Annotated in this window: 55 protein-coding genes, 3 tRNA genes and 1 pseudogene (2 of these 59 only partly in view); 20 read left to right on the top strand and 39 right to left on the bottom strand. The window is 71.1% G+C overall.

From position 1 onward, the window contains the following. The 3 genes from IH26_RS0123930 to IH26_RS0123920 all read left to right on the top strand — a co-directional run. Positions 1 to 1059, top strand: the 3' portion of a protein-coding gene (locus IH26_RS0123930; RefSeq protein WP_084599031.1) for a DUF3631 domain-containing protein. Its footprint begins 177 nt before the window's first position; 1059 of the gene's 1236 nt are visible here — the last part of the coding sequence; its start codon lies beyond the left edge, outside the window; its stop codon occupies positions 1057 to 1059. 345 nt (positions 1060 to 1404) lie between these two features. Beyond that, positions 1405 to 1668 (top strand): helix-turn-helix domain-containing protein, encoded by a 264-nt coding sequence (locus tag IH26_RS53905; RefSeq protein ID WP_034215861.1) that lies wholly within the window; start codon positions 1405 to 1407, stop codon positions 1666 to 1668. A gap of 104 nt (positions 1669 to 1772) precedes the next feature. Next, a complete protein-coding gene (locus tag IH26_RS0123920) occupies positions 1773 to 3095 on the top strand; it encodes a site-specific integrase (protein ID WP_157437353.1) in 1323 nt (440 codons plus the stop codon). A gap of 87 nt (positions 3096 to 3182) precedes the next feature. On the opposite strand, the gene IH26_RS0123915 is transcribed toward IH26_RS0123920, so the two are convergent. The 8 genes and pseudogenes from IH26_RS0123915 to IH26_RS0123885 all read right to left on the bottom strand — a co-directional run bounded on the left by IH26_RS0123915 (position 3183) and on the right by IH26_RS0123885 (position 7959). Continuing rightward, positions 3183 to 3256 (bottom strand) — tRNA-Phe (locus IH26_RS0123915). A 13-nt stretch (positions 3257 to 3269) separates the two neighbouring features. Beyond that, positions 3270 to 3343: transfer RNA gene (locus tag IH26_RS0123910), tRNA-Asp, on the bottom strand. A 57-nt stretch (positions 3344 to 3400) separates the two neighbouring features. Further along, positions 3401 to 3473: transfer RNA gene (locus IH26_RS0123905), tRNA-Glu, on the bottom strand. Positions 3474 to 3611: 138 nt separating this feature from the next. After that, entirely contained in the window at positions 3612 to 4283 is a 672-nt protein-coding gene (locus tag IH26_RS64250) for a B12-binding domain-containing protein (protein WP_342668300.1), read from the bottom strand. Positions 4284 to 4633: 350 nt separating this feature from the next. Next, a pseudogene (locus IH26_RS64245) lies at positions 4634 to 4850 on the bottom strand (MerR family transcriptional regulator); the annotation flags it as partial. Beyond that, a complete protein-coding gene (gene idi / locus IH26_RS0123895) occupies positions 4840 to 5448 on the bottom strand; it encodes an isopentenyl-diphosphate Delta-isomerase (protein WP_030438464.1) in 609 nt (202 codons plus the stop codon). The pseudogene IH26_RS64245 and the gene idi, both read right to left, overlap by 11 nt. Before the next feature lie 52 nt (positions 5449 to 5500). Next, positions 5501 to 6952 (bottom strand): phytoene desaturase family protein, encoded by a 1452-nt coding sequence (crtI, locus tag IH26_RS0123890; protein ID WP_030438463.1) that lies wholly within the window; start codon positions 6950 to 6952, stop codon positions 5501 to 5503. An 8-nt stretch (positions 6953 to 6960) separates the two neighbouring features. Further along, entirely contained in the window at positions 6961 to 7959 is a 999-nt protein-coding gene (locus tag IH26_RS0123885; protein WP_245665434.1) for a polyprenyl synthetase family protein, read from the bottom strand. 62 nt (positions 7960 to 8021) lie between these two features. On the opposite strand from IH26_RS0123885, the gene IH26_RS0123880 reads away from it, so the two are divergent. Both IH26_RS0123880 and IH26_RS0123875 read left to right on the top strand, forming a co-directional pair. Further along, positions 8022 to 8897, top strand: a complete 876-nt coding sequence (locus tag IH26_RS0123880) for a phytoene/squalene synthase family protein (protein ID WP_030438461.1) — start codon at positions 8022 to 8024, stop codon at positions 8895 to 8897. Continuing rightward, positions 8894 to 10216: a cryptochrome/photolyase family protein gene (locus IH26_RS0123875; RefSeq protein WP_030438460.1), complete on the top strand. Its 1323-nt coding sequence runs from the start codon at positions 8894 to 8896 to the stop codon at positions 10214 to 10216. The genes IH26_RS0123880 and IH26_RS0123875 overlap by 4 nt, the downstream gene beginning before the upstream one ends. 7 nt (positions 10217 to 10223) lie before the next feature. Here IH26_RS0123875 and IH26_RS0123870 read toward each other — a convergent pair whose 3' ends face one another. Continuing rightward, positions 10224 to 10712: a hypothetical protein gene (locus IH26_RS0123870; RefSeq protein ID WP_157437351.1), complete on the bottom strand. Its 489-nt coding sequence runs from the start codon at positions 10710 to 10712 to the stop codon at positions 10224 to 10226. Between the two features lie 369 nt (positions 10713 to 11081). Between IH26_RS0123870 and IH26_RS0123865 the strand changes: the two genes are divergently transcribed. Further along, the gene (locus tag IH26_RS0123865) at positions 11082 to 11390 is read left to right on the top strand and encodes a hypothetical protein (RefSeq protein WP_030438458.1); all 309 of its coding nucleotides are present in this window, start codon (positions 11082 to 11084) and stop codon (positions 11388 to 11390) included. Between the two features lie 14 nt (positions 11391 to 11404). Here the strand turns inward: IH26_RS0123865 and IH26_RS0123860 are convergent, their stop codons facing one another. Both IH26_RS0123860 and IH26_RS0123855 read right to left on the bottom strand, forming a co-directional pair. After that, on the bottom strand, positions 11405 to 11794 hold the full coding sequence (locus IH26_RS0123860) for a hypothetical protein (RefSeq protein ID WP_030438457.1): 390 nt from the start codon (positions 11792 to 11794) through the stop codon (positions 11405 to 11407). A gap of 62 nt (positions 11795 to 11856) precedes the next feature. Further along, positions 11857 to 12276, bottom strand: coding sequence for a PaaI family thioesterase (locus IH26_RS0123855; RefSeq protein ID WP_030438456.1), 420 nt, complete (start codon positions 12274 to 12276; stop codon positions 11857 to 11859). 123 nt (positions 12277 to 12399) lie between these two features. Between IH26_RS0123855 and IH26_RS0123850 the strand changes: the two genes are divergently transcribed. Next, a complete protein-coding gene (locus IH26_RS0123850) occupies positions 12400 to 12648 on the top strand; it encodes a hypothetical protein (RefSeq protein ID WP_030438455.1) in 249 nt (82 codons plus the stop codon). Positions 12649 to 12652: 4 nt separating this feature from the next. On the opposite strand, the gene IH26_RS0123845 is transcribed toward IH26_RS0123850, so the two are convergent. The 6 genes from IH26_RS0123845 to IH26_RS0123820 form a co-directional block, all read right to left on the bottom strand. Next, positions 12653 to 13912, bottom strand: a complete 1260-nt coding sequence (locus IH26_RS0123845) for a PrsW family intramembrane metalloprotease (protein WP_030438454.1) — start codon at positions 13910 to 13912, stop codon at positions 12653 to 12655. Beyond that, positions 13909 to 14475: a hypothetical protein gene (locus tag IH26_RS0123840; RefSeq protein ID WP_030438453.1), complete on the bottom strand. Its 567-nt coding sequence runs from the start codon at positions 14473 to 14475 to the stop codon at positions 13909 to 13911. The genes IH26_RS0123845 and IH26_RS0123840 overlap by 4 nt, the downstream gene beginning before the upstream one ends. A gap of 70 nt (positions 14476 to 14545) precedes the next feature. Further along, the gene (locus IH26_RS0123835; protein WP_030438452.1) at positions 14546 to 15115 is read right to left on the bottom strand and encodes an RNA 2'-phosphotransferase; all 570 of its coding nucleotides are present in this window, start codon (positions 15113 to 15115) and stop codon (positions 14546 to 14548) included. Beyond that, positions 15112 to 15855 carry a class I SAM-dependent methyltransferase gene (locus IH26_RS0123830; protein WP_051808446.1) on the bottom strand — a complete coding sequence of 248 codons (744 nt, stop codon included), beginning with the start codon at positions 15853 to 15855 and terminating at the stop codon, positions 15112 to 15114. Before IH26_RS0123830 ends, IH26_RS0123835 begins: the two co-directional genes overlap by 4 nt. 136 nt (positions 15856 to 15991) lie before the next feature. After that, complete coding sequence (locus tag IH26_RS0123825) at positions 15992 to 16201, bottom strand: BldC family transcriptional regulator (protein WP_030438450.1); 210 nt, start codon at positions 16199 to 16201, stop codon at positions 15992 to 15994. Positions 16202 to 16482: 281 nt separating this feature from the next. Further along, positions 16483 to 17322: a DUF8083 family protein gene (locus tag IH26_RS0123820; RefSeq protein ID WP_030438449.1), complete on the bottom strand. Its 840-nt coding sequence runs from the start codon at positions 17320 to 17322 to the stop codon at positions 16483 to 16485. Between the two features lie 151 nt (positions 17323 to 17473). Here IH26_RS0123820 and IH26_RS0123815 point away from each other — a divergent pair, with 151 nt between their 5' ends. Both IH26_RS0123815 and IH26_RS0123810 read left to right on the top strand, forming a co-directional pair. Then, complete coding sequence (locus IH26_RS0123815; protein ID WP_030438448.1) at positions 17474 to 18553, top strand: Glu/Leu/Phe/Val family dehydrogenase; 1080 nt, start codon at positions 17474 to 17476, stop codon at positions 18551 to 18553. Positions 18554 to 18780: 227 nt separating this feature from the next. Continuing rightward, on the top strand, positions 18781 to 18993 hold the full coding sequence (locus tag IH26_RS0123810) for a DUF3073 domain-containing protein (protein WP_030438447.1): 213 nt from the start codon (positions 18781 to 18783) through the stop codon (positions 18991 to 18993). 725 nt (positions 18994 to 19718) lie between these two features. On the opposite strand, the gene amcA is transcribed toward IH26_RS0123810, so the two are convergent. The 5 genes from amcA to IH26_RS0123785 form a co-directional block, all read right to left on the bottom strand. Further along, positions 19719 to 19943, bottom strand: a complete 225-nt coding sequence (gene amcA / locus IH26_RS0123805) for a multiple cyclophane-containing RiPP AmcA (RefSeq protein ID WP_030438446.1) — start codon at positions 19941 to 19943, stop codon at positions 19719 to 19721. Continuing rightward, complete coding sequence (amcB, locus tag IH26_RS0123800) at positions 19912 to 21018, bottom strand: cyclophane-forming radical SAM peptide maturase AmcB (RefSeq protein ID WP_030438445.1); 1107 nt, start codon at positions 21016 to 21018, stop codon at positions 19912 to 19914. Before amcB ends, amcA begins: the two co-directional genes overlap by 32 nt. 133 nt (positions 21019 to 21151) lie before the next feature. Beyond that, positions 21152 to 22294, bottom strand: coding sequence for a phosphoribosylformylglycinamidine cyclo-ligase (gene purM / locus IH26_RS0123795; protein ID WP_030438444.1), 1143 nt, complete (start codon positions 22292 to 22294; stop codon positions 21152 to 21154). A gap of 26 nt (positions 22295 to 22320) precedes the next feature. After that, positions 22321 to 23922: an amidophosphoribosyltransferase gene (gene purF, locus IH26_RS0123790; protein ID WP_030438443.1), complete on the bottom strand. Its 1602-nt coding sequence runs from the start codon at positions 23920 to 23922 to the stop codon at positions 22321 to 22323. 80 nt (positions 23923 to 24002) lie between these two features. Beyond that, positions 24003 to 24347: a sterol carrier family protein gene (locus tag IH26_RS0123785; RefSeq protein WP_157437360.1), complete on the bottom strand. Its 345-nt coding sequence runs from the start codon at positions 24345 to 24347 to the stop codon at positions 24003 to 24005. A 190-nt stretch (positions 24348 to 24537) separates the two neighbouring features. Between IH26_RS0123785 and IH26_RS0123780 the strand changes: the two genes are divergently transcribed. Next, positions 24538 to 26412, top strand: a complete 1875-nt coding sequence (locus IH26_RS0123780) for a carboxypeptidase-like regulatory domain-containing protein (RefSeq protein WP_157437350.1) — start codon at positions 24538 to 24540, stop codon at positions 26410 to 26412. A gap of 64 nt (positions 26413 to 26476) precedes the next feature. Here IH26_RS0123780 and purL read toward each other — a convergent pair whose 3' ends face one another. From purL to IH26_RS0123750, 6 genes are all read right to left on the bottom strand, one after another. Further along, a complete protein-coding gene (gene purL, locus IH26_RS0123775; protein WP_030438440.1) occupies positions 26477 to 29053 on the bottom strand; it encodes a phosphoribosylformylglycinamidine synthase subunit PurL in 2577 nt (858 codons plus the stop codon). Further along, a complete protein-coding gene (gene purQ / locus IH26_RS0123770) occupies positions 29053 to 29760 on the bottom strand; it encodes a phosphoribosylformylglycinamidine synthase subunit PurQ (RefSeq protein WP_030438439.1) in 708 nt (235 codons plus the stop codon). Before purQ ends, purL begins: the two co-directional genes overlap by 1 nt. Beyond that, entirely contained in the window at positions 29757 to 30011 is a 255-nt protein-coding gene (gene purS / locus IH26_RS0123765) for a phosphoribosylformylglycinamidine synthase subunit PurS (protein ID WP_030438438.1), read from the bottom strand. Before purS ends, purQ begins: the two co-directional genes overlap by 4 nt. A 365-nt stretch (positions 30012 to 30376) precedes the next feature. Further along, the gene (gene purB / locus IH26_RS0123760; RefSeq protein WP_030438437.1) at positions 30377 to 31798 is read right to left on the bottom strand and encodes an adenylosuccinate lyase; all 1422 of its coding nucleotides are present in this window, start codon (positions 31796 to 31798) and stop codon (positions 30377 to 30379) included. Then, entirely contained in the window at positions 31795 to 33039 is a 1245-nt protein-coding gene (locus IH26_RS0123755) for an MFS transporter (protein WP_030438436.1), read from the bottom strand. The genes purB and IH26_RS0123755 overlap by 4 nt, the downstream gene beginning before the upstream one ends. Positions 33040 to 33124: 85 nt before the next feature. Next, entirely contained in the window at positions 33125 to 33673 is a 549-nt protein-coding gene (locus tag IH26_RS0123750) for an ArsR/SmtB family transcription factor (protein WP_030438435.1), read from the bottom strand. A gap of 131 nt (positions 33674 to 33804) precedes the next feature. Here IH26_RS0123750 and IH26_RS0123745 point away from each other — a divergent pair, with 131 nt between their 5' ends. Then, a complete protein-coding gene (locus IH26_RS0123745; RefSeq protein WP_030438434.1) occupies positions 33805 to 34257 on the top strand; it encodes an SCP2 sterol-binding domain-containing protein in 453 nt (150 codons plus the stop codon). A gap of 43 nt (positions 34258 to 34300) precedes the next feature. Here the strand turns inward: IH26_RS0123745 and purD are convergent, their stop codons facing one another. Beyond that, positions 34301 to 35542, bottom strand: coding sequence for a phosphoribosylamine--glycine ligase (purD, locus tag IH26_RS0123740; protein ID WP_030438433.1), 1242 nt, complete (start codon positions 35540 to 35542; stop codon positions 34301 to 34303). Between the two features lie 122 nt (positions 35543 to 35664). Here purD and IH26_RS0123735 point away from each other — a divergent pair, with 122 nt between their 5' ends. The 3 genes from IH26_RS0123735 to IH26_RS0123725 are packed head-to-tail and all read left to right on the top strand — an operon-like array spanning position 35665 to position 39647. Continuing rightward, positions 35665 to 36957 carry an adenylosuccinate synthase gene (locus IH26_RS0123735; RefSeq protein WP_030438432.1) on the top strand — a complete coding sequence of 431 codons (1293 nt, stop codon included), beginning with the start codon at positions 35665 to 35667 and terminating at the stop codon, positions 36955 to 36957. After that, the gene (locus IH26_RS0123730; RefSeq protein WP_030438431.1) at positions 36957 to 37904 is read left to right on the top strand and encodes a diacylglycerol kinase family protein; all 948 of its coding nucleotides are present in this window, start codon (positions 36957 to 36959) and stop codon (positions 37902 to 37904) included. Before IH26_RS0123735 ends, IH26_RS0123730 begins: the two co-directional genes overlap by 1 nt. Before the next feature lie 60 nt (positions 37905 to 37964). After that, positions 37965 to 39647 carry a MinD/ParA family ATP-binding protein gene (locus IH26_RS0123725; protein ID WP_030438430.1) on the top strand — a complete coding sequence of 561 codons (1683 nt, stop codon included), beginning with the start codon at positions 37965 to 37967 and terminating at the stop codon, positions 39645 to 39647. Between the two features lie 23 nt (positions 39648 to 39670). Here the strand turns inward: IH26_RS0123725 and IH26_RS0123720 are convergent, their stop codons facing one another. Beyond that, the gene (locus tag IH26_RS0123720) at positions 39671 to 40093 is read right to left on the bottom strand and encodes a DUF3151 domain-containing protein (RefSeq protein WP_030438429.1); all 423 of its coding nucleotides are present in this window, start codon (positions 40091 to 40093) and stop codon (positions 39671 to 39673) included. A gap of 56 nt (positions 40094 to 40149) precedes the next feature. Further along, positions 40150 to 41139: an ADP-ribosylglycohydrolase family protein gene (locus IH26_RS0123715; protein ID WP_030438428.1), complete on the bottom strand. Its 990-nt coding sequence runs from the start codon at positions 41137 to 41139 to the stop codon at positions 40150 to 40152. Between the two features lie 18 nt (positions 41140 to 41157). On the opposite strand from IH26_RS0123715, the gene IH26_RS0123710 reads away from it, so the two are divergent. Beyond that, positions 41158 to 42357, top strand: a complete 1200-nt coding sequence (locus IH26_RS0123710) for an LOG family protein (RefSeq protein ID WP_030438427.1) — start codon at positions 41158 to 41160, stop codon at positions 42355 to 42357. 549 nt (positions 42358 to 42906) lie between these two features. Here the strand turns inward: IH26_RS0123710 and IH26_RS0123705 are convergent. Beyond that, positions 42907 to 43428, bottom strand: a complete 522-nt coding sequence (locus IH26_RS0123705) for a hypothetical protein (RefSeq protein WP_030438426.1) — start codon at positions 43426 to 43428, stop codon at positions 42907 to 42909. Positions 43429 to 43577: 149 nt separating this feature from the next. Then, entirely contained in the window at positions 43578 to 44603 is a 1026-nt protein-coding gene (fbaA, locus tag IH26_RS0123700) for a class II fructose-bisphosphate aldolase (protein ID WP_030438425.1), read from the bottom strand. A gap of 153 nt (positions 44604 to 44756) precedes the next feature. Between fbaA and IH26_RS61390 the strand changes: the two genes are divergently transcribed. From IH26_RS61390 to IH26_RS0123680, 4 genes are all read left to right on the top strand, one after another. Continuing rightward, on the top strand, positions 44757 to 44933 hold the full coding sequence (locus IH26_RS61390) for a hypothetical protein (RefSeq protein ID WP_169789805.1): 177 nt from the start codon (positions 44757 to 44759) through the stop codon (positions 44931 to 44933). A gap of 44 nt (positions 44934 to 44977) precedes the next feature. Further along, positions 44978 to 46345, top strand: coding sequence for a 3' terminal RNA ribose 2'-O-methyltransferase Hen1 (locus IH26_RS0123690; RefSeq protein WP_030438424.1), 1368 nt, complete (start codon positions 44978 to 44980; stop codon positions 46343 to 46345). Next, a complete protein-coding gene (locus IH26_RS0123685; RefSeq protein WP_030438423.1) occupies positions 46342 to 48837 on the top strand; it encodes a polynucleotide kinase-phosphatase in 2496 nt (831 codons plus the stop codon). Before IH26_RS0123690 ends, IH26_RS0123685 begins: the two co-directional genes overlap by 4 nt. Before the next feature lie 61 nt (positions 48838 to 48898). Continuing rightward, complete coding sequence (locus IH26_RS0123680) at positions 48899 to 49717, top strand: DedA family protein (protein WP_030438422.1); 819 nt, start codon at positions 48899 to 48901, stop codon at positions 49715 to 49717. A 100-nt stretch (positions 49718 to 49817) separates the two neighbouring features. Here IH26_RS0123680 and IH26_RS0123675 read toward each other — a convergent pair whose 3' ends face one another. The 5 genes from IH26_RS0123675 to IH26_RS63950 all read right to left on the bottom strand — a co-directional run bounded on the left by IH26_RS0123675 (position 49818) and on the right by IH26_RS63950 (position 54799). Further along, the gene (locus tag IH26_RS0123675) at positions 49818 to 50492 is read right to left on the bottom strand and encodes a class II aldolase/adducin family protein (RefSeq protein WP_030438421.1); all 675 of its coding nucleotides are present in this window, start codon (positions 50490 to 50492) and stop codon (positions 49818 to 49820) included. A 103-nt stretch (positions 50493 to 50595) separates the two neighbouring features. After that, complete coding sequence (locus tag IH26_RS0123670) at positions 50596 to 50973, bottom strand: ArsR/SmtB family transcription factor (RefSeq protein WP_014440216.1); 378 nt, start codon at positions 50971 to 50973, stop codon at positions 50596 to 50598. An 80-nt stretch (positions 50974 to 51053) separates the two neighbouring features. Next, positions 51054 to 51425, bottom strand: a complete 372-nt coding sequence (locus IH26_RS59990) for a hypothetical protein (RefSeq protein ID WP_157437349.1) — start codon at positions 51423 to 51425, stop codon at positions 51054 to 51056. Positions 51426 to 51805: 380 nt separating this feature from the next. After that, positions 51806 to 53449 carry a hypothetical protein gene (locus IH26_RS0123660; protein WP_157437348.1) on the bottom strand — a complete coding sequence of 548 codons (1644 nt, stop codon included), beginning with the start codon at positions 53447 to 53449 and terminating at the stop codon, positions 51806 to 51808. Positions 53450 to 53578: 129 nt separating this feature from the next. Next, the gene (locus tag IH26_RS63950; RefSeq protein ID WP_281179773.1) at positions 53579 to 54799 is read right to left on the bottom strand and encodes a hypothetical protein; all 1221 of its coding nucleotides are present in this window, start codon (positions 54797 to 54799) and stop codon (positions 53579 to 53581) included. Positions 54800 to 55146: 347 nt separating this feature from the next. On the opposite strand from IH26_RS63950, the gene IH26_RS61385 reads away from it, so the two are divergent. Continuing rightward, positions 55147 to 55323: a hypothetical protein gene (locus tag IH26_RS61385; protein WP_169789804.1), complete on the top strand. Its 177-nt coding sequence runs from the start codon at positions 55147 to 55149 to the stop codon at positions 55321 to 55323. Between the two features lie 53 nt (positions 55324 to 55376). On the opposite strand, the gene clpB is transcribed toward IH26_RS61385, so the two are convergent. Then, positions 55377 to 56382, bottom strand: the 3' portion of a protein-coding gene (clpB, locus tag IH26_RS0123645; protein WP_030438418.1) for an ATP-dependent chaperone ClpB. It continues 1583 nt past the right edge of the window; only the last 1006 of its 2589 coding nucleotides appear in the window; the start codon falls outside the window, past its right edge; it ends in the stop codon at positions 55377 to 55379.

Genomic DNA, 56382 nt, shown 5'->3' with positions numbered 1-56382 from the left:
GAGAAGCGGTGCGGCAAGTCGCGGTTCCTCGACGTGGTGGACGGCACCTGTTACCGGCCGTTCATGACGGTCAACTCGTCGACCGCGGCGATCTGCCGCTCGATCACCAACGTTGACCCGCCCACGATCCTCTTGGATGAGGCCGACACGGTCTTCGGCGGTAAGGCGGCCGAGTCGAACGAGGAACTGCGCGGCCTGCTCAACGCTGGTCACCAGCGTGGCCGGCCGATGACCCGATGGGACCACACGAAGAAGGAACTCGAACGGATCCCGACCTTCGCGATGGCGGCTCTGGCCGGGATCGGGTCGATGCCCGACACGATCGAAGATCGGGCCGTGGTGGTCAAGATGCGGCGCCGGACCGCGTCGGAGAAGGTGGCGCCGTTCCGGTCCCGCCGCGACGGCCCGGCGCTGAGGCAGCTCGCCGCCGACCTGACCGCCTGGCTGCGGCCGAACCTGACCGAGCTGGAAAACGCCGAACCGGCCATGCCGCTGGAAGACCGGGCCGCCGACACCTGGGAACCGCTGATCGCCATCGGTGACCTCGCCGGGGCGAATTGGCCCGAACGCGCCCGGCAAGCCGCGCTCGCGCTCAACGCGGCCCGCGAGGGCGACGTCGAGTACTCCGACCGGCTCAAGGTGTTGATCGACTGCCGGACCGTCTTCGAAAGCTTCGACGCGATGCCCTCCACCGTGCTGCTCGACCGGCTCAAGGCGCTGCCTGAGTCGCCGTGGGCCGAGTACAACGGCGGCACCGGGTTGACCGCGATGAAGCTCGGGGTGCTGCTCAAGGAGTACGAGATCGTCTCGGAGAACATCCGCTTCGAGCCGCCCGTCGGCCGGGTCAAGGGCTTCCACCGGGCCGCGTTCATCGACGCGTGGGAGCGCTACTGCCCGCCACCCGAGCCGGCCGAGGCCGAGGCCGCGGGTAAGCCGTACCAGCCGTACAAGCCGTACCAAGACGACGTTTCCGCAGCTCACCCCCGGTACGGCTTGTTACGCCCGGTACGGCTTGAGCCGTACCAGGACCACGACGCTGACCAGTCCGGTACGGCTTAGCCGTACCGGCCCGAAAAAGCCGTACCGGGGCTGACCTGCGAAAACAAGCCCCCGGTACGGCTTGTACGGCTTGACCCCCAAACCCGGCACCCAACAAGCCGTACCGATCAACCCGACACATGGCCGAGGCGCGGCCCGCTGAGACGCCCGCAGAGACATCGGTGCATCCGGTCATACCAACCACGCTGAGATCTTGCGTCTACGGACCTCTCAGCGGGCCGCTCTGAAGCCCTCCACGGCGGCACTCGCGCCGCCCTCGGCGAACCACCCCTCATGCGCCGAACGGGCGCCTAGGGCCGTTCTGCGCGACCCGACCGCATCGCACGCACGGGAGGCAAACCCCTGATGGCCAACGTCATCACGCTCACCCACGCCGATACCGCGACCACTACCGCGACCCGACCCCACGCGGGCGGCGCGGCCACCTACACCGTCAAGGAGGTCGCCGGCCTGCTCCGCCTCAGCCTCGGCGGCACCTACCAGGCGATCCGGGCCGGCGAGATCCCCGCCAAGCGCATCCGGGGCCGCTGGATCGTGCCGGTGCACCGCTTCCACGCCTGGCTCGACGCTCAGGACAACGACCCGGCAGAGAGGCATCTCGCCGCCTGACCCAAACCTCCACCAACCGCAGGGCCGCCGGGCACGCGTCGCGCCGAGCTGTGGACGACGCGTGCCGGTGGCCCGCACCCATCGATCCGAGAGGGGACCCCCGCTTGCGAGGCTCCGTCTTCAAGCGCTGCCAATGCCGCACCCCGGACGGCAAGCGCGTCAAGAGCTGCCGCAAACCGCACGGCTCGTGGTCATTCGTAGTAGACGCAGGTATCGACCCCAAAACCGGCAAGCGCAAACAGCCGACCCGAGGTGGCTTCAAGACCAAGACCGAGGCGGAGGAAGCGCTCACTGCTGAACTGGCCAAGCTCAACGCCGGGACGTGGACAGATGATCGGCGCATGACCCTCGGCAAGTGGCTCGATCAGTGGATCGAGGCGCTGATCGCCGCCAAGAAATCCCCCAACACGATCAAGAACTACCGAGGGCACATCCGCGATGCCTGGCGACCCCAACTCGGTCACAAGTTGCTACGCGACCTCCGGCGTAGCCATATCGAGGATGTGCTCGCCGATCTGGCGCTGCCAATCGAGGGCGAGCGACCTGCCGGCAACGTCGGTCGCCGGATCGAGCAGCGGACTCCAGCAACCATCGACGGCTACCGGCGCACGATCCGCGCCGCGCTCTCCGCCGCCCAGCGCGCCGGGCTGATCTCGCTGAATCCCGCCGTCGGACGGATGGACTCGATCCCCGTGGCAGACGCCATTGACGAGGATGACGAGCCCGAGGTGTGGCAGCCCGAGGAAACCGCGCGGTTCCTGGAATACGTATTCGACGACCGGCTGTCGGCGCTCTACGAACTCGCCGCGTACGCCGGCCTCCGCCGGGCCGAGCTGTGCGGCCTGCGCTGGTCGGATCTCGACGCTGACGGCGCAGGGCTACGCGTCCGGCAGACGATCGTGTCCGTCACGCGCACACAGGTCACGCCCGAGCAGGCCAAGTGCCCGGTGTGCGGGGAGGTGCACGTGGGCCGCCTGTTCAAGGCGCCAAAGTCGCGCAAGGGCCGCCGGTGGGTGCCGCTCGCCAAGCCAGCTCAGGACGCTCTCGCTCGGCACCGGGAGGCCCAACAGGAGGAGCGCGAGTTCTACGGCATCGACTACCGAGATCACGGTTTGGTGTTCTGCCGACCGGACGGCATCCCGCTCCGACCGGATCGGGTGACGGTCGAATTCGAGCAGCACGTCGCCGCGTGCGGCCTACCGCCGTGCCCGCTGCACGACACCCGGCACGGCGCGTGCTCGCTCATGCTGGCCGGTGGCGTCCCGATCGAGATCGTTCAGATGATCCTCGGGCATTCCACGCCGGAGGTCACCCGGCGCGTTTACGCGCACCTGATGCGCTCCGAGACGGCCGCGCAGATCGAGCAGGCGGCCAAGCTTCTGACGCATCACCGACCCGCTCGAAAAGCCGCCGTGAGCAATCCGTGAGCAATTCACGCGATCGGACGGCCCGCATCCCCGGATAGAGATCAGCCCTGACCGGCGTTCCCGCTGGTCAGGGCTGACTTGATCTTGTGGCCAGGGGCGGGGTCGAACCGCCGACCTTCCGATTTTCAGTCGGACGCTCGTACCAACTGAGCTACCTGGCCTTGGTGTTGCTTGCGGTCCTGACGGGACTTGAACCCGCGACCTCCGCCTTGACAGGGCGGCGAGCACTCCAACTGCTCCACAGGACCTTGCTATGTAACTGTGCCTGGTTGGTTTCCTAGCAAGTGCCGCTAGTAACCTACCAGTGCCCCCAACGGGATTCGAACCCGTGCTACCGCCTTGAAAGGGCGGCGTCCTGGGCCACTAGACGATGAGGGCAACTCCGCCAGTATCGCACGTCTGCAACACTTCGCGGCGTAGACCCCAACCGGGCCCCGCTTGAGGCTTGGAAAGCATACGTGATCGACCGCCCGGTCTCCAAACCGGTATTCCGATCGCTCCTGAGCTGCGCAAACGTCACACCACGGCGGCTTGGAGCAGCGCGACGGCCGATCCGAGCGTGGTGAGCTGGGCCACCCCGGCGGGCAGGGCGGCGGGCCAGCCGGGGCCGCCGGCCGCGAGCAGCAGGGGCCGGTGCGGGTGGTCGCCCAGCCGGGCGAGCTGGCGGACGTCGCCGGTGTCGGCCATCTGCGACCACAGCACCACCGCCGTGGGCCCGGTGCGGGTCACCGCGTCCTCCAGGGCACGGGGTGGCACCCGGGCGCCGAGCAGCCGGGAGGGCACACCGGCCTGGGCGAGCGCCGCGGCCAGCGCCTCCAGCGGCAGCGTGTGTTGTTCCTCGTCGGCCGCGGCCAGCAGCACTCGCGGGGTGGACGCCGGTCGCGGCACCGCCCCGAGCACCTCGCTGACGCATCGCGAGATCAGGTGCTCCACCTCGACGAATCGCTGGGTGGCCTGGTAGCGCTCGCCGATCCTGACCAGCACCGGTATGGCCACGTCGTCCCAGGCCGTGACCACCCCATGCTCGGCAACCTCGTTCTCGAGGATGGCTCGCATCACCGGCGCGTCCAGCCGCATCGCCGCCCGCGCGAGCCCTCGCGCCGCCGGGGTGACATGCCCGACCGGGATAGCCCGCCCGCCACCATCACGGCCCGGCCCGCCGGAGACGGCACGGTCAACCGCCGGCACGGAGACGGCACGGTCGCCCCCTGACTGAGAGACCGCACGGTCTCCCCCTGACTGAGAGACCGCACGGTCTCCCCCTGACCGAGAGACCGCACGGTCTCCCCCTGACTGAGAGACCGCACGGTCTCCCCCTGACCCCGCACGGTCACCCCCCGACCGAGAGACCGCACGGTCACCCCCCGACCGAGAGACCGCACGGTCACCCCCCGACCGAGAGACCGCACGGTCACCCCCCGACCGAGAGACCGCATGGTCACCCCCCGACCGAGAGACCGGGCGGTCGACCGGAGACGGAGAGACCGGGCTGTCAACCGGCGACGCGGAGACCGCGCGGACGGCACGATTCGCCGAGAGAACCCAGGCGGCCGCCTCAGCCGGCGCCACCCCCTGGGAGGTAAGCCGCAACATCACCTCGAGCCGGTTCAGGTCCTGCGCCGTGTACCGCCGGTGCTGCCCGGGGACGTGCCGGCTCGGCCCCAGCCCGTACCTCTGGTGCCAGGTGCGCAGCGTGGTGACCGCCACCCCGAGGCGGCGCGCCACCGCTCCGGCGCTCAGCGCGTCATCGCCCACCCGACCGCTCCGGAGCGTCGAACCGGCCCGCATCGGGCCGGGGCAGATGGGGCTTGGCCGAGTTCTCGATCAGTCGCGAGGTGACGCCGAACAGCCACGGCGCACAGCTGTCGGGATCGTCCGCCAGCCGGTCGAGCAGCTCGGCGAGCGACACCCAGCGGAGGTCGGCCACCTCGGCCGGATCGGGCCGCGGCACGGCGCCGGCCGGCAGGTCGCCGAGCAGGACGTGGTCGTACTCGTGCTCGACCCGCCCGGTGGCCGGGTCCTCGGCGCGATAGGTGTAGACCCCGGCCGGGGCGAGCCCGGCCCCGGCCACCCCGAGTTCCTCGGCGAGCCGGCGCCGGGCGGCCACGGCGATGTCCTCCCCTGGCAGCGGGTGCCCGCAGCAGGTGTTCGCCCAGCGCAGCGGGAAGCGCGTCTTGCTCGCCGCTCGCTGTTGCAGCAGCACTCGCCCGGTGGCCGGCTCGCGCAGGAACACCGAAAACGCCCGGTGCAGGCGCCCCGGCGCGGTGTGCGCCGCGCCGACCGTCGCCGCGCCGACCGAAACCCCGGCCGAGTCGACCAGGTCGACAAGATGAGCCTCACGCGCGGCCGTCATGAGCCGAGCCCGCCACCAGACAGGTCGACCACGTCGACGAGATGAGCAGTCGTCATGACACTCCTCCGGTGATTCGTGCGGCGGCGAGCTTTCCCGAGATCAGTACCATCGGCACGCCGACGCCGGGTTGCGTGCCCGATCCGGTGAAGACCACGTTCGGGTACGCCGGATGCAGGTTGGCCGGCCGGAACGGGCCGGTCTGCCGGAACGTGTGCGCGGCCGCGAACGGCGTGCCGGCCGCCATCCCCTGGTCCGCCCAGTCGGCCGGGGTGACGACCCGCAGCACCTCGATGCCGTCGCCGAAGCCGATGTAGCCGCGCCGTTCGAGGGTCCGGATCAGCGAGTCGGCGTATCGCGCGCCGAGCCCGCCCCGCCAGTTCATCGGGCCGGTCTCGAGGTTGGGTGCCGGGGCCAGCACGTAGTACGTCTTCGGGTTCGGGTTGGTCACCAGCAGGGATGGGTCGCTCATCAGCAGCCCGTCCCGGATCACCTCGTCGAAGGTGCGACGCCACGACGCCCCGAAATGGATGTTGTGGTGCGCGATTTTCCCGTACGCAAGCCTGGAACCCACATGCAGGACCACGCAGGAGGGCGAGTAGCGCAGCGAGCGCGACCCGGCCGAAGGCAAAAGATCGCGGTAGGCGATCGGGAGATCGGGGTTGAGCACGACGACGTCGGCCGGGATGCGCGAGCCGTCCGCGGTGATCACCCCGATGGCCCGGCCGCCGGAGATCTCGACCCGGGTGACGGTGGTGTCGTAGCGGAACTCGACGCCGTGTTTCTCGGCCGCGCCGGCCAGCGCCCGGGGAACCGCATGCATGCCGCCCTTGGGATGGAAGACGCCGGCCACCGAGTCGAGGTAGGCGATGACCGCGTAGATCGCGAGGGCGTCGTGCGGCGCGAGGCCGGCGTACATCGCCTGGAACGAGAAGATCCGCTGGGTGCGCGGGTCTCGGAAGAACTGCTTGATCTTGGTGTGCAGCCGGCGGAAGCCGCCCATCCCGAGCAGCTTGAGCAGGTTGAGGTTGACCAGGTCGAGCGGGGTGTCCAGGTTGCGGCCGATGAAGTGGTCGCGTTCGAGCAGCCAGAGCTTGCGGGCGAAGTCGACGAACCGCAGGTAGCCGTCGGCCTCGCGCGGCCCGCAGACCCGGGAGATCTCGGCGGCCATCCGCACGGTGTCGGTGCGTACGTCCATAGTGGAGCCGTCGGGGTAGTACGCCCGGTATGCCGGATCCAACGGTTGCAGGTCGAGCCAGTCGGACAGCCGCTCGCCGACGGCCGCGAGCGGCTCCTCGATCAGCGACGGCATGGTCAGCACGGTCGGCCCGGTGTCGAACTCGAACCCGGAGTCGACCAGCCGACCGGCCCGGCCGCCGGGGATCGGCTCCCGCTCGACGACGGTGACCTGCCGGCCGGCCGCCGCCAGGTGCAGCGCGCAGGCCAGGCCGCCCAGCCCGGCGCCCACCACGACGACCCGGTCGGTAGGTCCGGATACGTATCGCATGGCGGACATCATGCCGGGCGCTCGGTCGCGCGGACCGCCAGCTCGACCAGCGCCGCCCGGGCCTGGTCGGCGATCGGCGCGTCCGCCAGCACGGCGACCGCGGATGCGACACGTTCCCGGATCATGGCCTCGACCACCTCGGGGGCTCCGGTGGCCGCGATGGCCTCGGCGTCGGCGGCTCCGCGGGCGAGCAACCGCAGCACGGTCGGCTTGCCGCTGCGCAGGTCGTCCCCGGCCGGCTTGCCGGTGACCGCCGGGTCGCCGAACACCCCGAGCAGGTCGTCCCGCAGCTGGAACGCCTCGCCGACCAGGGCGCCGTACCGCTCGAACACGTCGTCGAGCGCGGCCTGGGAGGCCGGGCCGGCCAGCGCGAGCCCGAACTGCAGCGGCCGCTGCACGCTGTAGCTGGCGGTCTTGAGCCGGGCCACCAGCAGCGCCCGCTCGACCGACCACTGGCCGGGGTCGCGCTCGCCGAGAACGTCCAGGTACTGCCCGGCGACCGCCTCGACCCGCATCCGGTCGTACCGGGCGCGGACCGCGAACAGGGTGGCGGCCGGCATCGGCGTACGGGCGAGCAGTTGGTCGGCCCAGACCAGGCACAGGTCGCCGACCAGGATCGCCGCCGACTCGCCGAACCGGGCGCCGTGCTGCCGCGCGAAGATCCGATGGGCGGTGGGCCGGCCGCGGCGGGTAGCCGACTCGTCCATCACGTCGTCGTGCACCAGGGCGAACGTGTGCATCAGCTCGAGCGCGGCGAGCGCCGGCAGCACCGGCTCGACCGGATCGTCGCTGACCGCGCGCCAGCCCCAGTAGGCGAAGGTCGGCCGCAGCCGCTTCCCGCCGGCGAGCACCAGGTCGCGGGTGGTGCGGGCGAGGCCGCCGAGCGCCGGGTCGGTGCCGTCGAGCGCGACGATCTGCGCGCCGAGGAAGTCGGCCAGGGTGCCCTCGATCGCGTCGAGCAGCAGCGGCGTGCGGCGGCCAGTTCCCTCGAGCGTGTCATTGGCCACGAGACTTACCGTACCCTAGGTTTGAAGTTGCGTCGATTCGTGCGTCGATTCGGAGGAACACAGTGGAAGCGGACCTGGCGGCCGCGTACGAACGTTGCCGGCTCCTGCACAAGCACCATGGCCGCACGTATTACCTGGCGACCCGCCTGTTACCCGCCTGGAAGCGGCGCCATGTGCACGCGCTCTACGGTTTCACCCGCTACGCCGACGAGATCGTCGACCGCACCGAGGAGCTGCCGCCCGAGGAGCGGGCCGCGCGGCTGACCGAGTGGTCCGACCGGTTCGTGGCCGGGCTGCGCGGCGAGCCGGTGGACGATCCGCTGCTGCCCGCCGTGCTGCACACCATCGCGGTGTTCGACCTGGATGTGGACGATTTCGGGAGGTTCCTGCGCAGCATGGCGATGGATCTCACGGTCACGTCCTATCCCACCTACGACGACCTGCTCGACTACATGGACGGGTCGGCCGCCGTGATCGGCACCATGATGCTGCCGATCCTCGGCGCCTCCGATCGGTTCGCCGCGCGCGAGCCCGCCCGGCAGTTGGGCCTCGCGTTCCAGCTCACCAACTTCATCCGGGACGTCGCCGAGGACCTGCGGCTGGGCCGGGTCTACCTGCCGATCGAGGACCTAACCCGGTTCGGGCTCACCCTCGCCGATCTACGCCCGAACAATCCCAAGATCAAACCCTTGCTTGCGTACGAGGTGAGCCGGGCCCGCCGCCATTACGCGTTCGCCGCCCCCGGGATTCCCCTGCTCGAGCCCGCCTCGCAGGCCTGCATCCGTACCGCGTACCGGCTCTACGGCGGCATCCTCGACGAGGTGGAGGCGGCCGACTACGACGTCTTCGCCCGGCGCGCGACCGTGCCGGCCGGCCGCCGCGCCTCGGTCGCGATCCGCAGCCTGCTCACCCGCCCAGGCACCGCGGTGCTGCCGTGACCCGGACCGCCGTCGTTCTTCTCACCCGTGACCTGCGCGTGCACGACAACCCGGCGCTCGCCACCGCCTGCGCGAACGCCGACCGGGTCGTCCCGCTGTTCGTGCTCGACCCCAGGCTCGGCGACCTCTCGCCGAACCGGTCCCGCTTCCTGCACCAGTCGCTCGCCGACCTGCGGGCGTCGCTGCGCGAGCGCGACGGCGACCTCGTGCTGCGGGCGGGCGACCCGATCGAGGAGACGCTGAAGGTCGCCCGCGAGGTGGGCGCGACCATGCTGGGTCTGGCGGCGGACGTCAGCGCGTACGCCCGCAAGCGCGAAGCCCGCCTGCGCGCGGAATGCGACCAGGACCGGATCGCGCTGCGGCTGTTTCCCGGGGGGACGATCGTCGATCCCGGCGCGCTACGGCCGAGCGGCGGCGACGCCTATCGGGTGTTCACGCCCTACCACCGGGCCTGGACCGGCGCGAAATGGCGGGACGAGGTGGCCACGCCGCGACGGATCATGCTGCCGGAGATCGCGGTCGGGCACCTGCCGGAGATCCCGCACGGGGAGTCGCCGGAGGCCGCGCCCGGCGGCGAGACCGAGGGCCGGCGCCGGCTCACCGCATGGTTGCGCGGCATTGCGACGTACGGCGAGAAGCACGACGACCTTCCGGGCGACGGAACGAGCCGGCTCAGCCCGTACCTCCGCTTCGGTTGTCTCTCCCCGCTGGCGGTGGCGGACGCCGCCCTGACCCTCGAGGCCGACCCCTTCCTGCGGCAACTCTGCTGGCGCGACTTCTACTACCAGGTCGCGCTGGCCTTTCCGCGGCTCTCCACCGCGGCATACCGGCCGGGCGCGAACGACGAGTGGCGCGACGACCCGGAGGCGTTGCGGCACTGGCAGGACGGGCGCACCGGGGTGCCGATCGTGGATGCCGGGATGCGCCAGCTGCGCGCCGAGGGCTGGATGCACAACCGGGCCCGGCTGATCACCGCGGCGTTCCTCACCAAGCACCTGGGCGTCGACTGGCGGCACGGCGTGCGCTGGTTCTTCCGCTGGCTGCTCGACGGGGACGTGCCGAACAACTCCGGCAACTGGCAGTGGGTGGCCGGGACCGGCAACGACAGCCGGCCCTACCGCCGCTTCAACCCGATCCGGCAGGCCCACCGCTTCGACCCGGACGGCGCGTACGTGCGCCGCTACCTCCCGGAACTCGCGGGCATCGACGGCCCGGCGGTGCACGAGCCGTGGCGTCTCCCGGCCGACCTACGCCGCACGGTGGACTATCCCGCCCCGCTCGAGTCACACCGCGACGAGGCGGTGTGGCTGCGGCCGTGACCCCCGCTCAGCCCTGGTCGACCCAGCGGCCGTGGTCGTTCGCCTCCGTTGCCGTGCAGACCAGGTGGTCGCCGGTGACGCTGCTGGCCTCCGCGCCGGCCTGGGCGCAGTAGTCGCCCTCGACCTGGGTCTCCGTGCGGCCGGGCGCCGCCTTGCGGGCCGGCGGGACGATCGCTCGGGCGTCGGCCGACGCCGAGCCGGAGCGGACGGCCGCCGACGGGGAGCGGGTGTGGCCGTTCGCGGAGGGTGAGCCGGTGCGGCCGGTCGCCGGTGGGGTGGCGGTCACGCTGGGGCGGGTGGTGGCGATCGTCTTCGCGGCGGGCGCCGTCTTGGACGGGGACGGATCGGTCACGGCCGCGTTGTCGGTGGTGATGGGCGTCTGGTTCGTCCCGGACATGGCCAGCACGCCGAAGAACAGCGCGCCGCCGAGCAGCGCCACGAACAGCAGCGCTGGTGCCACGAACGAGCCTCGGCGAGACGCCTGCGGTGAGGTCACCGCTAAACCTTTACCCGACACGGTGACCCCGTCGATGGGCCCTTTGTCCATGCCACAACGGAAACCCGGCGGAAACCTGTGAGGCGAAGAGACATCCGGTGGCCGCTCACCCTCGCTCGACCGGTGACTTCCGGCTGGTAGGGGAAGACCGGCGGCCGAGCGTGACCCCCGCCGTACGCAATCCGCCCCTGATCCGCCGCCGATGTCGCTTTCCGGACTGTCGCCGACCATCCTGCCGTCCCCGCCGAGCGGAGCCAGCAAACTCAGCCCAACACTTGTAGGCCGCGCGGCGGTCAACGAGAGTGTTGTCCAGATCGACGAGCAACAACATCAAATGACGCTGACAGGCGCTTTTCGAGGAGGAGCGGGGTGCTGACATTCACGAACGCGGCGGAACAGGCGGCGTGGACCTTGGCGGAGGCGCTGAGCGAGAAGGCCTTCGCCGCCATGAAGCAGGCCGAGGAGGCCGCCGAGACGTTCCGGCTGGGCAAGATGGCGATGCGGCGGCAGTTCAAGGCGCGCGGCATGTCCGAGGTGGATGCCGACATCCGCTGGTCGGGCACGAGCCAGTCGCGCAAGGCGCTCTCCGACAACGAGTGGTACATGGCGCAGGCGGCGATGTACAACGAGGCCGCGGCCGCGCAGTACGCGAAGGCGCTCTACCTCAAGAAGAGCTGATCGGGAAAGAGGGCTCAGGCCGCTCGGTGGCGCAGCGTGGCCACCGTCGAGCCGGCCAGGGCGAGCAGGCAGTCCGGCAGCTGACCGTCGGCGATCGCGGCGCCGAACAGGGCCTCGCCGGTCGGGATGTCGCCATTCACGTACGCGCTGACGAACCGGGCGACCCAGCGCTTGTCGTAGCGCGCGTCGTCGATGCCCGGGAAATCCAGCGTCCAGGCGCCGCCGGACGGGATCTGGCCGACCATGGTGGCGGCGAGGCACCAGGCCACGTCGTAGGCCCCGACGACCCCGGATCGGTCGACGACCGCGTCGAACGTGTCGACCACAGCGTCACTGTCGCCGCTGAGCGCGCTCTGCAGAACCAGCGCCGCGTCGTCGAAAGCGTGCTGTGGTACCTCCGTCACGTCAAGAAAGGTACGTGGATCGGTCAAGGAACGCTCGCGGTCGGGAGAACAAGCACCGGATTTCACGCTCCGCGCAGAAGACAGGTGATCCGAGCGGTGCAGATCCGCTCGTCCAGGTCATCGGTGATGACCACCTCGTAGGTGACCATCGTCCGGCCCCGGTGCACCGGCGTCGCCACCCCAGTGACCAGGCCGGACCGGACGCCCTTGTGATGGGTGGCGTTGATGTCGACGCCCACCGCGAAGGGCCGGTCCACGCTCTGGCCGTGCAGCACCGCGCCGACCGAGCCGAGCGTCTCGGCGAGCACGCAGGAGGCGCCGCCGTGCAGCAGCCCGTACGGCTGGGTGTTGCCCTCGACCGGCATGGTGCCGACGACCCGCTCGGGGGAGGCCTCGAGAAGCTTGACGCCCATCCGCTCGCCTAGGGTGCCGCCGCCCCCGGCGTCGAGCAGTGCCTGAAGGCCGTCGGCCGCGATATCCATGAGGGGAAAGGTTACCGCTCGGTCAGGGGCTTTCCAGCGACTCTCATCACAGCCCCCACTCGCGCTGGTGGCCCGCTGGTCCTACTGTTCACACGACCAATTGAGCCCCTTGAGGGAGAACCTATGACCGAGCCCCAGGAGACCGTGGAGACGCGCGGCGACGACCGCGTCGACCTGATCGCCAACGACACGACCGGCGACGGCAAGCCGGACGTGTGGGTGTCCGACACCGACGGGGACGGCAAGCCGGACCTGTTCCAGTTCGACACCGACGGCGACGGCAAGGTCGACATCACCATGGTCGACCTCGACCAGGACGGCAACCCCGACAAGATCGTCGACGGGGACGGCGGCCTTCCGCCCCAGGTCTAGGGCCTTAGGCACCGCCTAGCGCGGAGAGGGCCACCCAGAGGACGGCGATCGCCACCACGGTGGTGACGATCGTGGAGGCCGTGTGCCGCCACGATCGCGGGCCGGCGATCGCCTCCGGGTGGCCCAGCTCGCGCAGCACCTTGCGCTGTTCCCGTACGTCGTCGTAGTTCGGCGCCCCGGCCTGGCTCAGCTCGACCGCCACCCGGGCGTGGGCGCCCTGCAACCGGCGCACCGCCCGCCGCCCGGCCCGGCCGGCCCGCTCGCCGGCGAATCGGCGGGCCGCGGCCCGCTTCGCACCGGAGCGCAGCGCCTCCAGCTCGCCCTCCGTGATGAGCTCCGGATCGCGCAGCGTGCTCAGCCGCTCGACGTAGTAGTCGGCCTCCCGGTCGTGCGCCCGCCGCACCAGCACCAGGACCAGCGCCAGCGGCGGCAGCCCCTTGAGCAACAGCACCCCGAGCAGCGCCAGCGTGCCGTTGCCGGGGCCGTCGCCGAGCAGCGGCGAGTTCCACAGCACGTGCGAAGCCCAGGCCGCGAGGAACGCCAGCAGGGCCGCGCCGAGCCGATGCGCCGGCCGCCGGTCGCGCCGCACCACCAGGTAGCCGATGCCGGCCCCGACCAGGGCGCCGAACAGCGTGTGGCTCCACACCCCGGAGAGGAACCCGCGGAGCAGGAACGTGGCGATCACCGGCTGGATCTGGTCACCCTGGCCGGCCAGCGCCACCGCGCCGACCGCGAAGACGATGTCCTCGACGATCTGGAAGCCCAGGCCGACCATCGCGCCGTAGACGACGCCGTCCAGCACGCTGTTCACCTGCGCCCGGGCGACCAGCACGATGGCCACCACGCCGAGCGTCTTCGCGGTCTCCTCGACCGAGGGCGCGGCCAGCGCGGCGCCCCAGTCGGCGGCCAGGTGCGGCGAGCCGAGCTTGGCGACCAGGTCCTCCAGCGCCGTGCTGGCCGGGATCGACACGCTGGTCGCCACCAGCCCGCCCCAGGCGAAGGCCAGCACCAGCAGCTCGATCGGCTCCCGCTCGAGGAAGTCCAGCTCGGCGACGACCAGCCAGAACGGCACCGCGAGCAGGCCGAACAGCACCACCGCGGCGGCGGTCGCGAGCGGGTACGTCCCGGCCAGCCGCCCGGCGAGCTGGGCCATCCGGACCGCCCCGGCCAACAGCAGCGCGGCCACCACCCAGAACGCCGGGACGCGGGCGAGCGCGGAGAGCCGGGCCCCGTCCGGCGCGGGGCGGACCGCGGCCGGCGTCACCGATCGCGCCCGTCGGTCTGCAGGGTGCGGGTGCTCGCCTCGATCTGCGGCAGGGTGCGGGCCAGGTCGAGATCGGCGCCGCTGATGGTGACCTCGACGCTGTCCCGGTCGGCGACGAAGACCACGTACCGGCCGCTGCGGCCGGGCGCGGTGTAGCCGCCCTGCAGACCCGCCAGCCCGCCGGCCGTGGTGATCCCGAGCTGGGGGCCGGTGACCTGGTATCCGGAGGTGGCGGTGATCCGCTGCCGGAGGCGCTCGCCGGCCGCGCGCAGGTCGCCGTCGAACGGGCGGACGGCGATCTGGTACTGCACCGAGCCGAGCCGGAAGAGCACGGTGCCGGCCGACCCGCCGGGGCGGGTCACCGTGACGTCGAGGGTGGCGCCGACGGGCGGGACGACCGTGACGCCGGCGCCGATCAGGTAGGGCTCATCGGCGCTCACCGGGCGGGTATCCGGCAGGGCCCGGTCGATCGCGGGGAGCCCGAAGGCCAGTCCGGCGAGGGTGGCGACGACACCGACCGCACCGAGGAGACTCATCCGCTCACGCCGGGTGATCCTCGCCATGGCACCACGCTATCCGTGCCGCCGGGTGTCCTGGGCCGTTCGGCCACAGTGGAGGGCAGATCAGCCAGCCCTATTCCGGATTTGTCGGTTTTATCGAGAGGTACGCGGGCGGTACCGCGAGGGTGAGCCAGACGCCGTTCTCGCTGCGGTGGAAGACGTGCCCGTCGGCCGCCATGGCCGCCGCGTCCACCTCGAACACCACCACGTCGGCCGAGCGCCGCCGGCCGACCACCAGCGCGGTGGGCACATCTCGGGAGAGGTGTACGTGATGCCGGCTCCGCGGGCGCAGGCCGTCCCGCCGGATCGCCTCGAGGTTCTCTCGCGGGGTCCCGTGGAAGAGCATCGCGGGCGGCTCGGCCGGCGGCAGGCCGAGGTCGACCTCTACCCGGCGGGAATGCCCCTGGCTGGCCCGGATCCACTCCACGCCGTCGTCGCGCCGGGCGATCGCGAAGCGGGACTTGTCGTTGTTCTCGACGATCACGTCGAGCTCGGCGCGGGTGATGCCCAGCGCGCCGATCAGGTCGGCGACCGGCACCCAGCCGTTCGCGTCGAGGGTTAGGCCCGCGGACTCCGGCCGGTGCCGCAGGACCATCGAGATCCGCCGGCTCACCTTGACCTGGTTGCGGGTCAGTTCGGTCATCTCATGAACTCCATGACCGCAAGGTAGTAAGGCTTGTCCGCCAGGTCGACCGATTTCAGCTCCCACCCGGTGCCGGCCAGCAGCTGCTCCAGCTCCGCCGGCGAGCAGTTGAGGTAGTCGAACCAGTCGGTGGCCAGCCGCCGGTACCGCAGCCGCAGTCGCAACTGTCCGCCGATCCGTCCGCGCTCCCGGTTGCGCCGGTGGTAGTCGGCGTGCACCGGGTCGGTGGTGCCGTACGGGTCGGTGCCCTGCGCGACGATCCGGGCGCCCGGCCGGGCCATGCGAGCGAGCGCCGCCAGGAAGACGGGGGCGCGCTCGGCGCTCTCGAGGAGCCCGAGGTTGTTGCCGAGCAGCAGAAAGGTGTCGTAGCGGGTGGCGGCTTTCGCGGCGTACGCGTCAATGGTTGTCACCACCGTGTCGCGCAAGCCGCGCCGCCGAGCAATCTCGATCGCGCCCGGCGAGGTGTCCAGGCCGGTGACCGCCATGCCGCGCCGCTGGAGCTCGACCGCGGTCCGGCCGGCGCCGGTGCCGATGTCGAGCACCTGGCCGCGGCAGAGGCGCAAGGCCCGATGGTCGTGCGGCTGCCATTCCGCCGGCTCGTCCAGGTAGTGATCGGCCGGCGCACCGTTGATCAGGCCGTCGTCCCGCTCGATCACCTCGATCACCGGACGCGGCACCCGGCCGCCGGCGAGCGGTCGCGGCCCGATGCCGGTCCGCACCGCGTACGCATCCCTGATCATTTCGCCGAAGACGTCGCCGATCGGAGGCTGATCCACTGTTCGAGGCCGATCCACTGGTTGAAGACGCGAAGAAGGGGCGGTCGCCTTCCCCAGCGCTCGCCCCTTGCAACGATGCTACGTCTCGACTGAAGTCCGTTCAGTCGCCCTGACGCTGCGCGGGAATCTGCCCCTGCAGCAGGGCACGAACCTCCGACTCCCGGTAACGGCGGTGGCCGCCCAGCGTGCGGATTGCACTGAGCTTGCCGGCCTTCGCCCACCGGGTGACGGTCTTCGGGTCGACGCGGAACATCGACGCCACCTCGGCCGGCGTTAGTAGCGGCTCAGGATCGTGCGTACGCGATGCCATCGGTCACTCCTCCACAGGTACCTATAGACAACGGCCGGGGTCCCGCCGGCCGGTGCGTCTCTCATGGTCCGGCTAGTCCCCGATGTCCGACATGGGCCGAACGGACGAACGTCCCCAGATAGACGGATGAAGCATGCCCGATTTTTCCGCGTTTTCTACGCCAGATAGTGCCGCGTTTAGTCCGATTATCACGCTTCGCCGAGCCGTGATTACGAAGAGTATTCGCCTCGGGAGCGTTCCCACGGGGGCCGTATTGTCGGGACAAGTCCCGTTTTGGCAGGTCAGTTGCAGCGCTCCAGGAGCTGCACCTTGCGCCATCGATCGACGAGCTTCTCGTACGCCTCGGAAGCGGCATCCGCGTCGCCCCGGGACAGGGCGGAAAGCCCGGCTGCCACCAGTCCGGGTGAATCGTCCTCGGCCAGGTCGTCGTCCGGCAGGAGGTTGACGAGGCCGCCGTAATCCAGCTCCACGATCGACCGGGGATGGAACTCCTCCAGCCAGCGGGTGCCCTCCTCGACCGCCTCGGTGATCGGGGCGTCGCCCAGCGACTTGCGCAGCACCGAGACGCCGCGGTGGGCCCGGCGGCGAGCCTTGGAGATCTCCGTGCGGTAGCGCAGCGTGCGCCGGCCCGGGGCCAGCTCGATCTCCCGCTCGTCAAGGTCGATAAAGACGAACCACCGCAGCGGTACGCCCCACGTCGCGATCTGCTCGTGCACCCGGGGGACGCCGTGCTCGAGCACCTTGGCCCCGCTGCGCCAGTCCTCCACGATCGCCCGGGCCTGGCCGGCCAGCACCGGCGGCACGAACGCGTCGGCCAGCACGCTGGGCACGCCGTCCCGGGCGTTCAGCGCCGCCTCGGCGACCCGCAAGCGCAGGTTCCAGGGGCAGACCAGCAGGGTGTCGCCCCACTCCAGCACGTACGCCTCGTCGGGCAGGTCGGGCAGGCGCGTCCAGCCCGCGCCGAGCGCCTCGAGGACGGCGGAGCGCTGCTTGACCGGGCCATCGACCGGGCCCAGGGCACGCCCCTCACGGGCATACCGGCGCCAGAAAACCTGACGCTCCCGGTCGAAGGCGGTCAGCGGTTCGTAAACCCGAAGGTACGACGCGAACAGTGACGGCACGGCGCGATCCTTTCACGAATTCCGCCGCAACGAACTTCCCGCGCGGGCGTAATCACGGGGAGGTCGGTCCGACTACGCTCGCAATTGTCCGGCACCACCCCAGCCGGGGCATCGGCCTCACAAGGGCCACGACCAGATCAGGAGAGCAGCGATGGGCGTGTTCGACACCGACGGCATCGACGCCAGCGGGCACGAACAGGTCGTCTTCTGCCAGGACCGGCAGAGCGGCCTGAAGGCGATCATCGGAATCTATTCCACGGCCCTCGGGCCGGCGCTCGGCGGCACCCGCTTCTACCCCTACGCCAGCGAGGCGGACGCCCTCGCCGACGTGCTCAAGCTGTCCCGCGGCATGGCGTACAAGAATGCCCTCGCCGGGCTCGACCTCGGCGGCGGCAAGGCGGTCATCTGGGGCGACCCGGGCCCGGGCAAGTCCGAGGCGCTGCTGCGCACGTACGGCCGGTTCGTCGAGTCGCTGCACGGCCGCTACTACACCGCCTGCGACGTCGGCACCTACGTGCCGGACATGGACGTCATCGCCCGCGAGACCCGCTACGTGACCGGCCGCAGCGTCGAGCACGGCGGGGCCGGCGACTCCTCGATCCTGACCGCCTGGGGCGTCTTCCAGGGCATGCGGGCCGCGGCCGAGCACACCTGGGGCGCGCCGACGCTGCGCGGTCGTACGGTCGGCATCGCCGGCCTCGGCAAGGTCGGCAAGTACCTGGCCGGTCACCTGATCGACGACGGCGCCACGGTGGTCGCGACGGACGTCAGCGAGGCCGCGCTGGCCTGGGCCCGCGCCACCTACCCGCAGATTTCGCTGGTCGCCGGCGTCCAGGAGCTGATCACGGCCGACATCGACGTGTACGCCCCGTGCGCCCTCGGTGGCGCGCTGGACGATGACACCGTCCAGGCCCTCGCCGCAAAGATCGTCGCCGGTGCCGCCAACAACCAGCTGGCCCACCCCGGCATCGAGAAGTCCCTGGCCGAGCGGGGCATCCTCTACGCGCCCGACTACGTGGTGAACGCCGGCGGCGTGATCCAGGTGGCCGACGAGATCGAGGGCTTCAACTTCGAGCGGGCCAAGCTGCGGGCCACCGGCATCTTCGAGACCACCAAACGGATCCTCGCGCTCGCCGCCGAGGAGGACGTCTCGCCCGCCGTCGCGGCCGACCGCCTGGCCGAGCAGAGGATGGCCGAGGTCGGCCGTTTGCGCACGATCTACCTCGGCTGAGAGGCAGGAAGCTCAGCCTTTTAGTCCCGTTTAGGGTGGCGGGCGGGGTGGTTGGACCGGACGCTGCGCGTTCCGCGGTGTAAAACCCGCGACGCGCGGCAGTGTCACACGCAACCCGAGGTGCCGAAGGCGGCATCGTCCATGTACCGTAAGACCCACGAGAGATGCCTGACGTCATCGGGGCCCGCCTTCGGGCTGCCCCGAATTCTGTGCGAGGGGGTCGAGCCATGGGGCGCGGCCGTGCTAAGGCCAAGCAGACGAAGGTGGCCCGGGAGCTGAAGTACCACTCCCCGAACACCGACCTCACCGCCTTGCAGCGCGAACTGGCGGGTGCCAGTAAGTCCGACCGTCATTTCGACGACGACAACGATGAGTTCGTCGACGACGACGAGGACGACGCGGATGACGACCAGGACTCCTGGTCGCCGACAAGGCGCTGACTGACCCGTATTGCACAGAGCACGCGGCTGACCGCGTGCTCCCGTGTGTCGCGGTCAACTTCCCACGGTTCAAACAACACTGAAGCCCACGCGGGTTAGCCGCCCGCGTGGGCTTCGGGCCGAACTCGGCAGTGCTGCCCCCGAACCGCCATCCCCCCAGCGCGCTTCACCGCGCCCACCACCCGAAGCGCCCCCAGCCCAAGCCGCCACCCCCACCGCCCGCCCGCGCCGCTGCTGCCCGCGCCTGCCCGCGCCGCCGCCTGCCCGCCTGCCCGCGCCGCCGCCTGCCCGCCTGCCCGCCTGCCCGCGCCGCCGCCTGCCCGCCTGCCCGCCTGCCCGCGCCGCCGCCTGCCCGCCTGCCCGCGCCGCCGCCTGCCCCGCCAGCGCCCAGTCCGGCGGTGACCCCCACCCAGTCCAGCAGCCCGCCCGTGCCCATCTCCTTACGGGGACTCCCACCCCGTCCAGCCACCGCGATCGCCCCGCTGATGAGGAGGCAGTCGATTTTCGGCTCCGCGGGGTGTGCGGTGCCGAAAATCGACTGCCTCACACGCGCCCACCCGGCAACGGCCACCCACACGCGCCCACCCGGCAACGGCCACCCACACGCGCCCACCCGGCAACGGCCACCCACACGCGCCCACCCGGCAACGGCCACCCACTCGCGCCCATCTCCTTACGGGGACTCCCGCCCCGTCCAGCCACCGCGATGCGAAGCGGAGCCAGCATTACCGCGGCCGGTTGTTCCAGTTGTAGAACGTGGGGATGTTCTCGAAGTGGTTCCAGGCGCACACCGCCGACCCGTCCTCGGACGTGCTCTCGGCGCGCTTCTCCCGGGCTGCCTCCGCCTCCTCGATGAGGGCAGCCAGCCCCGCCCGGGTGTCTCGCACCCGGGCCGTAACCGGATCGACACCCACGTTCTCAGGCTGCCGTGGGCTGGTGATCTCGGGCATGGTCCAGCACTCCCTCCAGTAGGCGAATCTTGCTGTTGCGGCAGTGGTCGGTCTCGGTCGTGTCGAACCGGCCATGCTCGAAGTAGCGGTTGGCCGCGTGGGCGCCCCCGCAGAATCCGAAATATGGGCAACTCGCCCGGCACGCCTCGACCCCGCGCAGGAACTCGGCGATCCAGGGTGTCCTGGACGCCGCACCGGCGAGGATCTCCGGCAGCGGCGTGGTGAGCACGTTGCCGCTGGTGAAGTCGCCGTAGCGGGGATCGTGGAAGCCGGCCAGTTCGGGCGAGAGCAGCACCACCGACCCGTCGTATGCGATCGTCGGGATCGGGTCGAGCCGGCGCGGCAGCAACTCGTCGGCCGTGCCGTCGAGCACCGCGGCCGCGTAGCGCAGCGACCACTCCACCTCGCGCAGGTGGATCCGCGGGTCTTGCCGCCAGGCGCCGACCAGCTCGGCCCAGAACGCGGTCACGTCGGCGGCGTCGTGCCGGTTGGCCCGGGTGTTCACGCCTTCCCGCTCCTCGACGTTGATCCCGAGCACCTCGCAGCCGAGGTCGAGAAAATACCCGTACAACTCCGACGCCACACCCGGCCGCGGGTCGCCGACCACGCACAGCGCCGAGAACGGTATTTGATGGCGGCGAAGCGTATCGATACCACGAACAATGCGGTCGTACGCCGGTTTGCCGCCCCGGTCGATCCGCTCGCCATTGCGCGCCGAAGGCCCGTCCACGCTGACGCTCACCCGCACGCCGCGCTCGATGAAGAACTCGCACCAGGCATCGTCGATCAGCGTCGCATTGGTCTGCACGTGGTGCTCGACCGCCGGGTCGAACGGGGCGAGCAGCGTGGCCAGATGGTCACGCCCGGTAGCCAACGGCTCGCCGCCGTGCCACACCACCGAGAACCGCCCGGCCCGGGCGAACGGCTCGATCGACTCAGCCACCGCAAAAGCCACCTCGACCGGCATCCGGTTGTCCGCCGCCCGGAACGGAAGGTAACAGTAAGAACAATCGAGATTGCAGAGCGTGGTCGGCTGCATCACGACATAGTTCGGGACGGCCGCGATTCCGCGCATCCCGCTCCATTTTTCGGTCATGTGCACCCCCGTCGTGCGTCCGCCTAGAGGCTAGGCCGCCCGATCCAGCCCGTACATGAAAGATCCGCATGTGTCACAGATAGACACACGCGGATTGTTTCACCGAATCGGGTCAGCCGCGGGTGTACTGACCCATCATCTGCACCTCGCCGGTGCCGTCGATGACCTCGCCGACCTGCCACGCCTCGACGCCGCGGCCCGTCAGGTACGCCATCGCACGGTCGGCGTCGTCGGAGGAGACGATCGCGAACATGCCCACGCCCATGTTGAACGTGGCTTCCATCTCGGTGTCCTCGATCCGGCCCTTGGCCTGGATGAGGTCGAAGATCGGCTGGGGGCGCCAGGTCGAGCGGTCGACCACCGCGTCCACGTGCTCGGGGAGGATGCGCACCAGGTTGCCCGGGATGCCGCCACCGGTGACGTGCGAGAACGCGCGTACCTCGGTCTCCTCGATCAGGCCGAGGCAGTCCTTCGCGTAGATCTTGGTGGGGGTGAGCAGTTCCTCGCCGAGGGTGCGCTGCGTGCCGAAGTCGTCGACCACCGAGTCGAGCCGCATCCGGCCGGCGCCCAGCAGCACGTGCCGGACCAGCGAATACCCGTTCGAGTGCAGGCCGGACGAGCGCATCGCGATCACCGCGTCGCCCACCTCTACCCGCTCCCGGCCGAGGATCTCGCTCTCCTCGACCACGCCGACACCGGTCGCGGAGACGTCGTACTCGTCCGGGCGCAGCACGCCGGGGTGCTCGGCCGTCTCGCCGCCGAGCAGCGCGCAGCCCGCATACCGGCAGCCGTCGGCGATGCCCGCGCCGATCTCGGCGACCTTGTCCGGCACGACCTCGCCGCAGGCGATGTAGTCGAGCAGGAACAGCGGCTCGGCGCCGCACGCCACCAGGTCGTCGACGACCATGGCGACCAGGTCGATGCCGATCGTGTCGTGGATGTCGAGCTGCTGGGCGATCACCAGCTTGGTGCCGACGCCGTCGGTCGACGAGGCCAGGATCGGGCTCTTGTACTTCTGGGTGTTCAGACGGAACAGGCCGGAGAAGCCGCCCAGGTCGCCGATCACCTCGGGCCGGGTGGTCTTCTTGACCTTCGACTTGAGCAGCTCCACGGCGCGGTCGCCGGCCTCGATCGAGACGCCGGCCTCCGCGTACGTGACCGACCGCTTGCGAGCACCACGACCGGAGCCGGCCGTCCACGGCCGGCGGTCGCCGTCGGCACCGCTGGCACTGTTGCGCTCGGACACGTGGGTCACGGTATTCCCCTTAGAAGTCACAAACATCACGGGTGCTGCAGGGCGTTGCTGCCGCCCGGACTGCTGACCAGGCGATCCGCCGCCCGGTCGTCGTACTCCGCCTCGAGCTCGGCCACCGCGGCGGTGGCCGACTCCTCGGACGCGGACGGCATCGACGCCCGCTTGCCGACGCCCTCGAGCAGGTGCTTGCCGATCAGGTTGCCGGCCGGCAGCTCGATCGGGTACTGCCCGTCGAAGCACGCCATGCAGAGGCGTGATTTCGGCTGCTCGGTCGCCTGCACCAGGCCGTCCAGGGAAACATAACCCAGGGAGTCGGCGCCGATCGAGCGCCGGATCCCGTCGATCTCCAACCCGTTCGCGATCAGCTCGGCGCGGGTGGCGAAGTCGATGCCGTAGAAGCAGGGCCACTGCACCGGCGGCGACGAGATGCGCACGTGCACCTCGAGGGCGCCGGCCTCGCGCAGCATCCGCACCAGGGCGCGCTGCGTGTTGCCGCGGACGATCGAATCGTCGACCACGACCAGGCGCTTGCCGCGAACCACCTCGCGCAGCGGGTTCAGCTTCAGCCGGATGCCGAGCTGACGGATGGTCTGCGAGGGCTGGATGAAGGTCCGCCCGACGTACGCGTTCTTGGTGAGCCCGGCGCTGTACGGGATGCCGGAGGCCTCCGCATACCCGATCGCGGCCGGCGTGCCCGACTCGGGGACCGGGATGACCAGGTCGGCCTCGACCGGGTGCTCCTTGGCCAGGCGGCGGCCGATCTCGACGCGGGCCGAATACATGTTCCGGCCGGCGATCGTGGTGTCCGGGCGGGCCAGGTACACGTACTCGAAAAGGCAGCCCTTCGGCTCGGGCGCGGCGAACCGGGTGGATCGCAGGCCGTGCTCGTCGACCGCCAGCATCTCGCCGGGCTCGACCTCGCGCACGAAGCTGGCGCCGACGATGTCGAGGGCCGCCGTCTCGCTGGCGATCACCCAGCCGCGTTCCATCCGGCCGAGCACCAGCGGGCGTACGCCCTGGGCGTCGCGCGCCGCGTACAACGTGTTCTCGTCCATGAAGACGAAGCTGAACGCGCCCCGCAGCCGCGGCAGCACCTCGAGCGCCGCGGCCTCGACCGACAGGTCGGGGCGGCTGGCCAGCAGGGTGGTCACCAGCGCCGTGTCGCTGGTCGCGCTGATCTCGGAAGACCCGGTTGCGTCGAGGCCACGCTCGGCGACCTCGCGGGCGAGCTCGGCCGTGTTGACCAAGTTGCCGTTGTGCGCCAGGGCGATCGTCGTGCCGGCCGTGGTGGCGCGGATGGTGGGCTGCGCGTTCTCCCAGTTCGAGCCGCCGGTCGTGGAATACCGGGTGTGCCCGATCGCCAGGTGGCCGCGCAGGCTCGCCAGCGTCGGCTCGTCGAAGACCTGGGAGACGAGGCCGAGGTCCTTGTAGACCACCACGCCCGACCCGTCGCTCACGGCGATGCCCGCCGCTTCCTGGCCGCGGTGCTGAAGTGCGAAGAGCCCGAAGTACGTGAGTTTGGCTACCTCTTCCTCGGGCGCCCAGACACCGAAGACGCCGCAGGCATCCTGGGGGCCGCGCTCCTGGGGGTCGAGATCGTCGGTCAACCGGCCGTCGCCTCGGGGCACCTGTCGCTCCCTGTGTGATCTGAACTGCTGGTCCGCTCCGAGCGCCCAGTGTACGCGAGCCGGAGGGGTGCGGCTCGGGCTCAGTCGTCGGCGGTCTCCGCGCCGAGCGGCAAGAACTCCGTCAGATCGGTCCGGATGCCGCTCGCCCGGAGACGTCCGTCACGCAGCGCATCCGCCCAGCTCACACGCTCCGTGGCGACCAACACCCAGGTGATCGGGTCCGTTTCGACCACATTGGGGGGTGTGCCGCGGGTGTGCCGGGGACCGGCGACACACTGAATCGCACCGAAAGGTGGAACTCGCACCTCCACCGAACGGCCAGGCGCTCGGCGCGACAACTCGGCCAGCAGTGCTCGCACAGCGTCACGCAGGACCGTACGCTCGGGTTCCGCACCGCGGTCCAGCGCGTCCAACGCGTGTTTCACGGACTCGGATTTATTGTGCGCAGGGGACACGTCGGGACGATACGACCCGCTCCGCCGAGATTGGTACGCGCCCCTGGGTCGCGCAATGGGCGTACGACAAGGCATAGTGGCCGACGGTGTTTTTAGTCGCGGGATGTAACCGGCACCCAAAGACAGTCCGGGAAGACCGTGCGACCGGAAGGCGGTGTACGTGACAACGCACCTACGAGCCCGCTGGGCCCAGGCCGGTGCGTTACTGGCGGTTGTCGTCGGCGGCATCGCCGTCGCACCCGCGGTGGCGCTGGCCGACCCACCCAAGGTGGAAATAACCAGCCTGTCCACCGACGTGCTGTCGGGCAGCTCCGTGAGCATGAGTTTCCGGGTGCGCGACAGCAACAACGGCGGTGGCGCCGGCGGGGCGGAGCCGGCCACCATCCAGGTCTCCGGCATGACGTGCCAGGGCACCTGCAGCCAGATCGCCCAGGTCGACCAGAACGGCAAAGACTTCCAGGTCACGCTGAAGGCCCCGACGGTCAACGCCGGTGACACCCAGACCGTCACGGTCACCGTCTCCGCGACGATCAACGGCGAGTCCAACAGCAAGAGCCAGCCGGTCAACGTGAAGGGTCCGGACAAGCCGCAGACCGTCACGTCGATCTCCGGCAAGGTCCGGGACCAGAACAACAAGACCATCCCGGGCGCGAACGTCGCGATGAAGGACAGCGCCGGCCACTCGTACGAGACGACCACGAACGGCTCCGGCGCGTACTCCTTCAACTCCACGGACGCGCAGCCGATCACACCCGGCACCATCTCGGTGGGCGCCCTCAAGGACGGCTTCAGCCCTGCCACCGTGTCGGTCCAGGCCTCGGCCGGCAAGAGCGTCTCCGTGCCGCTGATCTTGAAGGCGGTCGCGGCCACGGCGTCGGCCAGCCCGTCGGCGTCGGCCTCGGCCACCGCCAGCACGGATGCGACCGACCAGGCGGCCGCCGATGTTCCGTCCACGGGCGACACCGCTCCGGCCAACACGAACACCAAGCCGACCGCGTCCGACTCGAGCGGAGGCTCCGGCTCGACGCTGTTCCTCGTGCTCGGCGGCCTGCTCGTGGCGGGTGGCGTCGGCGCGATCGTGCTGGTCCTGATGCGGCGCAAGAACAACGGCGGCGGCGGGCCGGAGGACGACCCGACCGCGATGGGTGGCGGTGGCGGCGGCGTGCCGCCGAGCCAGGGCCGGTTCAACGACGCGACCCGGGTGGCCTCGCCGATGGGCATGGGCCCGGGCCCGGCGCAGACGATGATGGCGCCGCGGGCGGCCTCCTCGCCGATGGCCGACGCGCCGACCATGCTGCAGCGGCCGGTCGAGGACGAGTTCCCCGACCCGTACGGCGCGCCGGTCCCTCGGCAGGGCGGCAACCAGTACGGCGGTGGCGGCTACGACCAGCAGCAGCCCGCGTACGGCGGCGCCGCGCCCGGCGGCACCCAGCAGTACGGCGGCGGCGCCCAGTACGGCCAGCCCACCCAGTATGGCCAGGCACAGGACGACGGCTACGGCGGCGGCACCTACGGCGCGGCGGCGGCTCCGGCCGGCGGCGGCCAGTACGGCGGCGGCGCCCAGCAGCGGTACGACGAGCCCACCGGCATGTACCAGCCCGAGGCCGACCAGGGCGGCTACGACAGCTACGACCAGCACGGCGGTCAATACGGCGGCGGCCAGTACGGCGGCGGCGGGTACGACCAGGGCGGCTACGCCGATCAGGGCGGCTACGACCAGGGCGGCCAGTACGGCGGCGGCCAGGGCGGCGGCGGCCAGGGCGGCGGCCAATACGGCGGCGGGCAATACGGCGGCGGGCAGTACGACGGTGGCCAAGGTGGCCAATACGGCGGCGGCCAGGGCGGCCAGTATGGCGGCGGCTACGACCAGGGCGGTCAGTACGGCGGCGGCCAATACGGCGGCGGCGCGTACGACCAGGGTGGCTACGACCAGGCCGGGTACGACCAGGGCGGCTACAACGAGCAGCCGAACCGGCGCGCCCAGGCTCAGCCGTCGCACCCCGGCCAGCGCCGTTCGTCCGACTGGGACGGCTAGAAACCGGTACCAACAATTCGGCCCCGCGTCCTTCAGACGCGGGGCCGATTGCTATGTCCGGAACTCAGTCTTCGATCGGGCCGCCGGGCGCGGGCTCCGCCTGCTCCGAGATCTCCAACTCGACCGAGCGCGCCGCGGCCGCCGGAACGCCGTCCGCCTCGACCGGCGCCGCCGCCTCCATCGCCGCACCGGCTGCCGCTGCGGCGAGCACTGCGTCGCCACGGTCGCCCGCGGGAGCGGACGGGTCGGCCGCGTGCTCCGGGTCGCCGTGCCGGCCGGCGATTTCCGCCACCCCGCCGAACAGCTTCGGCAGCGTCGCCGACCAGGCCTCGCGCAACTCCGGCAGCGGAATGCTGAACTCGTTGCGCACCTCGAGCACCTCGTCCCGAGTGGTCACGCCGATCGGGGCGCACGGCACACCGTAGTCGGCCGCCAGCGCCACGAACGCCTTGTCGTGCCCGCGCGGCACCGCGATCAGCGCCCGGCCGGCCGACTCGCTGAACAGGTAAACGAACGACGTCGTACCGTCCTCCGGCAGCGTGATCCGCGCGCCGACATCGTGCCGCAGGCAGCTTTCCACCAGCGCCTGAGCCAGACCCCCGTCGGAGAGATCGTGCGCCGCGCTGACCAGCCCGGCCTGCGAGGCCCGCGACATCAGCGCGCCGAGCCGCTGCTCACGCACCAGATCGACCTTCGGCGGCCGGCCGCCGAGGTGGCCGTGGGTGACCCACGCCCACTCCGAGCCGGACAGCTCGCAGGCCGTCTCGCCGAGCAGGAAGATCTGGTCGCCCTCGCCGGTGATCTGCGGGAAGCCCATCGGGACCCGCCGGGCGACGTCGTCGAAGACGCCGAGCACGCCGACCACCGGGGTCGGGTGGATCGCCGCCGCGCCGGTCTGGTTGTAGAAGCTGACGTTGCCGCCGGTTACCGGGGTGCCCAGCTGCTGGCAGCCGTCGGCGAGACCGCGGACGGCCTCGGCGAACTGCCACATCACGGCCGGGTCCTCGGGCGAGCCGAAGTTCAGGCAGTCGGTGACCGCGACCGGCTCGGCGCCGGTGACCGCCACGTTCCGGAACGCCTCGGCCAGCGCGAGCCGCGCCCCCTCGTACGGGTCGAGCCGGGCGAACCGCCCGTTGCCGTCCACCGACAGCGCCACGCCGAGGCCGGTGCGCTCGTCGATCCGCAGCACGCCGGAATCCTCCGGCTGGGCCAGCACCGTGTTACCCAGCACGTACCGGTCGTACTGCTCGGTGACCCAGGTCTTGTCGCAGAGGTTGGGCGAGCCGGCCATCCGCAGCACTGTCTCGCGCAGCTCGTCGCCGTTGGCCGGCCGCGGCAGCGTCTCGGCCTTGTCGGCCTGCAGCAGGATCAGGTCGGCGGGCTCGCGGATCGGCCGGGCGTAGACCGGGCCGTCGTCGGCGAGCGAGCCGGGCGGCACGTCGACCACGACGTGCTCGTTCCAGCTGATCACCAGGCGGCCGGGCGAGCCGTCCGCCTCGGCCGGGGTGACCTCGCCGATCGCGGTGGCCCAGACGCCCCACTTCTCGGCGACGGCCAGTACGGCCGGCAGGTTTTCCGGGGTGACGATCAGGAGCATCCGCTCCTGCGACTCGCTGGCCAGGATCTCGGTGGGCGACATCGAGGCCTCGCGCAGCGGCACCCGCTCGAGCCAGACCCGCATGCCGGTGCCGGCCGCGGCCGCGGTCTCGGTGAGCGCGCAGGTCAGGCCGGCGCCGCCGAGGTCCTGGATGCCGGCGACCAGGCCGGCGTCGTACAGCTCGAGGCAGCTCTCGATCAGCAGCTTCTCCATGAACGGGTCGCCGACCTGCACCGACGGGCGGCGCTGCTCGGCCTCCTCGTCGAAGGTCGCCGAGGCCAGCACGGAGACGCCGCCGATGCCGTCCCGGCCCGTACGCGCGCCGAGCAGCACCACGATGTTCCCGACGCCCGCGGCCTCCTTGTGCTGCAGGCGGGTGACCGGCAGGACGCCGATGCTCAGCGCGTTGACCAGCGGGTTGCCCTGGTAGGTCGGGTCGAAGACGATCTCGCCGCCGATGTTCGGCAGGCCCAGGCAGTTGCCGTAGCCGCCGATGCCGGCCACCACGCCGGGCAGCACCCGGGCGGTGTCCGGATGGTCGGCCGCGCCGAAGCGCAGCGGGTCCATCACCGCGATCGGCCGGGCGCCCATCGCGAGGATGTCGCGCACGATGCCGCCGACGCCGGTCGCCGCGCCCTGGTACGGCTCGACGAAGCTCGGGTGGTTGTGCGACTCCACCTTGAAGGTCACCGCGAGGTCGTCGGAGATCTGCACGACGCCCGCGTTTTCCCCGATGCCGGCCAGCATCCGGGTGTTCTGCGGGGCCTTCTCACCGAACTGCCGCAGGTGGACCTTGCTCGACTTGTACGAGCAGTGCTCGCTCCACATGATCGAGTACATCGCGAGCTCGGCGGCGGTCGGCCGCCGCCCGAGGATCTGCCGGATCCGCTCGTACTCGTCGTCCTTGAGGCCGAGCTCGGTGTGCGGCTGCAGCTCGTCCGCCGTGTTCAGCGCCCGCTGAACCGTGTCGGGCCCGCCGTCGAACTCGTTGACGAGCACATCGGTCGCGGCGAAGCCGGTGGGTTTGTCCGGCTGCGTCGTCATTACTGTCCCCCTGCGTGCTGTCCGCCCGCGGCTGCCCCGGCCAGGGCTCGCAGGACGGAGGTGAAGAAGCCGAGGCCGTCCAGCGACGGGCCGGTCAGCGCCTCCACGGCGTGTTCCGGGTGCGGCATGATGCCGACGACGTTGCCGGCCTCGTTGGTGATCGCGGCGATGTCGCGCTGGGAGCCGTTCGGGTTGCCGCGGATGTAGCGGGCGACGACCCGGCCCTCGGCCACGAGCGCGTCCAGCGTCCGTTCGTCGGCGACGTAGCAGCCCTCGCCGTTCTTGACCGGGATCAGCAGTTCCTGCCCCGGGGTGAAGCCGTTGGTCCAGGCCGTTTCAGTGGACTCGACGCGCAGGTACTGGTCGCGGTTGCGGAAGTGCAGGTGCTGATTGCGGGTCAGCGCGCCGGGAAGGAGGTGCGCCTCGCAGAGAATCTGGAAGCCGTTGCAGATGCCGAGCACCGGCATGCCGCCGCGGGCCGCGTCGATCACCGACTCCATGGCCGGGGCGAACCGGGCGATCGCGCCGCAGCGCAGATAGTCGCCGTAGGAGAAGCCGCCGGGCAGCACCACCGCGTCGACGCCGTGCAGGTCGGGATCGCCGTGCCAGAGACGGACGGCCTCGGCGCCGGCGATGCGCGCGGCGCGGGCCGCGTCCCCGTCGTCGAGCGAGCCGGGGAAGGTGACCACACCGATGCGCATGGTCAGGCAACCTCCGCCGCGGCGGCGTCGAGCCGGACGGCGAAGTCCTCGATCACGGGGTTGGCGAGCAACTTGTCCGCGATCTCGCGGGCGCGCTCGAGATCGGCCTCACCGGCGAACTCGATCTCGATCCGCCGGCCGATGCGGACGGACGTGACGTCGGAGACGCCGAGCCGAGGCAGCGCGTTGGCCACCGCCTGGCCCTGCGGATCAAGAATCTCCGGCTTCAGCATGACGTCGACCACGACGCGAGCCACGGGCACTCCTGACTGATAGGTGTGAGCACCGGCAGCCTACCTTGTGCGCCTCGTAGAGGGCCCATCGGCCGGTGTCGGCGAGGCGACGCTCACGGCGCTGAGCAGGGAATCTCGGGGGTGATCTCGACCACGTGTTCGATGAAAGCTTCAACTAAATGCTGGCCATCACACGGTGATATGGGCGAGGTGGGTTGTTGGCGAGGTGTGCGCGGCCGCTTACGGTCATCGCATCGATCTCCGGAAAGGCCGGCGGCGACTGCCCCCAGCCGTCGCCGGTTCGGAGGCTTCGAGCGATTTCCGTCGAGGCGCGACGTGAGGGTCGAGCTCCGCCGCGCCTCGGCGGCGTTACTCAGAGGCAACGCGACTCAGAGGATGGGCGCGGGCGCGTAGTGCCTGGCGCCGGGGTGGGCCGCCACGATCGTCGCCACCCGGTCGGCCACCGCCCGCACCTGCGAGGGCGCCGCGCCGACGAAGGCCGCCCGGTCGGCCACCAGGGTGTCGACCTCGGCCCGGGTCAGCCGCAGCCGGTCGTCGCCGGCCAGCCGGTCGAAGAGGTCGTTGACCGCTACCCCCTTCTCCCGCATGGCGAGGGCGACCGCCACGGCGTGTTCCCTGATCACCTCGTGGGCCGTTTCCCGCCCGACTCCCTTTCGTACGGCCGCGACCAGGATTTTGGTAGTTGCCAGGAACGGCAGGAACCGGTCGAGCTCCCGGGCGATCACCGCGGGGTAGGCGCCGAACTCGTCGAGCACGGTGAGGAAGGTCTGGAACAGGCCGTCGGTCGCGAAGAACGCGTCGGGCAGCGCCACCCGGCGCACCACCGAGCAGGAGACGTCGCCCTCGTTCCACTGGTCGCCGGCCAGCTCGCCGACCATCGACAGGTAACCGCGGACGATCACGGCGAGCCCGTTGACCCGCTCGGACGAGCGCGTGTTCATCTTGTGCGGCATCGCCGACGAGCCGACCTGGCCCGGCTTGAAACCCTCGGTGACCAGCTCCTGCCCGACCATCAGCCGGATCGTGGTGGCCAGCGACGACGGACCGGCGACGACCTGGGCGAGCGCCGCGACCACGTCGAAGTCGAGCGAGCGCGGGTAGACCTGGCCGACACTGCCCAGCACCCGGTTGAAGCCGAGGTGGCCGGCGACCCGCTGCTCCAGCGTGGCGAGCGCCTCGAAGTCGCCGTCGAGCAGGTCGAGCTGGTCGGCGGCGGTGCCGACCGGGCCCTTGATGCCGCGCAGCGGGTAGCGCCCGATCAGGTCGTCCAGCCGCTCGTACGCGATCAGCAGCTCTTCCGCCGCCGAGGCGAACCGCTTGCCGAGCGTGGTGGCCTGCGCCGCAACGTTGTGCGACCGGCCGGTCAGCACAAGATCCGAATACTCCACCGCGCGCTCGGTGAGGCGGGCGAGCGTCGCGACGATGCGCTCGCGGATCAGCTCGAGCGACGCCCGGATCTGCAGCTGCTCCACGTTTTCCGTGAGGTCGCGCGACGTCATGCCCTTGTGGATCTGCTCGAAGCCGGCGAGCGCGCTGAACTCCTCGATCCGCGCCTTCACGTCGTGCCGGGTGACCCGCTCACGGGCCGCGATCGAGGCCAGGTCGACCCGGTCGAGCACCGCCTCGTACGCCTCGATCGCGCCCTCCGGCACCGCGACGCCGAGATCACGCTGGGCACGCAGCACGGCGAGCCAGAGCCGCCGCTCCATCCGGATCTTCTCCTCCGGGGACCAGAGGGCGGTGAGCTCGGCGGAGGCGTATCGGGCGGCCAGCACGTTCGGGATCGTCACGCGAACGATTCTTCCACGGCCCTCGCGGGCAGCCCATGGCGCAACGTGCGGACATCCCTGCTGCTCAGCATGCCGACGACCGACAGCACCAGCAGGGCGCCGGCGCCGATCAGCGTCGCCCCGGCCCCGGCCGCGTGCGCGATCGGGCCGGCCGTCATCTCGCCGATCGGAAGAGCGACAAAAGACCCGACCATGTCGTACGAGTAGACGCGGGCCAGCTTCTCCGGCGGCACATGCTCCTGCATCGTGGTGTCCCACGCGACGCTGAACTGCTCCAGCCCCAGCCCGGCCACCAGCCCGCCGGCGATCAGCAGCCACACGTGCGGATAGCTGCCGAGCAGGAAGAGCGGGATCGCGAACGGCAGCAGGCACACCGTGCCGAAGAACAGCAGCCGGCGTACGCGCAACCGCATCGCCACCAGCCCGCCGACGATCATCCCGACGGTCTGCGCGGCCAGCACGAAGCCCCAGGCCCGCCGTCCGAAGGTCGCGTCCGCGACGACCGGCCCGAGCACCAGGAACCCACCGCCCCAGGCCATGTTGGCGAGGGCGGCACCGGCCACGACCGCCCACAGCCACGTCCGCGAGCGGAACTCCGACCAGCCGCCCCGCAGGTCGGCGAGGACGTGCTGCCGTTCCGGAGCCGCCGGCCGCCGGCCGCCGATCGCCGCGCCGAGACCCGCGAAACAAAGCGCCGAGACCGCGAACGTGGCCGCGTCCACCGCGATGCCCCAGCCCGGGCCGACGACCGCCACCACGATGCCGGCCGCCGGCGCGCCGAGGACCGCGGCCCCGTTCAGGAAGATCCGCACCAGCGCGTTGGCCTGCTGCCACACCTCGGCCGGGACGGTCAGCGGCAACACCGAGGCGCTCGCCGGCTGGGCCAGCGCCGCGACCATCCCGTTGACCGCCGCGAGGCCGATCAGCAGCGGAATCGTCGCCGTGTGGGTCAGCACCAGCGCGGCCACCGCGGCCTGGGTGAGCGCCGCCGCGACGCTCGAGCCGACCATCAGCACGCTCTTCGGCATCCGGTCGGCCAGCACGCCGCCGAAGAGCACGAACGCCACGTTGACCACCGTCCGGGCGCCGACCACGAAGCCCAGGTCGGTGGCGGAGCCGGTGAGGTCGAGGACGGCGAACGCGAGCGCGATCGGGGCGAACGCGTTGCCGAGCGCGTTGACCGCGCGCCCGGCCAGGAGATAGCGGAAGCCGCGGTGCCGCAGTGGCGCCAGGGCACTCATGCTGTGCCGTCCTTTGGCATGCCCTTCTGGCCCTCGCCTCCGGCCTGGGCGGGCAACTTGCGGAGGTGCCGCTCGGTGCAGGCGGTCATACCCCAGCCCCCATCTGGAACATAGCGGCCGTGGTGCTGGTGCGGATCGTGCCGGGCGTACGCGGCGGCTGGGCGATCCGGTGCAGCTCGATCAACGCGTCGCTGACCCGTTTGCGCAGCGCCGCCCACTGCTCCGGGTCGACCCACAGCTCGGCGTCGGCGAGCAGCTTGGGGCCGGCCGGGAAACTCGTGTGCTGGGTGCGGCGGATCAACTCGTGGGCCACCGCCGCGTACTCGATCCGCACCTGCTCGTCGGACCTCGGGCCGTGGCTGCCCTGATCGCGCTCCTGGCCGGCCTCGTAGCGATAACGCTTGGCAACGCCGCCGCGAATCTTTTCCTCGCCGTCCACAATGATCAGCCCGCCGGCGAGCAGGTTGCGCAGGTGGTAGCTGGCGTTCGCATGGGTCAGTCCGAGCTCGCGGGCGACCTCGGCGGCGGTCATCGGAGCGGCCGTGAGCAGCGACATCATCCGCAGGCGCAGCGGATGGGCCATGGCGCGCAGCGCGGCCTTCTCCTCCACCTCGTGCTCATCTCCCAAAGACATATTGGGGAGTCTAGGCATCCGCGTGCCGACTGTCCAACACTCATTTGGGAGTGGCACACTGCACGAAGAAGCGGCATTGTCGCTAGGGTTACTGGCGAGTAGGTACAGCGCAGATACCGAAAGGTCCACCGATGACTGATTTCAACCCCGAGTCGCTCTCCTCGATCGGCCCGAAGGAGTTCGCTCAGCTCGTCAAGTCGACGCCGGATTCGCAGATCGCCGAGGTCATGTCCGGCGACTCGCGCTCGAAGATCCTCGACGAGGTCTTCAACCGGATGCCTACGCTCTTCCGCGCCGAGAAGGCCGGCAACACCACGGCCGTCATCCACTGGATCATCTCGGGCGCCCCCGGCGGCGGCACCGACACCTACGAGACCGTGATCGAGAACGGCGCCTGCACGGTCACGAACCAGCCGGCCCGCGACCCGAAGCTCGCCATGACCATGGACGCGCTCACGTTCCTCAAGGTCGTCTCCGGCGACGGCAACCCGATGATGATGTTCATGACCGGCAAGATCAAGGCCAAGGGCGACCTGGGCCTGGCCGCCAACGTGGCCAAGCTCTTCGACATCCCGAAGGCCTGAGACGCACGCCGCAGGGCCGTCCACATCGGACGGCCCTTTCGCGTCAGAAGGTGATGCGGCCCTCGACGGCGCTCAGGGCGATGTCCGTCCGGTACTGGCCGCCCTCCAGCCGGACGCCGTCCACCAGTGCGTACGCGGCATCGCGCGCCGCCGCGAGATCCGGGCCGACCGCCGTCACGCTCAGTACGCGGCCGCCCGCCGACACCAGTGCGCCGTCCTCGCGGCGGGCCGTGCCGGCGTGGATCACGCCCGGGACCTCGGCGCCGGTGATGACGTCGCCGGTGCGCGGGGTGCCCGGGTAGTTCTGGCTGGCCACCACGACCGTCACGGCCGAGCCGTCGTGCCAGCGCAGCGGCGGGTGCCCGGCCAGCTTCCCGGTCGCCGCCGCCTGCAGCAGGCCGGCCAGCGGCGTCGCCAGCAGCGCCAGCACCACCTGGGTCTCCGGGTCGCCGAAGCGGGCGTTGAACTCGATGACCTTCGGCCCGTCGGGGGTGAGCGCGAGCCCGACGTAGAGCAGCCCGGCGAACGGGATACCGCGGGACCGCATCTCGGCCAGCGTCGGCTCGACCGTCTCGCGCATCACCCGCGGCACCAGATCGTCCGGCGCCCAGTCCAGCGGCGCGTACGCCCCCATCCCGCCCGTGTTCGGCCCCGCATCCCCGTCGGCCAGGCGCTTGAAGTCCTGCGCCGGCATCAGCGGTACGGCCGCCGTCCCGTCGGTGACCACGAAGAGCGACACCTCCGGGCCCGACAAATACTCTTCAATCACGACTTTTCCGCATTCGGCGGCGTGCTGGCGCGCGTCCTCCAGAACGGAGGTGACCACCACGCCCTTGCCGGCCGCGAGCCCGTCGTTCTTGACGACATAGGGCGCACCGAGATCGGCCAGGGCACGATCAACAAGATCAAGGGACGTGCACGCGTACGACCGAGCGGTCGGCACCCCCGCCGCCGCCATCACGTCCTTCGCGAACGCCTTCGACCCCTCGAGCTGCGCCGCCGCGGCGCTCGGCCCGAAGCACGCGATCCCCTTGGCCCGCACCGCGTCCGCCACCCCGGCCACCAGCGGCGCCTCCGGGCCCACCACGACCAGGTCGGCGGCCAGTTCGACGGCCAGCGCCGCCACCGACGCGGGATCGGCCGGGTTCACCTCGAACACCGAAGCGACCTGCGCGATCCCCGGGTTACCGGGAGCCGCGGCGAGGAAATCCACGGACGGGTCGGCGGCGAGGCCCACGGCGAGAGCGTGTTCCCGCCCGCCGGACCCGATCAGAAGTACGCGCACGGGCGCCGATCCTACCGGCGGCCTCCTTCCGCACGTCGCACCGCAGGTCGGTCGCGTAAACTTCGGCAGTACCCGGGCTTCGCCGAGTACGAGTTGAGTACGAGGCGCGTACAGGAGAAGAAGTGCCGGTAATCGTGTTGGTCGGCGCCCAGTGGGGCGACGAGGGCAAGGGCAAGGCCACTGACCTGCTGGGCGATCGGCTCGACTACGTCGTCAAGTTCAACGGCGGCAACAACGCCGGCCACACGGTGGTGATCAAGGGTGAGAAATACGCCCTCCACCTGCTGCCCAGCGGCATCCTGACGCCGGGCGTGACCCCGGTGATCGGCAACGGCGTGGTGGTCGATCTCGCGGTGCTGTTCCAGGAGATCGACGGCCTCGAGGCCCGCGGCATCGACACGTCCCGCCTGCGGATCAGCGCCAACGCGCATGTCATCCCGTCGTACAACCGCTCGCTCGACAAGGTCTCCGAGCGGTATCTCGGCGCCCGGCGGATCGGCACGACCGGCCGCGGCATCGGCCCGACCTACGCCGACAAGATGAACCGGATGGGCGTCCGCATCCAGGACCTCTTCGACGAGTCGATCCTCCGGCAGAAGGTCGAGGCCGCGCTCTCCTTCAAGAACCAGGTGCTGTCGAAGATCTACAACCGCCAGGCGGTGAAGCCCGAAGACGTGGTGAAGGAGCTGCTGTCGTACGTCGACCGCCTCCGCCCGTACGTCGGAGACACCGCGCTCGAGCTGTCCGAGGCGCTCGACGCCGGCAAGGTCGTGCTGTGCGAGGCCGGCCAGGCCACCCTGCTCGATGTGGACCACGGCACCTACCCGTTCGTGACCAGCTCGAATGCGACGGCCGGCGGCGCCTGCACCGGCTCCGGCATCCCGCCGACCCGGATCGACCGGGTGGTCGCGGTCCTCAAGGCGTTCACCAGCCGGGTCGGCGAGGGTCCCTTCCCGACCGAGCTGCACGACAAGTTCGGCGACTACCTGCGCGAGGTCGGCCACGAGTACGGCACGACCACCGGCCGCCCGCGCCGGATCGGCTGGCTCGACCTGGTGATCGGCCGCTACGCGCAGCGGATCAACGGGGTCACCGACTTCGCGTTGACCAAATTGGACAATTACGACGGCCTGGACGAGATCCCGGTCTGCGTGGCCTACGACGTGAACGGCGTCCGGCACGACGAGATGCCGATCAACCAGACCGACTTCCACCACGCGATCCCGATTTTCGAAACGCTCCCCGGCTGGAAACAGGACATCTCCGGCTGCCGTACGTTCGAGGATCTCCCGAAGGACGCGCAGCACTTCGTCGAGTTCGTCGAGCAGCGGCTCGGCGCCCGGGTCTCGATCGTCGGCGTGGGTCCGGGCCGCGAGGCGGTCATCGAGCGCCACTCGGTGCTGGGCGACGCCTGATGTACGACGTCGTCATCCTCAGCCTGGCCGAGGGCGCCGGCGACTCGTGCGGCGGTGGCTGCGGCGGTTGCGGGAACGAGTGCGCGACGCCCCGGGTCCCGGTCCTGCAGTGCGCCGAGGAGCTGACCAAGGCGGGCGCCCGGGTCGAGACCGTGCTCGCCGGCTCCGACGCGGAGATCGACGCGGCCCTGGCCCGCCTCGACGGCGAACCCCGCCCCGACGGCCTGACCTGGCCCGATCCCGACTCGAAGACCCGGCTGATCATCGCGACCGCGGTGGACGGCCAGTTGCGCGCCGTCCTGCGACGGCTGGTTCGGCGGTACGCTCCGCCACCCAGCAAACGCCCGGCCGACCTCGCGGCCGATCGCACGGTGCCCGATCTCCCCGCGGTGGCACTCCTGCCGCTCGATGTGGCGAACACCACCGACCTCGCCGCCCAGCTCGGCCTGCCTCGCACCCCGCGCGGCGTGGCCGAGGCGGTGCTCTCCGGCCGGGTCCGGCGGCTCGACCTGCTGCGCAACGACGGCGGCTCGGTGACCCTGGACGGCGCCCTGCTCGGCGGCTCGGACGACGACGGCCGCGCGGTGCCCTGGCGCGGCCGGGTCGAGGTGGACGACGCGGTTCTCTCCGACGGCGACGACCCGATCCTGGCCTGCGTGATCGGCAACGGCGGCGGCTACGCCGAGTTCGACGGCCTGCGCCTGCTGGCCGACGGCGACCCGACCGACGGCCGGGTCGAGGTGGCGGTGGCCGTGCCGAGGGTCGTCAAGCAGCGCTTCCGCGGGACGAAGGTGCAGGTCGAGGTCCGCCGCGCCCGCGGTCGCGCGGTCTCGGTGCTGCCGCGCGACGGCGAGGTGCAGTTCCTCGACGACGGGGTCGGCGGGTCGACCAGCCGCAAGCGTTCCTGGTGGACCGAGCCCGGCGCCTGGGCGGTGTACGGGAGCTGACCTACTGTGCGAGTCTGAAGAAGTAGTACTGAAGTACGACAGTTCGGGGAGGACCCTTCCGTGGAGGACGAGCACGCCGACCGCGTCTACGTCCCAGGGACGAACCCCACGCCTCCCGACCGGGACGTGGAACCCCTGTGGGACTCCGATGAGGTCGAGGCGCCCGTGCACGGCCGGCCGGTGCCGGTCCCGCCGCACCAGGCCCCGCCGCCCGTCCCGGTGTCCGGCCCGCAGGTCGGCCCGCCGGTGTATCGCCCGGAGCGCCCGGTTCCCGCCCCGCCTCCGCCCGCGGTCCCCGCGCCGGTGACCCAGATCCCGGCGCCGCGCCCGCCGATGGCGCCCCCGACGCCCCCGCCCACCCAGCCGTGGCCGAATCTCGAGCGCCCGGCCGAGCAGCCGCCCGCCGCGCCCACCTCGGGCGAGCGCCCGGCCGAGCCGGTCCAGGCCGCCCCCGATTCGCCCTGGTCACAGCCGCCGCCCGCGCGCGCGAGCGCCTCCGTTTCGGTCCCCCAGGCGATCCGCCCCGTGCAGCAGCCCCCGCCGCCTCCACCCCCGCCGATCCCGGCTCCGGGTCCGGCCCCGGCTCAGCACTCCCCGGCGCCCGAGCCGGCCAACGGCGCGATCTACCGCCCGGGCGCTCCGATGCCGCCCCCTCCGCCACCGGTACAGCAGCAGGGGCCGCCACCGCCGCCGCCGGGCCCGTACCCGCCGACCATGAACCCGCAGGCGCACCCGCAGGCCCCGCCGCAGCAGCAGCCCCCTGGCCCGCCGCCGGTCGACCCGTTCCAAGACCTGCCCTGGGTCTCCGACGGCACCCCGACGGCCGAGGAGTTCGCCCGCCGCCGCCTGGCCAAGCCGGCCGAGCCGACCGCCTCGATGGGCGCCCGCGCGATCCTCAACAAGACCGCTTTGGGCCTGGTCAAGCTCGCCCCGGGCAAGCGCGAGCAGGAGTACAAGCAGGACGTCGAGATGGTCCGCCGCAACTTCGGCGGACTGCGCCAGGTGACCGTCGTCAACCCGAAGGGCGGCGCCGGCAAGACCGTGGCGGTGCTGCTGCTGGCCATGACGTTCGGCCAGAAGCGCGGCGGCTACGTGCTGGCCTGGGACAACAACGAGACCCAGGGCACCCTCGGCATGCGCGCCCAGCAGGACTTCCACGCCCGTACGGTCCGGGACATGATGCGCGACCTGCACCTGTTCCGGGGCGCGCACGGCCGGGTCGGCGACCTCTCGCAGTACGTGCGGGCGCAGGGCGAGGGCATGTTCGACGTGCTCGCCTCGGACGAGTCCGCGATGTCCGGCGAGATGCTCACCGCCGGCGCGTTCGCCGAGATCCGCGAGATCGTGAGCCGGTTCTACAAGCTGATCTTCGTGGACACCGGCAACAACGTACGGGCGCAGAACTGGCAGGCCGCCATCGACGCCACCGACCAGTTGGTGATCACCATGTCGGCCCGGAACGACTCGGCCGAGACCGCGGCCCGGATGCTCGACCACCTCGAACAGAGCGGTCGCCAGCGGCTGGTCCGGCAGGCCATCTCGGTGGTGACCATGCCGCCGACCCGCAAGGATATCGACCTGCCGGCGATCCAGCGGCACTTCGCGGCGCGGACCAGGGCGGTGCTGATGGCGCCGTACGAGAAGCTGATCGACTCGGGCGAGCCGCTGCGCTACGGCCAGTTGTCGGCCAACACCAAGGACGCCTGGCTGAAGATCGCCGCCGCGGTGGCCGAGGGGCTGTAGGGCCCCTCGGCGGGCGGGAATCCTCAGGTCAGGGCGTCGGCCGCGGCCGGGTCGCTGTCCCGCAGGAACTGGGCGCAGCGGGCCGCCTCGTCGGCCTCGCCGATCTCGGCGGCGGCCTGCGAGAGCGTGTGCAAGCAGCGAAGGAAGCCCTGGTTGGGCACGTGCGACCAGGGCACCGGACCGTGCCCCTTCCAGCCGCTGCGCCGCAGCGCGTCCAGGCCGCGGTGATATCCGGTACGGGCATAGGCGTAGGCGGTGACGGGCTCGTCGTCCGCGAGCGAGTCGGCGGCCAGGGCGGCCCAGCCGCCGCTGAACGCCGGATGAGCGGCGGCGACCGCCTTGTAGGCCTCGGCGGTGCCGGTCTCGGCCGCCTTGGCCAGCGCGTTTTCGGCCTCGGCGTCGGCGGGCAGGAACGTGGCCGGCGGCTCGGGAAGCAGATTCTGCATAACCTCATTCAACCGGCCACACCGTCATAGATTCCTGGCGGGGCCGATCTTCGCGATCAATCCCACGCGGCGGCGAGGCGGGCGAGCCGCTCGGCGTACTCAATCCGGGTCTGCCATGCCGGCGGCCAGGCACCGAGGCCGAGGGAGGCGCCCGCGAAGGCGCCGGCGAGGCAGGCGATCGAGTCGGAGTCGCCGGAGGACGCCGCGCCGCGCCCGATCACCGCGCCCGGCTCGTCCGGCGAGATCAGATAGCAGTACAGGGCCGTGGCCAGCGCTTCCTCCGCGATCCAGCCCGCGCCGGTGGCCAGGCACGGATCGCCGTCGAAACGACGCGCGTCGAGGGCCACGCTCACCCGGTCGAGCGCGGCGAGGCATTCGTCCCAGCCGAGCGCGATGAAGCTCTCCGGGGTGTCGGAGGAGGACCGCGCCCAGAGATCGCCGACCCAATCGCCGCGATAGACACCGCGCTGCCCGTGGCAGCGATCCTGGAGGGCGGCGAGCAGGTCGGCGGGCGCGAGGCCGTCGCGGAGCCACCAGCAGGCGTACGCGGTGAGCTCGCTGGCCGCCAATCCGGTGGGATGCCCATGGGTCAGCCCCGCCTGCAACTGCGCCGCCCCGGCCCGTTGATCGTCGGTCAGCCCCGGAACCAGCCCGACCGGCGTGACCCGCATGTTCGCCCCGCAGCCCTTCGAGCCGATCTCGCTCGCCTGCTGCCAGGGCCGCCCGTCGGTCAGCGCCGCGCAGGCCCGCAGGCAGGTCATCCCCGGCGCCCGGTTGTTGTCGGGGCTCGCGGCCCACTCGAGGAACGCGCGCCGCAGCAGCGGCTCGAGCGCCTCGGCGGTGATCGCGGGCGCCGCCAGCAGGGACTCGCCCACCGCGAGCGCCATCTGGGTGTCGTCGGTGACCAGCGCCGGCGACCCGGTCAGCTCCCGCGGCCCGCCGGCGCCGTAGGTGGCGACGATCGTCGCGTACTCCTGGAATTCGGTTGGTCTTCCCAGAGCGTCGCCGTACGCCAGGCCGTAGAGCGATCCCGCCGCGTTTCGCACGCTGGCTACCCTACGGGGATGGCCGGAGATCCACTGCACCCGGTCGTCGGCGGGGAGATCCCGTTCGACGACAGCCCGCTCGAGGTCGAGTCGCGGGCCGAGTTCGAGTCGCATCTGGCCAAGCGCTCGCTGGCCGGCCTGGTGATCCTCGGGTTGCGGCTCGACCTAGACCCGCCGGACTTCACCGGGGTGGACGTGCGCGGCACGCTCTTCGTCGGCTGCCGGCTGGCGACCGACGGCGTGGAGATCGACCTCATCCGGCGCGGCGCGCACCTGGTGCCGCCGTTCGACGCGCGGCCCTACCCGACGCACCCGGCGACCCTCTACACCCCCGAGGACCTGTCCTTCGGCTTCGCCCAGCACGGCTTCGCCGGGATGTACGACACGACGGTCTACCAGCACTTTCTCGACCACGGCGGGGCCGGGCCGGACATCCGCGAGGCGCTCGCCCAGCGGCTGCACGACGCGGGCATCGACAACGCGCTGGGCAAGGCGCTGCGGGCCTGGGTGGCCACCCACGACGCCAAGGCCGCGGTCGGCATCATGGGTGGCCACGCGGCGCCGCGCGGCTCGGCGGCGTACCGGACCGCCGCGACGCTGGCCTGGCGCCTCGCGTCGGTGGGCCGGCTGATCGTGACCGGCGGCGGCCCGGGCGTGATGGAGGCGGCAAACCTGGGCGCCTACTTCGCCACCCGGCCGGCCAACCAACTGACGGCGGCGATCGACCAGCTCTCCGCCGCGCCGCACTTCGCCGATCACGACCCGTACACGGCGGCGGCGCTCGCGGTCCGGGCCGCCTACCCCGCCCCGGCGACCGCGGTGTCCGATGTGGTGGGAAAGCTACGGCACGGCGGTCTGGCGCTGCCCACCTGGCTGTACGGCCACGAGCCGGCCAACCTGTTCGCCGGCCAGATCGGGAAATACTTCTCCAACGCCGTCCGGGAAGACTCGATCCTGCGCCTGTCCCGAGGCGGCATCGTCTTCGCCCCCGGCTGGGCCGGCACCGTCCAGGAAATCTTCCAGGCCGCGACGAAAACCTTCTACCAGACCGACGGCCCGTCCGGCGCCTTCGTCTTCCTCGGCGTCGACCATTGGCGCGTCCTCCCGGTCGAGGCCCTGCTACGCCCGCTACTCGCCAAGTCTCCCCACGGCGACCAGTCCCACCTGATCGTCATCACCGACTCCCTCGACGCCGCAATGGCCGCCCTCTCGCAGTAGCCCCGCCTGACGACCTCAGCCCGAGCGTTTCCCTTCCGCAGCTGCCCACTCCAGCGCCCGCCTGACGACCCCAGCCCGAGCGTTTCCCTTCCGCAGCTTGGACCGTACGCTCCAGTCCAGTCCCCGGTGCTGCGGGCCGCCAGCTGCAACACCGGCTCCGACCCCGGCCGCCGGGCGGGCCCGACCCAAGACCATCCGCATCCGTCGCTCTGCCCACCGCAACGCCCCGCCGCACACCGTGACGCCGCTCGCCCAATGCCCCACCGCAAACCGTGGCACCGCTCGCCCATTGCCCCGCCGGCCGTTGCCCCCACCGCGCCACTGGCCCCGCTCCCACCTCTGGCCGCTGGCCTGGCCCCGTCGGCTCCGCCGGGCCGGAGTCGCCCCGCTGCCCCGCGAAGCGCGGGCGCGAGGCGCGGGCGCGACGCTGGACGTGGCGATGGCAGTGATGTCGCAGTGATCGTCGAGGAGCGTGCCCCGCCCTCGTTGGGTGGGGTCGAGTTAACCACGCGGGTCTGACAGTCTCGGGCCGGTGTCCACAGGCGAGTTTCAGGCGATGTGGACGCGGCGCCAGTTCGTGGCGGGGAGGTCGGATTCGGGGACGTCGGTCAGGCCGTTTTCGTCCATGGCGTTGTAGATCGCCAAGCGGGCGCCCTCGAAGAGGAACTCGATCGCGTGCAGGATTCGCGGGCGCCACTCGGCCACCGTGATCAGCTCGATGACGTTGACCGCCTTGAGGATTTTGCCGCGGGCGTGGCGTAGGGCGGCGTGCGGGTCGGGGCGCCAGTCGAAGTGCTCGTACCAGTCGATCGGTTCGTTCAGATCGATCTGGTCCCAGGTGATCGCGCACTCGTCGAATTTACGGTGCGTGATTTCGACGTGCGTCAGCCCGAAGTCGAGGATCACCGGGCCGTCGGCGAACCAGCCCCGCTCGGCCATGTCCCACATGAGCCAGCTGGATCGCAGTTTCCGCCCGATGAGCCGCACAAACCTGGTGCGGTGAACGGCCGCGAGGGCTTCCGCGTCGTGGTGCCACGCGGGTTCATAGCCCTCGATACCGAGCACGATCATGATCCTCCGGGGGTCGGGGGACGATCGTACACATACCAGTGAGTAACCTGCCAAGACCATTTTTGGGTCTTTAGTCCGCTTTTGGGCGGCGGGCGGGGTGGTTGGACGGGGCCGATCCCCACTGACGGGGACCGGCCGCGTTCGGGAAATTACTTCGAGAGGGTGGTCCCGGTCGAGCGGAGGTTCTCGCAGGCCTCGACGACCCGCTTGGCCAGACCGTTCTCGGCCAGCTTGCCCCAGGCGCGGGGGTCGTACGCCTTCTTGTTGCCGACCTCGCCGTCGATCTTCAGGACGCCGTCGTAGTTCTTGAACATGTGGTCGGCGACCGGGCGGGTGAACGCGTACTGCGTGTCGGTGTCGATGTTCATCTTGACCACGCCGTAGTCCAGGGCGCCGTGGATCTCCGAGAGCAGCGAGCCGGAGCCGCCGTGGAAGACCAGGTCGAAAGGCTTCTCCTTGCCGTACTTGGCGCCGACCGCGTCCTGGATCTCCTTGAGGATCTCGGGGCGCAGCTTGACGTTGCCCGGCTTGTAGACGCCGTGCACGTTGCCGAAGGTCAGGGCCGTCATGTAGCGGCCCTTCTCGCCCAGGCCGAGCGCGGCGGCGGTGGCCAGGCCGTCCTCGACGGTCGAGTAGAGCTTGTCGTCGATCGCGGCGGAGACGCCGTCCTCCTCGCCGCCCACGACGCCGACCTCGATCTCGAGGATGATGTGCGCAGCCGCGGCGTCCTTGAGCAGTTCCTCGGCGATCTGCAGGTTCTCGTCGACCGGCACGGCCGAGCCGTCCCACATGTGCGACTGGAACAGCGGCGCGCGGCCGTTCGCGACCCGCTCCTTGGAGATCGCGAGCAGCGGGCGTACGTACTTGTCGAGCTTGTCCTTCGGGCAGTGGTCGGTGTGCAGCGCCACGCTGATCGGGTAGTTCTTCGCGACCTCGTAGGCGAACTCGGCCAGCGCCACGGCGCCGGTGACCATGTTCTTCACCGTGGGACCCGACACGTACTCGGCGCCGCCGGTGGAGATCTGGATGATGCCGTCGCTGCCGGCCTCGGCGAAGCCCTGCAGGGCCGCGTTGAGGGTCTGCGACGACGTCACGTTGATCGCCGGGTAGGCGAATGCGCCGGCCTTGGCGCGGTCGAGCATCTCGGCGTAGACCTCGGGAGAAGCGATGGGCATCGGTGCGCTCCTAGCTCAGTGCGTGTCGAAGACAGAGGGCAGGACCGCGCTGTCCTCCAGTTGGCAGTATTCCGCAGTCGCTCGGAGGGGGAGGGATTGGGGCGCATGCTAGGGGGAACTGGGGTCCAGAGAACGGCACGAGGGGAGCGCAAGATGACATACCCGGATGAAATCGACCTGGAGACCCCCGAGGCGGACGCCGCCGAGCAGGCCACCAGCGCCCGCCTCGAGGAAGACACCGACACGCCCACCGCCCTGGACGACGAGACCCCGGAGTGGGATGCCCAGGAGCAACACCGGGTCGTCGAGCTGGAGGACGACTACCGCTGACAAATCAGTCGCCGCAACGGATTTAGCGGGCCGATCATTGTCGGGTGCTGCTCACCCTGACGACGACCCACGCGCCCGCGACCGATCTCGGCTTCCTGCTGGTCAAGCACCCCGGCAAGGTGCATTCGTTCGACGTGCCCACCGGCACGGCGTATGTGATGTATCCCGAAGCGACCGACGACCGGTGCACCGCGGCGCTGCTGCTCGACGTCGACCCGCAGCGCTTGCGGGCCCAGCGCGACGCGTTCGACCTGGGGCAGTACGTGAACGATCGGCCGTACGCGGCCTCCAGCCTGCTCGCCGCCGCGCTCGCCAAGGTCTTCCGCAGCGCCCTGCGCGGCGTCTCGAAGGACCGCCCCGAGCTGGCCGCCCAGCCCATTCCGCTGGAGATCCGCGTGCCGGTGCTGCGCGGCACCGCCGAGCTGGCCACCCGCCTGTTCGAGCCGCTGGGCTGGCGGGTGACGGCCGAGCCGATCCCGCTGGAGCCGGCGATCGGCGGCGACAGCCGCTATCTCGACCTGCGGCTGACCGGCACGATCCGGCTCGCCGACGCGCTCAACCACCTGTATGTGCTGCTGCCCGTCCTGGACGACGCCAAGCACTACTGGGTCGCGCCCGACGAGATCGAGAAGCTGCTGCGCTCGGGCGAGGGCTGGCTGGCCGGCCACCCCGAGAAGGTGCTGATCGCCCGGCGGTACCTGGCGCACAAGCGGGCCTTCGCCGACTCCGCCCTGAAGCGGCTGGAGATCGACGACGAGCCGACCGGTGAGGAGGAGGCCGAGCTTCCGGTCGTACGCAAGGCGCCGCTCGCCGAGCAGCGTCGCGACGCGGTGCTGGCCGCCCTGCACGACGTCGACGCGGCTCGGGTGCTCGACCTCGGCTGCGGCGGCGGCGCCCTGCTCACCGCCCTGGTGAAGGACCGCCGGTTCACCGAGATCGTCGGCTGCGACGTCTCGGCGAAGGCGCTCGAGGTGGCCGCCCGCCGGCTCCGGCTGGACCGCCTGCCCGAGCGGCAGCGCGACCGCGTCAAGATCTGGCAGTCGGCGCTCACCTACCGCGACGACCGGCTGCGCGGCTACGACGCGGCCGTGCTCATGGAGGTCATCGAGCACGTCGACCCGCCGCGGCTGCCGGCCCTGGAGGCGAGCGTCTTCGGGCACGCCAAGCCGCGCGCGGTCGTGGTGACCACGCCGAACGCCGAGTACAACGTCCACTACGAGGGGCTGACCGGGATGCGGCACTCCGACCACCGCTTCGAGTGGACCCGCGCCGAGTTCCAGGAGTGGGCGATCAAAACCGCAGACCAGCATGCGTACGCGGTGAGCTTCCGGCCGGTCGGCGAGGAGCACGAGGCCACCGGCGCACCCACCCAGATGGCGATCTTCACGACGAAAGAGGAGGTGTCCGCATGATCGACGTACCGGAGCTCGCGCTCGTCGCGCTGGTCGGCATCTCCGGATCCGGCAAGTCGACCTTCGCCAAGAGCCACTTCAAGCCCACCCAGGTGCTGTCCTCGGACTACTTCCGCGGGCTGGTCGCCGACGACGAGAACGACCAGTCGGCCTCGGCCGAGGCCTTCGACGTGCTGCACTACGTGGCCGGCAAGCGCCTGGCCGCCGGGCGGCTCACCGTCGTGGACGCCACCAACCTGCAGCCGCACGCCCGGGCCGGGCTGGTCAAGGTCGCCAAGGAGCACGACGTGCTGCCGGTCGCGATCGTCCTCGACGTGCCCGAGGCGCTGGCCTGGGAGCGCACCCAGGGCCGGCCGGACCGTACGTTCGGCCGCCAGGTCCTCACCCGCATGCACCGTGACCTGCGCCGGTCGCTCGGCTCGCTGGCCCGCGAGGGTTTCCGCAAGGTGCACGTGCTGCGCGGGCCGGAGGAGATCGCGGCCGCCGAGATCCGCTACGAGAAGCTGTTCAACGACAAGCGGGAGCTGACCGGGCCGTTTGACATCGTCGGCGACGTGCACGGCTGCCTGCCGGAGCTCGTGACACTGCTCCGCAAGCTCGGGTACGAGGTCGTCCGCGATGACGCCGGGCGCGCTGTCAACGCCGTACACCATGATGGTCGGACTTTGATCTTCGTGGGTGACCTGGTCGACCGCGGGCCGGACTCGCCGGGCGTGCTGCGCCTGGTCATGGGCATGGTCGCGGCCGGAACGGCGATCTGCGTGCCGGGTAACCACGAGCAGAAGCTGGCCCGCAAGCTGAACGGGCGCAACGTGCAGCTCACTCACGGGCTGCCGGAGACGCTTGCCCAGCTGGAGCGCGAGCCGGCCGAGTTCGTCGGCGAGGTCAAGACCTTCATCGAGGGGCTGGTCAGCCACTACGTGCTCGACGGCGGCCGGCTGGTGGTCGCGCACGCCGGGCTCAAGGAGGCCTACCAGGGGCGGGCGTCCGGCCGGGTGCGCAGCTTCGCGCTCTACGGCGAGACGACCGGCGAGACCGACGAGTACGGACTGCCGGTCCGCTACCCGTGGGCGCGCGACTATCGCGGCTCGGCGGCGGTCGTCTACGGCCACACGCCGACCGTGACGCCGGAGTGGATCAACAACACGATCTGCCTCGACACCGGCTGCGTCTTCGGCGGCTCGCTGACGGCCCTGCGCTGGCCCTCTCGCGAGATCGTCGCGGTGCCGGCCGCCCGCGAGTACTACGCGCCCGTCCGGCCGCTGCTTCCGGAAATTTCGGAGAAGCCGGACGAGGGGCTGGACATCGCGGACGTGACCGGCCGTCGGCACATCGATTTCGGGTACGGACGGACGACCGTCCCCGCCGAGAACGCGGCCGCCGCCCTGGAGGTGATGAGCCGGTTCGCGCTCGACCCGGCCACCCTGGTGTGGCTGCCGCCGACCATGGCGCCCTGCTCGACGTCGACCCTGGAGGGTTACCTCGAGCACCCGTCGACGGCGCTGGCCGACATGCGCGCGGCCGGCGTCGGCAAGGTCGTGTGCGAGGAGAAGCACATGGGCTCGCGGGCTGTGGTCCGGGTGTCCCGGTCCGGCCTGGGCGACGCGATCTGGACGCGCACCGGGCGGCCGTTCTTCGGCCCTTCGCTGGACGGGCCGCTGCTGGCCCGGGTGCGTGCCGCCGCCGGCCCGCTCTTCGACGAGCTGGCGACGGAGTGGCTGCTCGTCGACGCCGAGCTGCTGCCGTGGTCGGCCAAGGCGGGCGGGCTGATCCGCGAGCGGTACGCCGGCGTGGGCGCGGCCGGACGGCATGCGCTGCCCGCCGCGCTCGCGGTGCTCGACCAGGTCGCGGCCCGCGGGCTGGACGTGGCCGGGCTGCGCGACCGGATCGAGCTGCGGTCCTCGGAGATCGACGGCTACTCGGCGGCCTACCGGGCCTACGTGCAGCCGACCGATGGCCTGACCGGGATCACGCTCGCGCCGTTCGCGCTGCTGGCCGGCGCCGGTGTCTCGTACGCGCGAAAGGACCATGGCTGGCACCTGGCGCAGGCGGACCGCCTGGTCGCGGCCGACCCGGAGCTGTTCACGCCCACCCGGCGGATGATCGTCGAGCTGGGCGACCCGGCGGCCGAGGCGGCCGCGACCGACTGGTGGCTCGCGCTGACCGCGGCGGGCGGCGAGGGCATGGTCGTCAAGCCGTACGACGGTCTGGCCGTCACCGCCGACCGGGGCCGGCTCGTGCAGCCCGGGGTCAAGTGCCGCGGCCGGGAGTACCTGCGGATCATCTACGGTCCGGAGTACACCCGTCCCGAGCAGCTGGCCGGCCTGCGGCAGCGCAACCTCGGCCGCAAGCGCAACCTGGCGCTGCGCGAGCACGGGCTGGGGCTCGCCGCCCTCGACCGGCTGGCCGACGGCGCGCCGCCGTGGCGCGTGCACGAACTGGTGTTCGCGATCCTCGCGACCGAGTCGGAGCCGGTCGACCCTCGTTTGTGAAAGGTATTCCACAGGATTCGCACAGGGTCCGGCTACCCAGCGGCCGGTACCCTCGTTTCTCGTGGACCTCCGTGCGCTGACCGAGCAACTCGCCTTCAACCCGTTGAGCCCGCAGGACCTGATTCACACCTTCGGGCTCATCGGTGTTGTGGCGATCATGTTCGCCGAGACCGGCCTGCTGGTCGGGTTCTTCTTCCCCGGCGACTCGCTGCTGTTCCTGGCCGGCGTGGCGTCCTCACCGGTGGCCGACTCGATTTTCGGGGCGAACAGCCGGGTCTCGTTCGCCGGCCTGCTGATCCTCGCGCCGATCGCCGCGATCATCGGTGCCCAGCTGGGCCACTGGCTCGGCGCGCGCTTCGGCCGGCGGATGTTCGACAAGCCCGACTCCCGGCTCTTCAAGAAGGAGTACGTGGAGAAGGCGGAGTATTACTTCGAGAAGTTCGGCCCGGCCAAGGCCGTGGTGCTCGCCCGCTTCATCCCGATCGTCCGCACGTTCCTCAACCCGGTGGCCGGCACCCTGGGCATGCCCGCCCGCCAGTTCTTCATGTGGAACGTGGTCGGCGCCGTCCTCTGGGTCGACGGCATCCTGATCATTGGGCACGCGCTCGCCCAGCAGATCTACAACGCCATCGGCGACAAGATCGACCACTACATCCTGCCGGTGGTCGCCCTGATCGTGCTGATCTCGGTGCTGCCGATCCTGATCGAGATTCTCCGCGAGCGGCGGCACAAGAAGAAGGCGGGCGACTCCGGCGACCCGGATGCGGCGGCCGCGATCGGCGTGGTGGCCGCGTCGAGCATCGCGGGCATCGTCGACTCGATCACCGAGGACGAGGAAGACGAGCAGCCACGTACGCCGCGGTCGCACCGCCGGCACTGACGCCGTTACTCGTACTTTCACGCCGGCGGGTCGGACCCGCCGGCGTGTTGCGTTCTGAGCTCAGGTGTTGCGTTCTGAGCTCAGGTGTTGCGTTTTGAGGTCAGACGGAGACCGCAGCCGACCCGGACAGCCGGTCGAGGAACTCCTCGGGGCAGTCGCGCAGGTTCTCCAGCCGGCCCGCGGCCAGCGCGCGGTAGGTCAGCTGGGCGGCCTCTTCCAGGTTGCGGGCCCGCTTGTGGGCCAGCTCCACCGAATCGCCCATCACCACACAGCCGTGATGGCTGAGCACCAGGCAGTCCGTGCCGTCGGCGGCCATCGCCGCGGTCAGCGCCGCGACCTCGGGGCCGCCGGGCAGCCGGAACGGCACCGTGGAGACCCGCCGCAGGTAGAAGGCGTGGTCGGTGGTGACGATCCGGATGTGCTCGCCGAGCGCGTCGAGCAGCAGGGCCGTCTGCGGGTGCAGGTGAACGACGGCGTTGACGTCGGGACGGGCCCGATACAACGCCAGGTGCAGGGCGAGCTCGCTGGTCGGCTCGACGCGCGCCGGCGGCAGGGCACCGACCGTCGCCGGTTCGCCGTCGACGATCCGGACCGGGGCGAACGTGCCCCGGCTGAGCCGGTCGAGCCAGGAACCGCTCGCGGTGACCCAGATCGCGTCCTCGTCCGGTATCCGGGCGGACAGGTTGCCGCCCGATCCGACGACCAGGCCGGACTGGACCACGTCGTAGCCCACGTGCGCGAGCTGATCGCGCAGATCACCCGGAACGTAGTTCATCCGTGACTCCTCGGGTCCGGGGGTGGACTGGAGGGGCGAGGACTTCAGCCTGGCGTCACGCCCCCATGACGGTGACGCCAGGCGTATCCGCTGCTCTGAGCTGTCAGCGGGCCTTCTTGGTAGCCCGCTTACGCGGCGGGGTCAGCAGATCGGCGATTGTCGCGATCGCCGTCGGCACGAGGCGGTAGTACGCCCACACGCCGCGCTTCTCCCGCTCCAGGAGGCCGGCCTCGGTCAGAATCCGCAGGTGGTGGCTCACGGTCGGCTGCGAGAGGCCCAGGGGGGCCGTCAGGTCGCAGACGCACGCCTCGCCGTCCGTTGCGGACTGGATGAGGCTCAGCAGCCGCAGCCGCGCCGGGTCGGCGAGTGCCTTGAGCACTCCCGCCAGCCGCTCGGCGTCGGCACGTTCAATTGGCTCGCCGGCAAGCGGCGAGATCTGAGGCATTGTCATTTCCGCCAACGCAGTTCCCACGATCTCCATCCTTCCACCAACTGCATCGATTCTCCTGCATGTACGCAGGAACGAACCGGCTGACTTTCAGGCCAGAAGGCCGATCTCGATCACCTTGTCGGTCGATCGAGGAGGGCCGACAACCCGAACTCTCGAACGACCTTTAGGCATGTCCCGAAGTCGGTCTCTGCCTCCTGCAACGCCTCAGCCGCCGTCTGGTCGCTGCCCGTGCGTGTCGAGCTCTCGATCCCCGCCCCCAGGGTGAGGTGCCCCACATTGTCAATTCGTCGATCGGTTTCGGGTCGCTGATCCGTTTTTGGCGAGGTCCGCACCAACCTCGCCGTTGTCATCCCGCCACGCTGCGCGATCTCTCGGCCGAGGCGGCTCGGCACGAGAACTTCACGACCCGATGAAAGCACGGCGCCACGCTCCGCGACGGACAATTCAGTGATGAATTTACGCAGGTCGTGGCGTGCTTCCATCCATCGAGCGTACTGGCTGGAACGAAACAGGCACCTTTCGCCCCGCCGGGGCGGAACGCGACTATTGACACACAGCTCTGGGTGAATCTGAAAATAAACCTAACTGTTACCCTGGTCCCTTTCGCCCGTTCCCGGAACCATCGATGCAGCTCAAAGCTCCTATGTCCCGCGTCACAGGTCGGCGAGGCGACAGATCACCCGGTCGTGGCGCTGAGAGGGTGCTGTGAATCGCCCGATCGGCGTTTACCCATCCAGCGAAAAACACCCTCCGACCGGATGGGTAAGAACTACCCGGACAGCCGATGGGGTGACGTCGGTCGCAGCCAAAGCTACCCGTTCGGGTGACCCATGGCGGTCGATGCGAGACACCCCGTGAGCAGTTACTCCGTCGGCCGAGCCCAGAAATCTTCGTCCCCGGCGGGGGTGGGGCGGGCCGGATCGGGGGTCTGGTTCGGGGGTTCGCCCGGCCCAGTGTCACCCGGCGGAGCGAACGACCGGTCGTCGGCCAATCCGGCGGGGCGCGCGAAGGGCGAGTTGCCGCCCGGCTTCGGCGTCTCGGCATCGGCTGCGGGTTGGGCCGCGGCTTCGCTCGTCGCCGCCGGCGGGGCGATCCCAGGCCCTTGTGGGCCGCTCTCAGCCGCTAACTCGCTCTCCGCCATCGGTGGGCCGCCCTGAGCCGCAGGATCGCTCTCAGTCGCCGTCACGCCACTCTCGGCCGCTCGGGCGATGCTCTGAGCCGCCGGGGCGCTCTCAGCCGCCGGGGCGCTCTCAGCCGCCGGGGCGCTCTCAGCCGCCGGGGCGCCCTGGATCTGGGGGGTGGGTGCCGCCGGCCGGGCCCAATCCGAGTGCGCCTCGTGGCCGGGCGGCGCCACCGGGTAACCGGGGCCGTAGGCAGGCGGGCCATAACCGGCCGGCGGCGGTGCCGTGGGCGGGCCATAGTAGCCGTAGGCCGGCGGCATCACACCCTGCCCGGCAGCAGCAGGCGGCTGACCGTAGGGCGGCGCCGGCGGGTATGGACCGGTGCCAGGAGGCGGCGGATAGAAGACGGCACCCGGCCCGGGCGGGTAGGGCGTAGCGCCTGGCACCGGCGGGTAAGGCACGGCACCCGGTGCGGGCGGGTAGGGGCCTGGGCCCGGGGCGGCTGGCGCGGAGGCCGGCCCCGCGAAACCCGGCGCGGGCGGGGCCGAGGCGGCCGGCGGGGCCGACGCGGGGGCATATCCGCCCAAAGCGGGCGGGGCTGAGGCGGGGCCGAAGACGTTCGGGTCGGGGGCTCCGGGCTGGCCGAAGACGGGCGTGGGACCGTAGCCGGCGGCCGGCGCGGGCTGGGGGTAGCCGGAGATGGCCGGGTAGCCGGGGGCCGGGCCGTAGCCCGGGGCCGCGGGGTTGGTGCTGCCGTACTGCGGGAGGGCGCTGAACGGCGCCTCCGGGGGCGCGGCCCGACGGAAGAAGACCTTGGGGGCGGCCAAAATCAGGATCGCTACCAGCCCGTACGCAAGGATTTGTGCCACGGCGAGGGTGACGTTCACGCCGAGCCAGCCACTCGGGTAGGCCCGGGAAAGCTGTTGGCCGACCGACCAGGGTGACGTCTCGCCGCCCCGCTCCGCGGCCACCGTGATCAGGGCAGCCGCCCCGGTCAGCGCGCCGAGGCCGCAGAAGACGAGGGTCGTGACGCGGGCGGTGTTGCTGCCCCGGCGCAGGGCGAGGCCGAGCACCACGTAGAGAGCGAACAGGATCACCCCGATCGCCAGCGCGACCGCCGCGCCGAGCCAGACGACGGCGACGTAGGTGTCCGGGTTGGGGCCGGAGAGCTGCTCGAACGAGCCCGACGTCGCATCGATGGCGGCCCGGAAGCGGCTGACCGTGCCCGGCACCACGGCGATCGTCGTGATCGCATAGATCAGCCCGGCCGCCGCCATCACCCAGAGCAGGACGGCAGCGACCGACACGACCGGCGGCCGGCCGGCGGGTGAGGCCGGTGCGACGGCCGGCGACATGGCTGGCGGCGGCATGGTTGGGTACGACATCGACGACTCCCCAAGGTGGTCCGTTGCGCCCGAACCTACCCGCGCCGCCGCCTGATCGCGGGGGAACCCGCCCTCCGACACGGCGACGCCCCGCCCTCATCAAGCGGGCGGGGCGCGAGGCCGAGCAGGTCAGGCCGGGTTGGCCGGCGGTCGCTCCTCGTCGGGAGGAGTTTGACCGGGAGTCAGCTTGGTGGTCGGATCCGCCGACCCGGGCGACAGCTGAGTCGTCGGGTCGCCGGCGGACGGCTGCTCCGGAGCGAGGTACGTGGTCTCGTCCCCGGACGGGGGCTGGCTCGGAGCGGGCTCGGAGGGCGGCTGCGCCGGCGGGAAGTAGGTCGTCGGCTCAGCGGACGGGTCCTGCCCCGGCGCGAGACTGGTCGTAGGATCGGCCGCCCCGGGATACGACGGCAACTGGCCCGGGGCCAGCTGCGTGGTCGGCGGCTCGGCCGGCGACCCGGGATAAGGAGGCTGGCCCGGCGCCGGTTGGCCGGAAGTCGGCTGACCCGGATAGGGCGGCAACCCGGGAGCCGGCTGCCCCGGCTGTCCCTGCGGCCCATACGGGTTGGGTTGCCCATACGCCGGATACCCCGGCTGCTGACCCGGCTGCTGAGCCGGATATCCAGGCTGCTGGGCCGGATACCCGGACTGAGCCGGATACCCTGGTTGCGCTGGATACCCTGGTTGCGCTGGATACCCGGGCTGAGCCGGATACCCGGGCTGGCCCGGAGCCGGATACCCCGGATAGGACACCGCTCCCTCCCAGCCCGCCGCCGGCTTCCGGAAGAAGTCGTTGGAGGCCGGCAGCGCCAGCAGGATGATCGTGCCCAGGATGGCGATCAGCGTGAGCACCGTGATCGTCGTGGTCACCGCGGTGTACCAGGACGGCAGCGCGTCGGCCAGCCGCGACTGGATCTCCGCCTGAGTCGGCCCGGCCCGGTTGCCCGAGCCGTTCTCCAGCGACCCGGTCAGCGCGCCGCTGCCCAGTCCCGCCCCGACGCAGCAGAGCGAGATGCCGCCGATCACCCAGGTGGTGATGCGGGCCCCGTTCTTGCCTCGGCCGTCGAGCAGGCCGAGAATCACGAACCCGGCAGCGAAGAGCACGTTGATCACGGCGCCGACCGAGTAGGCGACCGCGACGACCGTGCCGCCCTCGTTGCTGAGCCCCGTGTTGGCGTACAGGTCGTTGATGGCGTCCTTGACCTTGCTCAGCGTGGCGAAGACGAGGATCGCGTTGATCACCTCGAAGGCCGCCACCAGATACAGCAGGTAGGACGCGACCGTCACGACCGCGGGTCGCGTCTTGGGGGCGGGCGCCGGGTATCCGGGCGCCGCATAGCTCGGAACGGTCACTGTTCCCCCTATCTTGATCCACTCACGGTATCGAGCTTCCGCCACATTCGCGACCGCGCTGCGCGCGGCGGCACGTTATGGCAACATCGGGCGACGATGGCCGAAATATCCGGAAATAGGTCGCCTGGTTGAGGGGCTACGCGAGGCGATCGAGAGCCCTACACTTCCCATCGTGGCGTGCGCCGAGCAGCAGAGTCCTCCGGCGTCGCCCCCTGCCCGCAGGAGTCGCCCGCCCCGCCAACGGAGAGCCGGGGCCGAGGCAGACCGCATCCGGGCACCCAACCCATTACGCAGGCCGCGTGACCACACCGCGGCCGCCCCAGACCTGTTAAGGACCGGTGAGTCCCATGCCGCACGCCGACACCCTGACCGTCGTTCACCATGACGACACCCGTACCAGGTTCAAAGACGTCCGATACCAACTGCACCGCGACGGCATCCGGATCTGGTCGGAGGAGGGTGAGCACGACGTCACCGACGTCCTCATGACGGAGGCCTACCGCCAGCGAGAGACGAAGCAGTAAGAAAGACGCAGCAGCAAGAAAGCGGCCCCGGGGAGACCCGGGGCCGTTTCGCGTCAGGCGCGCGAGACCGTGAGCCCCTCCTTGTGGGCGCCGAGGTCGACGATCACCGTGTCGCCGTCCCGGATCTCGCCGGCGAGCAGCGCCTTGGCCAGCAGGTCCCCGATCGAGGACTGCACGAGCCGGCGCAGCGGCCGGGCCCCGTAGATCGGGTCGTACCCGTGCTCCCCCAGCCAGTCGACCGCCGCCGGGGTGACCTCGAGCCGCAGCCGCCGCTCGGCCAGCCTGGTCCGCAACCTGGTGAGCTGGATGTCCACGATCGCCGTGAGATCCGCCTTGGTCAGCGCGTGGAACACCACGATGTCGTCCAGCCGGTTGAGGAACTCGGGCTTGAAGTGCGCCCGCACCACGGCCAGCACCTCGTCCCGCCGCTCCTCGTCGCCCATCGTGAAGTCGGCCGCCTGCGACCCGAGGTTCGAGGTGAGCACCAGGATCGCGTTGCGGAAGTCGACCGTACGGCCCTGCCCGTCGGTGAGCCGCCCGTCGTCGAGCACCTGCAGCAGCACGTCGAAGACGTCCGGGTGCGCCTTCTCCACCTCGTCGAGCAGCACCACGCTGTACGGCCGGCGCCGCACCGCCTCGGTGAGCTGCCCGCCCTCCTCGTAGCCGACGTAGCCGGGCGGGGCGCCGACCAGCCGGGCGACCGAGTGCTTCTCGCCGTACTCGCTCATGTCGATGCGGACCATCGCGCGCTCGTCGTCGAAGAGGAACCCGGCCAGCGCCTTGGCCAGCTCGGTCTTGCCGACGCCGGTCGGGCCGAGGAACAGGAAGCTGCCGGTCGGCCGGTCGGGGTCGGCGATGCCGGCCCGGGCCCGCCGCACCGCGCCGGCCACCGCGGCCACCGCCTCCTGCTGGCCGATGACGTTGGCCTGCAGCGATTCCTCCATGCGCAGCAGCTTGGCGGTCTCGCCCTCCATCATCCGGCCGGCCGGAATGCCGGTCCACGAGGAGATGACCTCGGCGATGTCGTCGGCGCCGACCTCCTCCTTGACCATCGGCGGC

The organism is Actinoplanes subtropicus (assembly GCF_000721705.1).
Lineage (GTDB): Bacteria > Actinomycetota > Actinomycetes > Mycobacteriales > Micromonosporaceae > Actinoplanes > Actinoplanes subtropicus.
This window is presented reverse-complemented; position numbering and strand designations above follow the sequence as displayed.

Bases quoted from the DNA above. Each gene is read 5' to 3' on its own strand.
- IH26_RS53905 (WP_034215861.1), top strand. From the start codon at position 1,405: ATGGCCAACGTCATCACGCTCACCCACGCCGATACCGCGACCACTACC.
- idi (WP_030438464.1), bottom strand. From the start codon at position 5,448: ATGACGGCCGCGCGTGAGGCTCATCTTGTCGACCTGGTCGACTCGGCC.
- crtI (WP_030438463.1), bottom strand. From the start codon at position 6,952: ATGCGATACGTATCCGGACCTACCGACCGGGTCGTCGTGGTGGGCGCC.
- IH26_RS0123855 (WP_030438456.1), bottom strand. From the start codon at position 12,276: ATGGATATCGCGGCCGACGGCCTTCAGGCACTGCTCGACGCCGGGGGC.
- IH26_RS0123850 (WP_030438455.1), top strand. From the start codon at position 12,400: ATGACCGAGCCCCAGGAGACCGTGGAGACGCGCGGCGACGACCGCGTC.
- IH26_RS0123840 (WP_030438453.1), bottom strand. From the start codon at position 14,475: ATGGCGAGGATCACCCGGCGTGAGCGGATGAGTCTCCTCGGTGCGGTC.
- IH26_RS0123835 (WP_030438452.1), bottom strand. From the start codon at position 15,115: ATGACCGAACTGACCCGCAACCAGGTCAAGGTGAGCCGGCGGATCTCG.
- IH26_RS0123830 (WP_051808446.1), bottom strand. From the start codon at position 15,855: ATGATCAGGGATGCGTACGCGGTGCGGACCGGCATCGGGCCGCGACCG.
- IH26_RS0123825 (WP_030438450.1), bottom strand. From the start codon at position 16,201: ATGGCATCGCGTACGCACGATCCTGAGCCGCTACTAACGCCGGCCGAG.
- IH26_RS0123815 (WP_030438448.1), top strand. From the start codon at position 17,474: ATGGGCGTGTTCGACACCGACGGCATCGACGCCAGCGGGCACGAACAG.
- IH26_RS0123810 (WP_030438447.1), top strand. From the start codon at position 18,781: ATGGGGCGCGGCCGTGCTAAGGCCAAGCAGACGAAGGTGGCCCGGGAG.
- amcA (WP_030438446.1), bottom strand. From the start codon at position 19,943: ATGCCCGAGATCACCAGCCCACGGCAGCCTGAGAACGTGGGTGTCGAT.
- amcB (WP_030438445.1), bottom strand. From the start codon at position 21,018: ATGCGCGGAATCGCGGCCGTCCCGAACTATGTCGTGATGCAGCCGACC.
- purL (WP_030438440.1), bottom strand. From the start codon at position 29,053: ATGACGACGCAGCCGGACAAACCCACCGGCTTCGCCGCGACCGATGTG.
- IH26_RS0123755 (WP_030438436.1), bottom strand. From the start codon at position 33,039: ATGAGTGCCCTGGCGCCACTGCGGCACCGCGGCTTCCGCTATCTCCTG.
- IH26_RS0123750 (WP_030438435.1), bottom strand. From the start codon at position 33,673: ATGTCTTTGGGAGATGAGCACGAGGTGGAGGAGAAGGCCGCGCTGCGC.
- IH26_RS0123745 (WP_030438434.1), top strand. From the start codon at position 33,805: ATGACTGATTTCAACCCCGAGTCGCTCTCCTCGATCGGCCCGAAGGAG.
- IH26_RS0123730 (WP_030438431.1), top strand. From the start codon at position 36,957: ATGTACGACGTCGTCATCCTCAGCCTGGCCGAGGGCGCCGGCGACTCG.
- IH26_RS0123720 (WP_030438429.1), bottom strand. From the start codon at position 40,093: ATGCAGAATCTGCTTCCCGAGCCGCCGGCCACGTTCCTGCCCGCCGAC.
- IH26_RS0123710 (WP_030438427.1), top strand. From the start codon at position 41,158: ATGGCCGGAGATCCACTGCACCCGGTCGTCGGCGGGGAGATCCCGTTC.
- IH26_RS0123705 (WP_030438426.1), bottom strand. From the start codon at position 43,428: ATGATCGTGCTCGGTATCGAGGGCTATGAACCCGCGTGGCACCACGAC.
- fbaA (WP_030438425.1), bottom strand. From the start codon at position 44,603: ATGCCCATCGCTTCTCCCGAGGTCTACGCCGAGATGCTCGACCGCGCC.
- IH26_RS61390 (WP_169789805.1), top strand. From the start codon at position 44,757: ATGACATACCCGGATGAAATCGACCTGGAGACCCCCGAGGCGGACGCC.
- IH26_RS0123685 (WP_030438423.1), top strand. From the start codon at position 46,342: ATGATCGACGTACCGGAGCTCGCGCTCGTCGCGCTGGTCGGCATCTCC.
- IH26_RS0123675 (WP_030438421.1), bottom strand. From the start codon at position 50,492: ATGAACTACGTTCCGGGTGATCTGCGCGATCAGCTCGCGCACGTGGGC.
- IH26_RS0123670 (WP_014440216.1), bottom strand. From the start codon at position 50,973: ATGGAGATCGTGGGAACTGCGTTGGCGGAAATGACAATGCCTCAGATC.
- IH26_RS59990 (WP_157437349.1), bottom strand. From the start codon at position 51,425: ATGGAAGCACGCCACGACCTGCGTAAATTCATCACTGAATTGTCCGTC.
- IH26_RS0123660 (WP_157437348.1), bottom strand. From the start codon at position 53,449: ATGTCGTACCCAACCATGCCGCCGCCAGCCATGTCGCCGGCCGTCGCA.
- IH26_RS61385 (WP_169789804.1), top strand. From the start codon at position 55,147: ATGCCGCACGCCGACACCCTGACCGTCGTTCACCATGACGACACCCGT.